52 protein-coding genes (1 of these 52 only partly in view) are annotated in these 57071 nt (G+C 61.5%); 30 read left to right on the forward strand and 22 right to left on the reverse strand.

Translation table 11 applies throughout. From position 1 onward, the window contains the following. Positions 1–738: AraC family transcriptional regulator (locus tag DK261_RS33400; RefSeq protein ID WP_218278186.1), on the reverse strand; the 738-nt coding region annotated here is incomplete at its 3' end. A 167-nt stretch (positions 739–905) separates the two neighbouring features. On the opposite strand from DK261_RS33400, the gene DK261_RS23455 reads away from it, so the two are divergent. From DK261_RS23455 to DK261_RS23475, 5 genes are all read left to right on the forward strand, one after another. Beyond that, positions 906–1955, forward strand: a complete 1050-nt coding sequence (locus DK261_RS23455) for an NAD(P)-dependent alcohol dehydrogenase (protein WP_110176525.1) — start codon at positions 906–908, stop codon at positions 1953–1955. 273 nt (positions 1956–2228) lie between these two features. After that, a complete protein-coding gene (locus DK261_RS23460; protein ID WP_110176527.1) occupies positions 2229–3440 on the forward strand; it encodes an MFS transporter in 1212 nt (403 codons plus the stop codon). Between the two features lie 42 nt (positions 3441–3482). Next, positions 3483–3815 (forward strand): helix-turn-helix domain-containing protein, encoded by a 333-nt coding sequence (locus DK261_RS23465; RefSeq protein ID WP_016704039.1) that lies wholly within the window; start codon positions 3483–3485, stop codon positions 3813–3815. Positions 3816–4074: 259 nt separating this feature from the next. Beyond that, the gene (locus DK261_RS23470) at positions 4075–4452 is read left to right on the forward strand and encodes a cytochrome c (protein ID WP_080710646.1); all 378 of its coding nucleotides are present in this window, start codon (positions 4075–4077) and stop codon (positions 4450–4452) included. Positions 4453–4548: 96 nt separating this feature from the next. Beyond that, entirely contained in the window at positions 4549–5031 is a 483-nt protein-coding gene (locus DK261_RS23475) for a DUF4265 domain-containing protein (RefSeq protein WP_110176529.1), read from the forward strand. Positions 5032–5050: 19 nt separating this feature from the next. On the opposite strand, the gene DK261_RS23480 is transcribed toward DK261_RS23475, so the two are convergent. The 4 genes from DK261_RS23480 to DK261_RS23500 form a co-directional block, all read right to left on the reverse strand. Then, positions 5051–6067, reverse strand: coding sequence for a GlxA family transcriptional regulator (locus DK261_RS23480; protein ID WP_016704037.1), 1017 nt, complete (start codon positions 6065–6067; stop codon positions 5051–5053). A 379-nt stretch (positions 6068–6446) separates the two neighbouring features. Next, on the reverse strand, positions 6447–8330 hold the full coding sequence (locus DK261_RS23490; protein ID WP_110176533.1) for a feruloyl-CoA synthase: 1884 nt from the start codon (positions 8328–8330) through the stop codon (positions 6447–6449). Between the two features lie 99 nt (positions 8331–8429). Next, a complete protein-coding gene (locus tag DK261_RS23495; RefSeq protein ID WP_110176535.1) occupies positions 8430–9878 on the reverse strand; it encodes an aldehyde dehydrogenase in 1449 nt (482 codons plus the stop codon). Between the two features lie 108 nt (positions 9879–9986). Then, complete coding sequence (locus DK261_RS23500) at positions 9987–10817, reverse strand: p-hydroxycinnamoyl CoA hydratase/lyase (RefSeq protein WP_009049514.1); 831 nt, start codon at positions 10815–10817, stop codon at positions 9987–9989. Positions 10818–11030: 213 nt separating this feature from the next. Here DK261_RS23500 and DK261_RS23505 point away from each other — a divergent pair, with 213 nt between their 5' ends. After that, complete coding sequence (locus DK261_RS23505) at positions 11031–11522, forward strand: MarR family winged helix-turn-helix transcriptional regulator (protein ID WP_110176537.1); 492 nt, start codon at positions 11031–11033, stop codon at positions 11520–11522. A 957-nt stretch (positions 11523–12479) separates the two neighbouring features. Here the strand turns inward: DK261_RS23505 and DK261_RS23510 are convergent. Beyond that, positions 12480–13790: an OprD family porin gene (locus tag DK261_RS23510; RefSeq protein WP_110176539.1), complete on the reverse strand. Its 1311-nt coding sequence runs from the start codon at positions 13788–13790 to the stop codon at positions 12480–12482. Between the two features lie 331 nt (positions 13791–14121). Between DK261_RS23510 and mhpT the strand changes: the two genes are divergently transcribed. The 11 genes from mhpT (at position 14122) to DK261_RS23560 (ending at position 25733) form a co-directional block, all read left to right on the forward strand. After that, a complete protein-coding gene (gene mhpT, locus DK261_RS23515) occupies positions 14122–15357 on the forward strand; it encodes a 3-(3-hydroxy-phenyl)propionate transporter MhpT (RefSeq protein ID WP_110176541.1) in 1236 nt (411 codons plus the stop codon). 451 nt (positions 15358–15808) lie between these two features. Further along, entirely contained in the window at positions 15809–16885 is a 1077-nt protein-coding gene (locus DK261_RS23520) for a colicin E3/pyocin S6 family cytotoxin (RefSeq protein ID WP_080710575.1), read from the forward strand. After that, complete coding sequence (locus tag DK261_RS23525) at positions 16882–17106, forward strand: hypothetical protein (RefSeq protein WP_016704029.1); 225 nt, start codon at positions 16882–16884, stop codon at positions 17104–17106. Before DK261_RS23520 ends, DK261_RS23525 begins: the two co-directional genes overlap by 4 nt. A 210-nt stretch (positions 17107–17316) precedes the next feature. After that, on the forward strand, positions 17317–19056 hold the full coding sequence (locus DK261_RS23530; protein ID WP_110176543.1) for a dipeptidase: 1740 nt from the start codon (positions 17317–17319) through the stop codon (positions 19054–19056). 386 nt (positions 19057–19442) lie between these two features. After that, positions 19443–20177, forward strand: a complete 735-nt coding sequence (locus tag DK261_RS23535; RefSeq protein WP_110176978.1) for a LuxR family transcriptional regulator — start codon at positions 19443–19445, stop codon at positions 20175–20177. Positions 20178–20784: 607 nt separating this feature from the next. After that, a complete protein-coding gene (locus tag DK261_RS32950) occupies positions 20785–21195 on the forward strand; it encodes a hypothetical protein (RefSeq protein WP_146218550.1) in 411 nt (136 codons plus the stop codon). Between the two features lie 80 nt (positions 21196–21275). Next, on the forward strand, positions 21276–21770 hold the full coding sequence (locus DK261_RS23540) for a hypothetical protein (protein WP_110176545.1): 495 nt from the start codon (positions 21276–21278) through the stop codon (positions 21768–21770). A gap of 190 nt (positions 21771–21960) precedes the next feature. After that, complete coding sequence (locus DK261_RS32955) at positions 21961–22773, forward strand: hypothetical protein (RefSeq protein ID WP_146218551.1); 813 nt, start codon at positions 21961–21963, stop codon at positions 22771–22773. 719 nt (positions 22774–23492) lie between these two features. Next, positions 23493–23852: an IS66 family insertion sequence element accessory protein TnpB gene (gene tnpB / locus DK261_RS23550; RefSeq protein WP_019412232.1), complete on the forward strand. Its 360-nt coding sequence runs from the start codon at positions 23493–23495 to the stop codon at positions 23850–23852. 18 nt (positions 23853–23870) lie between these two features. Then, positions 23871–25403: an IS66 family transposase gene (locus DK261_RS23555; RefSeq protein ID WP_110175591.1), complete on the forward strand. Its 1533-nt coding sequence runs from the start codon at positions 23871–23873 to the stop codon at positions 25401–25403. A 69-nt stretch (positions 25404–25472) separates the two neighbouring features. Next, positions 25473–25733, forward strand: a complete 261-nt coding sequence (locus DK261_RS23560) for a DUF6429 family protein (protein ID WP_110175590.1) — start codon at positions 25473–25475, stop codon at positions 25731–25733. A gap of 31 nt (positions 25734–25764) precedes the next feature. Here the strand turns inward: DK261_RS23560 and DK261_RS23565 are convergent, their stop codons facing one another. From DK261_RS23565 to DK261_RS23580, 4 genes are read right to left on the reverse strand one after another with little or no spacing between them, the layout of a single operon-like run. After that, positions 25765–26022, reverse strand: a complete 258-nt coding sequence (locus tag DK261_RS23565; protein ID WP_371923064.1) for a hypothetical protein — start codon at positions 26020–26022, stop codon at positions 25765–25767. 13 nt (positions 26023–26035) lie between these two features. After that, positions 26036–26509 carry a DUF6392 family protein gene (locus DK261_RS23570; RefSeq protein WP_164487407.1) on the reverse strand — a complete coding sequence of 158 codons (474 nt, stop codon included), beginning with the start codon at positions 26507–26509 and terminating at the stop codon, positions 26036–26038. A 28-nt stretch (positions 26510–26537) separates the two neighbouring features. Next, positions 26538–27011 (reverse strand): DUF6392 family protein, encoded by a 474-nt coding sequence (locus tag DK261_RS23575; protein ID WP_164485927.1) that lies wholly within the window; start codon positions 27009–27011, stop codon positions 26538–26540. 27 nt (positions 27012–27038) lie between these two features. Then, positions 27039–27509: a DUF6392 family protein gene (locus DK261_RS23580; RefSeq protein ID WP_110175587.1), complete on the reverse strand. Its 471-nt coding sequence runs from the start codon at positions 27507–27509 to the stop codon at positions 27039–27041. Between the two features lie 281 nt (positions 27510–27790). On the opposite strand from DK261_RS23580, the gene DK261_RS23590 reads away from it, so the two are divergent. Then, a protein-coding gene (locus DK261_RS23590) for an IS3 family transposase (protein WP_110175829.1) occupies positions 27791–28953 on the forward strand; the annotation gives its coding sequence in 2 pieces (ribosomal slippage) (positions 27791–28046 and positions 28046–28953; 1164 coding nt in all). On the opposite strand, the gene DK261_RS23595 is transcribed toward DK261_RS23590, so the two are convergent. After that, a complete protein-coding gene (locus DK261_RS23595) occupies positions 28911–30182 on the reverse strand; it encodes an S-type pyocin domain-containing protein (protein ID WP_256597598.1) in 1272 nt (423 codons plus the stop codon). The genes DK261_RS23590 and DK261_RS23595 overlap by 43 nt on opposite strands. 231 nt (positions 30183–30413) lie before the next feature. Between DK261_RS23595 and DK261_RS23600 the strand changes: the two genes are divergently transcribed. After that, a complete protein-coding gene (locus DK261_RS23600; protein ID WP_009049123.1) occupies positions 30414–30644 on the forward strand; it encodes a hypothetical protein in 231 nt (76 codons plus the stop codon). 5 nt (positions 30645–30649) lie between these two features. After that, positions 30650–31420 carry a phytanoyl-CoA dioxygenase family protein gene (locus tag DK261_RS23605; protein WP_110176547.1) on the forward strand — a complete coding sequence of 257 codons (771 nt, stop codon included), beginning with the start codon at positions 30650–30652 and terminating at the stop codon, positions 31418–31420. Between the two features lie 12 nt (positions 31421–31432). Here the strand turns inward: DK261_RS23605 and DK261_RS23610 are convergent, their stop codons facing one another. Continuing rightward, positions 31433–32335 carry a LysR substrate-binding domain-containing protein gene (locus tag DK261_RS23610; protein WP_038632574.1) on the reverse strand — a complete coding sequence of 301 codons (903 nt, stop codon included), beginning with the start codon at positions 32333–32335 and terminating at the stop codon, positions 31433–31435. 160 nt (positions 32336–32495) lie between these two features. Here DK261_RS23610 and DK261_RS23615 point away from each other — a divergent pair, with 160 nt between their 5' ends. Next, positions 32496–35564: an FAD-binding and (Fe-S)-binding domain-containing protein gene (locus DK261_RS23615; protein WP_110176549.1), complete on the forward strand. Its 3069-nt coding sequence runs from the start codon at positions 32496–32498 to the stop codon at positions 35562–35564. Positions 35565–35750: 186 nt separating this feature from the next. On the opposite strand, the gene DK261_RS23620 is transcribed toward DK261_RS23615, so the two are convergent. From DK261_RS23620 to DK261_RS23635, 5 genes are all read right to left on the reverse strand, one after another. Continuing rightward, entirely contained in the window at positions 35751–35975 is a 225-nt protein-coding gene (locus DK261_RS23620; RefSeq protein WP_028684042.1) for a hypothetical protein, read from the reverse strand. A 196-nt stretch (positions 35976–36171) separates the two neighbouring features. Continuing rightward, positions 36172–37707 (reverse strand): FAD-dependent oxidoreductase, encoded by a 1536-nt coding sequence (locus DK261_RS23625; protein WP_110176551.1) that lies wholly within the window; start codon positions 37705–37707, stop codon positions 36172–36174. A gap of 236 nt (positions 37708–37943) precedes the next feature. Further along, the gene (locus DK261_RS23630; protein ID WP_110176553.1) at positions 37944–38402 is read right to left on the reverse strand and encodes a metallophosphoesterase family protein; all 459 of its coding nucleotides are present in this window, start codon (positions 38400–38402) and stop codon (positions 37944–37946) included. 154 nt (positions 38403–38556) lie between these two features. Continuing rightward, positions 38557–38739, reverse strand: a complete 183-nt coding sequence (locus DK261_RS32960) for a hypothetical protein (protein WP_028684040.1) — start codon at positions 38737–38739, stop codon at positions 38557–38559. 160 nt (positions 38740–38899) lie between these two features. Further along, a complete protein-coding gene (locus DK261_RS23635) occupies positions 38900–40249 on the reverse strand; it encodes a sodium:proton antiporter (protein ID WP_053269106.1) in 1350 nt (449 codons plus the stop codon). 311 nt (positions 40250–40560) lie between these two features. Here DK261_RS23635 and DK261_RS23640 point away from each other — a divergent pair, with 311 nt between their 5' ends. Further along, positions 40561–40791: a hypothetical protein gene (locus DK261_RS23640; RefSeq protein WP_016705208.1), complete on the forward strand. Its 231-nt coding sequence runs from the start codon at positions 40561–40563 to the stop codon at positions 40789–40791. 51 nt (positions 40792–40842) lie between these two features. Here the strand turns inward: DK261_RS23640 and DK261_RS23645 are convergent, their stop codons facing one another. After that, a complete protein-coding gene (locus tag DK261_RS23645) occupies positions 40843–41400 on the reverse strand; it encodes an ATP-dependent Clp protease proteolytic subunit (protein ID WP_028684037.1) in 558 nt (185 codons plus the stop codon). 196 nt (positions 41401–41596) lie between these two features. Here DK261_RS23645 and DK261_RS23650 point away from each other — a divergent pair, with 196 nt between their 5' ends. Further along, the gene (locus DK261_RS23650; RefSeq protein WP_009049112.1) at positions 41597–41806 is read left to right on the forward strand and encodes a hypothetical protein; all 210 of its coding nucleotides are present in this window, start codon (positions 41597–41599) and stop codon (positions 41804–41806) included. Positions 41807–41958: 152 nt separating this feature from the next. Here the strand turns inward: DK261_RS23650 and DK261_RS23655 are convergent, their stop codons facing one another. Beyond that, a complete protein-coding gene (locus DK261_RS23655; protein WP_028684035.1) occupies positions 41959–43350 on the reverse strand; it encodes an aldehyde dehydrogenase family protein in 1392 nt (463 codons plus the stop codon). Between the two features lie 101 nt (positions 43351–43451). Here DK261_RS23655 and DK261_RS23660 point away from each other — a divergent pair, with 101 nt between their 5' ends. Next, the gene (locus DK261_RS23660) at positions 43452–44342 is read left to right on the forward strand and encodes a LysR family transcriptional regulator (protein ID WP_028684034.1); all 891 of its coding nucleotides are present in this window, start codon (positions 43452–43454) and stop codon (positions 44340–44342) included. Between the two features lie 27 nt (positions 44343–44369). On the opposite strand, the gene DK261_RS23665 is transcribed toward DK261_RS23660, so the two are convergent. After that, on the reverse strand, positions 44370–45893 hold the full coding sequence (locus DK261_RS23665) for a sensor domain-containing diguanylate cyclase (protein WP_110176555.1): 1524 nt from the start codon (positions 45891–45893) through the stop codon (positions 44370–44372). Between the two features lie 111 nt (positions 45894–46004). Then, positions 46005–48419: a DUF3772 domain-containing protein gene (locus DK261_RS23670; protein ID WP_009049108.1), complete on the reverse strand. Its 2415-nt coding sequence runs from the start codon at positions 48417–48419 to the stop codon at positions 46005–46007. Positions 48420–48914: 495 nt separating this feature from the next. Between DK261_RS23670 and DK261_RS23675 the strand changes: the two genes are divergently transcribed. From DK261_RS23675 to DK261_RS23695, 5 genes are all read left to right on the forward strand, one after another. After that, entirely contained in the window at positions 48915–50990 is a 2076-nt protein-coding gene (locus DK261_RS23675) for a type VI secretion system tip protein VgrG (RefSeq protein WP_110176557.1), read from the forward strand. Next, on the forward strand, positions 50987–51838 hold the full coding sequence (locus DK261_RS23680) for a DUF4123 domain-containing protein (protein ID WP_110176559.1): 852 nt from the start codon (positions 50987–50989) through the stop codon (positions 51836–51838). The genes DK261_RS23675 and DK261_RS23680 overlap by 4 nt, the downstream gene beginning before the upstream one ends. After that, a complete protein-coding gene (locus DK261_RS23685) occupies positions 51838–52614 on the forward strand; it encodes a hypothetical protein (protein WP_103330716.1) in 777 nt (258 codons plus the stop codon). The genes DK261_RS23680 and DK261_RS23685 overlap by 1 nt, the downstream gene beginning before the upstream one ends. 92 nt (positions 52615–52706) lie before the next feature. Then, a complete protein-coding gene (locus tag DK261_RS23690; RefSeq protein ID WP_103330717.1) occupies positions 52707–53483 on the forward strand; it encodes a hypothetical protein in 777 nt (258 codons plus the stop codon). A 12-nt stretch (positions 53484–53495) separates the two neighbouring features. Next, positions 53496–55682: a lipase family protein gene (locus DK261_RS23695; RefSeq protein WP_110176561.1), complete on the forward strand. Its 2187-nt coding sequence runs from the start codon at positions 53496–53498 to the stop codon at positions 55680–55682. 170 nt (positions 55683–55852) lie between these two features. On the opposite strand, the gene DK261_RS23700 is transcribed toward DK261_RS23695, so the two are convergent. Further along, positions 55853–56872: an AraC family transcriptional regulator gene (locus DK261_RS23700; protein WP_110176563.1), complete on the reverse strand. Its 1020-nt coding sequence runs from the start codon at positions 56870–56872 to the stop codon at positions 55853–55855. A gap of 78 nt (positions 56873–56950) precedes the next feature. Between DK261_RS23700 and DK261_RS23705 the strand changes: the two genes are divergently transcribed. Beyond that, positions 56951–57071: the beginning of a phytanoyl-CoA dioxygenase family protein gene (locus tag DK261_RS23705; protein ID WP_110176565.1), read on the forward strand. The gene runs 746 nt beyond the window's last position; the window shows 121 of its 867 coding nt (coding positions 1–121); the start codon lies at positions 56951–56953; its stop codon lies beyond the right edge, outside the window.

The raw sequence follows: 57071 nt of genomic DNA on the forward strand, positions 1-57071 counted from the left end.
CTGGTATTGCAGCGGGCTCATGGCGGTGAGTTGGCGGAAGTGGTGGTGGAAGGTAGGTGTGCTCATCTGCACGCGGGACGCGAGTTCATCGACCCGCAGTTGTGCGGTGTAATTCAGTTTCAGCCAGTCGATGGCCCTGGCGATGCGGTGGCCCTGGCCGTCGACGGAGGCGATCTGCCGCAGCCGCGCCGACTGGTCGCTCATCAGCAGGCGGTAGTGGATCTCGCGCTGGATCAGCGGGGCCAGCACCGGGATGGCTTCAGGCTCGTCCAGCAACTCCAGCAAGCGCACGAACGAGGTGAGCATGGCCGGTGTCGCGGTGCCGATGCCCACGCCCTTGCCTGTGCTTCGATCGCGAGGTTGCAGCAGCCCACCCTGGGCGGCCAGCTCCGCCAGCATCCGTGGATCGAGCTTGAAGCCCAGCCCCAGGCAGGGTTGTTCCAAACTGGCGGCCGTCACCTCGGAATTGGCCGGCAGGTCCAGTGAGGTAACGAGAAAGCGCGAGGTATCGTACGGGTAGGCTTCGCCGCCGACCCACAGCTGTTTCGCCCCTTGGGCGACGAGGATGATGCTCGGCTCGACCATGCACACGGAGGGCGGCGAAAGGATGTCGCGGCGAAAGAAACCCAGACCGGGGATCGCTGTCGAGTAGTCTCCCGAGTGTTTGATCCGGGCACCAATAATGCGCGCGAGGGTTTCCTGGGGCGTTTGGGTGTGAGTGTCGTGTTGGCGTGTCATGTCGGTGTGTACCCTCCTCGCCAAACGTTAACCCGGCCCTTGCGGCTGTCCTACCGAAAAAAACAAAGTCCAGAGAATCGGGCAAGAATTCCAGCGTAATGCACTACAGGCCACTTGGGCCTGGCCGGGAAAATGACCATCCAACGTAACGCTGGATGGAGTGTGCAATGTTAGTCAACGCCTATGGCGCCCATGCGGGCGACCAACCTCTTCAACCCCTGCAGATCACCCGCCGCGCCCCCGGCGCCCATGACGTGCAGATCGACATCGCCTTCTGCGGCATCTGCCACTCGGACCTGCACCAGGTACGCGCCGAGTGGCAAGGCACACAATTTCCCTGCGTGCCCGGCCACGAGATCGTCGGCCGGGTCGCGGCGGTCGGCGCCCATGTGCACGGTTTCCGCCCGGGCGACCTGGTCGGCATCGGCTGCATCGTCGACAGCTGCAAGCACTGCGCCGACTGCGAGGACGGCCTGGAGAACTACTGCGACGGCATGATCGGCACCTATAACTTCCCGACCCCGGACGCCCCGGGCTGGACCCTGGGCGGCTACTCGCAACAGATCGTGGTTCACGAGCGCTACGTGCTGCGCATCCGCCACCCCGAGGAGCAACTGGCCGCCGTCGCGCCGCTGCTGTGCGCGGGTATCACCACCTATTCGCCGCTGCGCCACTGGAACGTCGGCCCCGGCAAGAAGGTCGGCGTGGTCGGCATCGGTGGCCTCGGCCATATGGGCATCAAGCTGGCCCATGCGCTGGGCGCGCATGTGGTGGCGTTCACCACCTCCGACGCCAAGCGCGAGGCCGCCCTGCAACTGGGCGCCGACGAAGTGGTGGTGTCGCGTAATGCCGAGGAAATGGCCGCCCACGCCAAGAGCTTCGACCTGATCCTCAACACCGTAGCCGCGCCCCACAATCTCGACGCGTTCCTGGTGCTGCTCAAGCGCGACGGCACCATGACCCTGGTGGGCGCCCCGGCGACTCCCCATGACTCGCCCAATGTGTTCAACCTGATCATGAAGCGCCGGACCCTCGCCGGCTCGATGATCGGCGGCATTGCCGAGACCCAGGAGATGCTCGACTTCTGCGCCGAGCACGGCATCGTCGCCGACATCGAACTGGTGCGCGCGGACCAGATCAACGAATCCTACGAGCGCATGCTCAAGGGCGACGTCAAGTACCGTTTCGTTATCGACAACGCCACCCTGGCGGGCTGAGCGCGGCAATCGCCTGATCCCGAGCCACCTTAGGTAGTTCGGTGGGTGCCCAGCTTGGGCACCCTTTGCTTCGCGGTACCGGTTCCGGTGCCGCGTTTTCCCCGGTCGCGACTGGACCTGCTCCAGCGCCGGGGCGGCTGACCGGCAAGGCTGTCGGTCGTCATTCACGCGCCTGCCGTGCACCCACTTATAAACCGAAGCGCCCGCAAGACCCGGCCCACAAAGCTCGTCGGTCAGCACGGGCGCTTCCAGCCATACAGGAAACCTGTCTCCATGACCGCTACCTTCCACGCCGAATCGCCCGAGGGCCGGCACACCTGGGGCGCCGTGCTGGCCATGGCCCTCGCCGCCTTTGCCCTGGTGGCCTCCGAGCTCATGCCGGTCAGCCTGCTGACGCCTATCGCCGCGGACCTGCAGGTCAGCGAGGGGCAAGCCGGCCAGGGCATTGCCGTCTCCGGCCTGTTTGCCCTGTTCACCAGCCTGCTGATCGCCTCGGTGGCGGCCCGGGTCGACCGCAAGCGGCTGTTGTTGTCCCTGACCCTGTTGATGATCGTCTCCGGAACCCTGGTGGCATTCGCCCCGGACTACCTGAGTTTCATGGCCGGTCGCGCGCTGATCGGCGTGGCGATCGGCGGCTTCTGGTCGCTGTCGGCGGCCACCACCCTGCGCCTGGTGCCGCAGAACCAGGTGCCGCGCGCCCTGGCCATCGTCAACGGCGGCAATGCCCTGGCGACCGTGATCGCCGCGCCCCTGGGTAGCTTCCTCGGCTCGCTGATCGGCTGGCGCGGGGCGTTCTTTTGCGTGGTGCCAGTGGCCGCTCTCGCCTCCGTCTGGCTGCTGGTCAGCCTGCCACCGCTGAAAGCGCAGCCTGCCGCCGGCACCGGCAATGCCTTCAGCCTGATGAAAAGAATCCCGGTGGCCCTGGGCATGCTGGCGGTCAGCCTGTTTTTCATGGGCCAGTTCATGCTGTTCACCTACCTGCGGCCCTTCCTGGAAACGGTCACCCAGGTCCAGGTGTCGACCCTGTCGCTGATGCTGCTGGTAATCGGCGTCGCCGGCCTGGCCGGCACCTTCCTGATCGAAGCTTTCCTGAAAAACGCGCTGTATCGCACGCTGATCATCATCCCGCTGATGATGGCGGCGATCGCCATGGCCCTGGTGGCGTTTGGCGCTTCGGTGTCGGTCACCAGCGTCCTGCTGGGTCTCTGGGGACTGGTGGCGACCGCCGCTCCGGTCGCCTGGTGGACCTGGCTGACCCGCGCGCTGCCGGACGATGCGGAAGCCGGCGGCGGCTTGATGGTGGCGATCATCCAGCTGGCGATAACCGCGGGCGCCACGGTGGGCGGCCTGGCCTTCGACCTGAGCGGTTATCAGGCGACCTTCGAACTGAGCGCGGCAGTGCTGGTGGTGGCCGCCGGGCTGGCGGCATTGGCGGCCCGCGCCGCCACGCGCGCGCCTTTCCAGGCATCGAACGTGGCGGCGTGAGCGCTGGTGGGCGTTAAACAAACCGACAGGACAGGGCTGGGTATGCGCCGGGCATTCGCCCTGCTCTCAGGCAAGTGGAAGCTGGAAATCATGTGGTTGCTCAATCAGCGGGTCTACCGCTTCGGCGAGCTGCGAAAAGCCATTAGCGGCATCACCCAGCACATGCTGACCGCGCAACTTCGCGAGCTGGAAAAGGACGGGCTGGTGTCGCGCACGGTCTTCGCCGAAGTGCCGCCACGGGTCGAATACGAGATCACCGCCAAGGCCCGCGCGCTGGGGCCGACAATGGAGGCGCTGGCCATCTGGTGGAGCGAATATGGCGACAGCGTGCCGGCAAAACCCAAGCCGCGCGGGCGCCAGGCCAAGCAGGTTTAAACCCGGCCGACCGGGCCATGCAGCGCTTGCCGGAAGGCGATAACGATTGAATCCATGTCATTTACAGGCGCCAAAAAGCAATATGATCGCCCCTCAAGAAATCGAAGACATTGAGTCTCTTGAGTCACAATTGCCGAGCGCTTGAGATGGGCAGGCTTTGCTTCGGTTCAAATGTTATCGAGAGCATTGAGTGTTGCAGTGGCACCGCCGGGGTTTGCCCTCGATTCAGACTAATTCATACAACAAGGCCACATGGAAAGTGAAAGTACTATTCATCGCTTCGCTAGGAATTCTATCGCTCGCTCAAACACCACTGTCCTTCGCGGACAATGCCAACGGGAAAAAACTCTACTCCCAGAGATGTGCCGTGTGCCACGGAGCCGAGATCAAGGGAACCGGACCCTTGGCCAATAAAAGCACCCCGCCAACACCCGACCTCACGACATCCGCTTTCAAGAAACGGCTCAATGATTACCCGGGCGTTATTGTGTCATCGATCATACTTCGCCCGAATGGAGACCTGATTCCAAGAACCTTGCAAGAGAACGGTGTAAAGATACCGCCGCACGCTTGGAGCATTAAGGATCTGCGCGACCTGCATCAGTACATGACGGGGGTTATTTCAAAAAATCGATGATCTTGAGATGAGATATGGGCACAGAAATCCAAGAGCCATTTCAGGGTTGGTTACAAGCCAATTATTCAGCGAAGAGCTACAGCTACGGAGCAGTGCATGAACGACAAAGAAGCAGCCGTTCTGATCCAAGTTTATGTAGCAGATGATGACGGCCCTTTTTTTGAAGAGCTGCCCGCTCGCAAGATCGATCAGGATATTTACGAACTGCTCTCCTCTCCGGGTATCGCGCTGAACCTGGCACGGGGAGATATTGTTTCAATCAAAGACAGAGAAGCACCTGCCGTCGTCTTGAAACGAGGTGGGAATTTCTGCATCCAGATCTATGCGGACGCTATTCCTCAAGAAGAAATAGCCTGGCTGGAAAACGCCGTGGCCTGCGAGTTGGGTGGAACCCTGGACGGTGTATTTGAGGGAAACCTGTCATTGGCGGTTCCGGCGCGCAATGGGATGGAGAAGATCAACGACCTCTTTAACAGGTTTCGAGATAGGACAGCGACTCAGTGGTACTACTCCAACATCTATAAAAACCTGGATGATGACGAGGATGAGACACTTTTATATTGGTGGCTCGAACGCTGATGGACGCTGACGTCCGCGGTCATTTCACCAGGCGCTTTTCCTTCGAAGGCCGGTAACCGAAATACGAGCTGTAGCACTTGCTGAAATGGCTCGGCGACACGAAGCCGCAGGCCACCAGCACCTCGACCTGGGACAGCTCGGTGTGCTGCAGCAATCGGCGCGCTTCGGTGATGCGCAGCTCCAGGTAATAGCGCTGTGGCGTGGTGCCCAGTTGCTCCTTGAACAGGCGCTCGATCTGCCGCCGGGAACGCCCGGCGTACTCCGCCAGTTGCTCCATTTGCAGCGGCTCCTCGAGGTTGGCGTCCATCAGATTGACCACCTCGCGCAAGGGCGCGCTCAACGAGATGTGCAGGGTCGGCTTGATGCGCCGGTAGCGGGACTCCTCGAACGACAGAATGTCCTCGATACCCTCGACCAGCGCCTTGCCGTGCAACCCCTTGATCCACTCCAGGGCCATATGGAAGGCGCCGGCGGGACTGGAGGCGGTGAGCCGGTCGCGGTCCACCACAAAGGCTTCGCTGGTGACATGGGTGACCTTGGAAATCTCCGCCAGCGCGGGGCGGTGTTCCGGGTGGATCGCGCAGCGGTAACCCTCCAGCAACCCCGCGACGCCGAGGAACCACGCCCCGTTCCACAGCCCGGCCAGGGTGATGCCCAGCTCGGCCGCGGCCTTCAGCAGGCTGACCAGCTCGGGATCGGCCTTGAGTTCCGTGCGGTAGCCACCGCAGATCACCAGCAGGTCCAGCTCCTTGAGCGCCTGAGCGCTCAGGCGCGCATCGGGGCGGATCACCAGCCCGAGGTCGCTGGTGACTTCACCGTCCTGCAAGCCAAAGGTGCGCGGCGAGAACAAGGCAGGACGCAGCAGGTTGGCGGTGACGATGGTATCCAGGGCCTGGGTGAAGGCCGGCAACGAGAAGTGTTCGAGCAGCAGGAAACCCGCCCGGGTAGTGGCCGCGGGCGCTACCCGCGTTTCTTCCAGGTAACGCAGGTTCTTGCCCTTCATGCCGCCACTGAAATCCCGTCGCTCAACCGCCATACGCCCTCGCCTTCTTTACCCTACCGAACGTAGATCCAGTGTATGTCGAATCCTGGCATCCACCGAAAACCCTGCTCCCGCCACCTCTCGGGCGAAGCGGAGCCGTAGGCTATAGAAAAAAGCCGCGGGCCAGAAGCCGGTTCAGTTGAATGCAAGGGGCGTGGATTGCAACCAGGGAAAACAGACATTCAGCGCAGCGGTCCGCTGTGGCGTCACTTGGATGCTCAGGTCATAGGTGAAGGTGGTCCGAATGACCATGCGCCAAAGGACTCTTGCGCAAGATGGCGACCTCGGCGGCGCTGGCGAAGCGCTTCCGGGGGATGTCCAGTGCCGTGGCCACGGCACTGGCGACATTGCGGCCCTCAGGGGGCCGCGACTCTCACAAGCCAGGCTCGGCGCGCAGGATCGAAGGCTCCTCGCCGCGATACAGCGCCTCGACCTTGTCAGCCCGCCACTGCAACACCGCGCGCTGGTTGATCGAGCCCTTGTCGGTGATTTCCCCACGATCGATGGAGGCCGGTTCGTCGAGCAGCGCGATCCACTCCAGGCGGCTGGCGTTGCCGCTGGCCTCGCGGTTGAGGCGTTGCAGCCAATCGCCGAACCAACGCCGCACCGGCGCGCTGGCCAGGACCTCGGCATCGCTGGCATTCGCGGGCAAGCCGGCCAGCCGCCGGCATTCGTACAGCCGCGGAAACACCAGCGCCCCCAGGCATTCGCGGTCCGGCGCGGTCACCACCAGGTCCTGCACATAGGGCGAGCCTTCGAGCACCGCGCGATTGCGCAACGGGCCGACGCTGACGAACACCCCGGAGCCGAGCTTGAAGTCCTCGGCGATGCGCCCGTCGAACATCAGGCCCAGTTGCGGATCGGCGGCGTCGACCAGTTTCAGCGCATCGCCGGAGCAGTAGAAACCCTGCTCGTCGAAGGCTTCGGCGGTCTGCTGCGGCGCGCGCCAGTAACCCGGCATGATGTGCGGCCCGCGAAAACGCCCCTCCAGCTTGCCGTCCACCGGCACCAGGCGCACCTCGCAACCCGGGGCCGGCAGGCCGATATAACCAGCCATGGACAAGGGCCCGGTGGTGAAGGTGCAGGACGGCGACGCCTCGGTCATGCCGAGCCCGGCCATCATGCGGATGCGTTCGCCGCAATGGGCTTCGGCCACCTGGTCGAGGCGGTCCCAGACCCTCTGGGACAGGCCGGCCGCGGCGAAAAAGAACAGCTTCATGCGCGAGAAGAAACGCTCGCGCAACTCGCCGTCCTGCTCCAGGGCGTTGACCAGTTCTTCCCAGCCCTTGGGCACCGTCAGGTAGGCGGTGGGGGCGATTTCCTTGAGGTTGCGCAGGGTTTCGGCAAAGCCCTGGGCCGTCGGCTTGCCGTCGTCCAGGTAAAAGGTGCCGCCGTTGTAGAGCACGATGCCGAGGTTGTGACTGCCGCCGAAGGTGTGGTTCCACGGCAACCAGTCCACCAGCACCGGAGGCTCCTCGCCGAACACCGGGAAGGTCTGCAACAGCATCTGCTGGTTGGCGCAGAGCATGCGCTGGGTGGTGACCACCGCCTTGGGCAGCTTGGTCGAACCCGAGGTGAAGAGAAACTTGGCGATGCTGTCCGGGCCGGTGGCGGCGAACGCCGCTTCGGCCTCGGCGTCGCCGGGGTGTTGCAACAGGCTGGCAAAATCGCGCTGCGACCGGCCCGCCACGGCGCCACGCACCACGATCAGCGGCGTGTCGCCCGGCAGCACGGCCTCGATCGCCCGCTGGAAAGCCGCGCCATCGCTGACGAACACCAGCCCGGGCCGCATCAGGTCGCAGACATGCCGCAGCTTGGCGAAATCCTGGGACAACAGCGAATAGGCTGGCGACACCGGGCAATAGGGAATGCCGGCGTACATCGCCCCCAGGGCCAGTTGCAGGTGTTCGATATCGTTGCCGGAAAGCAGCACCAGCGGCCTCTCGGCCGACAGGCCATACCCCAGCAGGCTCTGGGCGATGGCGCGCACGCTGGCCAGCATCTCGGCGTAGCTCACCCGGCGCCAGTCGCCACCGTCCTGGCGCGCGGCGACAAAGGTCTGCTGCGGGCGCACCCAGGCCCAATGCACCAGGCGGTCCAGCAGGCGCGTCGGCAGCTCGGCCAGGGGCTCCAGGGAACGCATGTGCAGGATGCCCTGCTCTTCGCTGACCTCGACCGCGGGATGGGCGATGGCCACCTGGCGATAAGGCGGCGTGTCGGCCGCGTTCGGCGCTGGCGATCTGAATTCGGAATTCACGTGTTTGTCCTCCATCAAGGCCTATCGCCGGCGAACTCGGCCGGGGACCTGGCAGCCAGGGGCTGGGGCCTTGTGATTGTTGGGTCCGGGGGCCGGAGTTCAGATCGGATAGTGCCGTGGACCGTTCTGCAGGGTAATCCAGCGCAACTGGGTGAACTGCTCGATGGCCGCCTTGCCGCCAAAGCTGCCGTAGCCGCTGGCCTTGACCCCGCCAAACGGCATCTGCGCCTCGTCGTGCACGGTCGGGCCATTGATATGGCAGATGCCCGACTCGAGCCGTTGCGCCAGGGCCAGGGCGCGCCCGGTGTCGCGGCTGAAGATCGCCGCCGACAGGCCGAACTCGGAATCGTTGGCCAGCCGCAACAGTGCTTCGTCGCCCGCGCCGCGCAGCACCACCGCCACCGGCCCGAAGGACTCCTCGCGGTACAGGCGCATGGCCTCGGTGACGCCGTCGAGCAAGGTCGGCTGCAGAATGCTGCCGGCCAATTGGCCACCGGCGACCAGGGTCGCGCCCTGCTCCAGGGCGTCGTCGATCAGCCCCTTGATGCGCGTGCCGGCACTGGCGTCCACCAGCGAACCGAGCACCGAGTCCGCGGCCTCCGGGTTGCCCGCCGGCAAGCTGGCGATCTTCGCCGCCAGCCTGGCGACAAAGTCCTCGGCCACCCGTGCATCGACGATCAGGCGCTCGGTGGACATGCAGATCTGCCCCTGGTTGAAGTAGGCGCCAAAGGCCGCGGCCTGCACCGCGGCATCCAGGTCGGCATCCTCCAGCACCAGCAGCGGCGCCTTGCCGCCCAGCTCCAGCAGGGCCGGCTTGAGGTGCCGCGCCGAGAGCTCGCCGACAATGCGCCCGACCCGGGTCGAGCCGGTGAAGTTGACCCGGCGCACCGCCGGGTTGGCGATCAGCCGCTCGACAATGGCCGGGGCGTCCTCGGGGGCGTTGCTGATGACGTTGACCACCCCGTCACCGAGGCCGGCCTCCTGCAACACCTGGCCGATCAGCCGATGCACCGCCGGGCTCAGCTCGGACGCCTTGAGCACCACGGTGTTGCCGCAGGCCAGCGGCATGGCGATGGCGCGGGTGGCGAGGATCACCGGGGCGTTCCACGGCGCGATGCCCAGCACCACGCCGCACGGCTGGCGCAGGGCCATGGCGAAGCTGCCGGGCACGTCGGAGGGGATGACCTCGCCATTGATCTGGGTGGTCATGGACGCGGCTTCGCGCAGGATATTCGCCGCCAGTTGCACGTTGAAGCCGTACCAGTTGGCCATGGCCCCGGTCTCGCCGGCCGCGGCGATGAACTCCGCGCTACGGGCCTGCAATTGCCCGGCTGCGCGCAACAGGCGGCTGCGTCGCTCATTGGGCGCCAGCGCCGCCCAGGCCGGGAATGCCGCCTGGGCCGCGGCCACGGCGGCGTCCGCGTCTTCCAGGGTGGCGGCGGCGGCGCGCGAGGCGACGGCGCCGGTCACCGGATTACGCCGTTCGAAGGTTCGACCGTCGCGGGCGGGGCACGACTGGCCGCCGATCAGCAGGGGCACGTCCAGCATGGTGATTCCTCTTTATTGTCGTTATCGGGAATACAGTGGAGCGGTTCACGCCGGCGCCTGGGCGCTGCGCCGAACAGCGGGCGGACGCTGCCGCCCGCCGGGTTTGCATCAGCGTTTGTAAGCCTGCAGGCCGGGCTTGATGCTCTTGTCGTCGAGGAACTGCTTCATGCCCTGCTCGCGACCGCCTTCGGTGTCCAGCAGGCGCGACTGGTCGAGCTTGGCGTACAGGTAATCCTCGTTCTGCTCCCAGGTCAGCTCGCGGCAGCGCTTGAAGCCGTGCTTGGCGGCCCGCAGCACCACCGGGTTCTTCTCCAGCAGGTTGCGCGCCAGCTCGACGGTGGTTTCGCGCAGTTGCGCAAGCGGCACGCTCTCGTTGACCAGGCCCATCTCGGCGGCTTTCTGCCCGCCGAAGGTCTTGCCGGTCATGATGTAGTACAGCGCCTGGCGATGGCCCACGGTGTCGGCCATGGCCTTGCTCACCAGGTTGCCCGGCGGGATGCCCCAGTTGATTTCCGAGAGGCCGAAGGTCGCTTCATCGGCGCAGATCGCCAGGTCGCAGGCCACCAATGGGCTGAAGCCGCCGCCGAAGCACCAGCCGTTGACCATGGCGATGGTCGGCTTGGCGTACATGCGCAGCAGCTTCCATTGCCATTGCGAGGCCTCGCGGCGGATTTTTTCCTGGAGGATCTCCGGGCCGGCGTCCACTTCGCGAAAGTATTCCTTGAGGTCCATGCCCGCGGTCCAGGCTTCGCCCGCGCCGGTCAACACCAGCACGCCGGCGGCCGGGTCCTGCTCCAGCGTCTCCAGCACGTCGACCATCTCGCGGTTCAGGGTCGGGCTCATGGCGTTGCGTTTTTCCGGGCGGTTGAGGATGACCCAGGCGATCCCCTCTTCGATCTCGACCTTGACGGTTGTCCAGCGACCTTCGTAGTTGCTCATGGCGATTGCTCTCTTTGTTCTTGGCTTGAGATGGGCAAAAACTAAACCGCCGAATTAGTTATGTCAATTAACTATTAATAAAATTAACCAAACTTTCTCAGGTGCCCGGAGCGTTTCAAGGCCAAGACATCTGCCAGCGGCCATGGCTATCCCCGGTCAATCCCGGCAAACTAGATAGCCTTCTTAACTGCCAGCCCGAGGATTTCCCCTGCAATGGCCAAGTCTTCCAACAAGATAGCCACCGCCGCCGAGGCCCCCGTCGCCGACAGCGAAGCCCAGGCGCCCCTGGACTCCACCCTGGACGACCTGATCGGTTACGCCATGCGCCGGGCGCAGTTGAAACTGTTCCAGAACCTGATTGGCCGCCTGTCGAGCCACGACCTGCGGCCGGCGCAGTTCTCGGCCCTGGCGATCATCGAGCAGCATCCCGGGCTGATGCAGGCCGACCTGGCCCGGGCGCTGGCCATCGAGCCGCCGCAGGTGGTGCCGTTGCTGAACAAGCTGGAAGAGCGGGCGCTGGCGGTGCGGGTGCGCTGCAAACCGGACAAGCGCTCCTACGGGATCTTCCTCAGCAAGACCGGCGAGACCCTGCTCAAGGAACTGAAGCTGATCGCCGCCGAGAGCGACCAGGACGCCACCGCCTCCCTCGACGACCAGGAGCGCGAAGAGCTGCTCAGGCTGCTGAAAAAGGTCTACCAGCAGTAGCCGCCAGCCTGCGATCCCTGTAGCCGCTGCCGCAGGCTGCGATCGGCGGCGCAGCCGTCGCAACCCGGCGAACGCCTTTATCCAGGCAGATCACGGAGGCAGGTTTTGCGGCAACTGCGTTGCCGATCGCAGCCTCGCGGGCTCGGCAGCGGCTACCCCGACACCGCGATCCCTGTAGCCGCTGCCGCAGGCTGCGATCGGCGGCGCAGCCGTCGCAACCCGGCCAACGCCTTTATCCAGGCAGATCGCGGAGGCAGGTTTTGCGGCAACTGCGTTGCCGATCGCAGCCTCGCGAGCTCGGCAGCGGCTACCCCGACACCGCGATCCCTGTAGCCGCTGCCGCAGGCTGCGATCGACGGCGCAGCCGTCGCAACCCGGCGAACACCTTTATCCAGGCAGATCGCGGAAGCAGGTTTTGCGGCAACTGCGTTGCCGATCGCAGCCTCGCGGGCTCGGCAGCGGCTACCCCGACACCGCGATCCCTGTAGCCGCTGCCGCAGGCTGCGATCGACGGCGCAGCCGTCGCAACCCGGCGAACGCCTTTATTCAGGCAGATCGCGGAGGCAGGTTTTGCGGCAACTGCGTTGCCGATCACAGCCTCGCGAGCTCGGCAGCGGCTACCCCGACACCGCGATCCCTGTAGCCGCTGCCGCAGGCTGCGATCGGCGGCGTAGCCGTCGCAACCCGGCCAACGCCTTTATCCAGGCAGATCGCGAAAGCAGGTTTTGCGGCAACTGCGTTGCCGATCGCAGCCTCGCGGGCTCGGCAGCGGCTACCCCGACACCGCGATCCCTGTAGCCGCTGCCGCAGGCTGCGATCGGCGGCGCAGCCGTCGCAACCCGGCGAACGCCTTTATCCAGGCAGATCGCGGAGGCAGGTTTTGCGGCAACTGCGTTGCCGATCGCAGCCTCGCGGGCTCGGCAGCGGCTACAGGGTCAGGAGCTGCGGCTCGCGGCGTTACCAGATCGGCAGTGTGTAGAGCACCAGGAAGCGGGTCTGGTTTTCATCGCGGAACGCCGCGCCGGCGGGGAAGTCGTTGCGGTAGATCGACTTGCGCGCCAGCAGCCCGAGGTTCTTCAGCGGCCCGCTCTGGATCACGTACCCCAGCTCCATCTGGAACTCCCGCTCCTTGCGGTCCTCGGCATTCAGCGCCGCCAGTTCGATATGGTCGCCGCGCACGTAGCGCAGGCGGCTCTTCAGCCCGGGCAGCCCGGCGGCGGCGAAATCGTAGTCGTAGATGGCCTGCCAGGTCCGTTCCCGGGCATTGAGAAAATCGGAACTCATGGTCAGTTCGCTCATGCCCATCAATTCGGTGCCCGACAGGTAAGGCGTCGCCGTGTCGCCGCTGGCGTGCATGTAGCCCAGGCTCAGGCGATGCCCGCCCCAGCGATAGGCGAACAGCGCCGAGAGGTTGCGGTTGTCCACCTTGCCGGCCTTGGCGCTGCCGTCTTCGCGGCTGAAGAAACTGCGCAGGTCGCTGCTCAGCACCCCGTCCCCGAGCTTGAAGTTATGCAGCAGGGCCAGGGTGTCCTGCTGGTAGAGGTCCGCCACTTCGGCGTGGTAGACGCGCAGGCTGAGGTCCGGATCGACCTGGTAATCGCCCCCCAGGTAAGCCATGTGCGACGAGGTGGCCGCGCCGTTGAAGCGCCGGTTCGGCGAGGCGATGCTCAGCGCCTGGTAGTCGGTGGAATCGCGCTTGTTGATGCGGTCGATATAGCCGGTGTTGAGGGTCAGGCCGTCGATGTCCTTGGAACTGAGGGTGGTGCCGCGAAAGGTCTGCGGCAGCAGCCGCGACGGGCTGGCAAAGGCGAACGGCAGGAAGATCGACACATCGCCGGTCTTCACGCTGGTCTGGGCCAGGCGCAGCTTGGCGGTCATCGCCAGGCGCGAGTATTCGTCCGCCGCGCGCTTGTCGCTGGCCGACACCGGCAGCAGTTCGGTGCCGCTGCGGTCCGGCGCCGAGTCGAGCTTGATCCCCAGCAGCCCGCGGGCGTCCAGGCCGAAGCCGACGGTCCCCGGGGTAAAGCCCGACTCCAGGTTCAGGATCGCTCCCTGGGCCCATTCCCGGGCCGCGGTTTTCGCGCCGCCGTCCTTGTAGTCGCGGTCGAGGTAGTAATTGCGCAGGGTCAGGGTGCCGTGGCTGTCGTCGATAAAGCCCGCGGCCTGCGCCGGAGCGGCCACCACGCCCAGCCCCGAGAGGGCCAGGCAGCACAGGCGAACAGATAGGGCCAGCGGCGCCGCAAGGGCGTTGCGTGAGAGGTTCGGCATGTTCGAGTCCACTTATTGTTGTTGTTTTGCGGAACGGGATCGCCCGGCCATGGCAGGCGTCCACGGCCAGAGAATGGAAACAGCCAAGGGCTGGCGTCAATCCACAATGACCGATAATCGAACATTAATATTCTTATCTATTTTCTAGATAACGCCAGATAAAACCAACAAGCCATTGATTTACATAAAACTAAATCGATCTTTAAGGCCAATCCGGTCACCCTTCAATTTTTAGTTATCTTTGTTAATCTTAATTTCGCCTGCCAACGCTCGAGCGAACAGGCGCGTTCCGCTGCGTCCGCCCCCAACAAAAACAACAATGAGGTTTGCCATGGACACTCCATCGCGTCGCACGACGCTGACCATCGCCCTGTGTTTTATCGTTGCCCTGATCGAAGGCTTCGACCTGCAAGCCGCCGGCACCGCCGCCGCGGGCCTGCGCCAGAGCTTCGCCCTGGACCCGAAAATGCTGGGCTGGGTGTTCAGCGCCGGGATCGTCGGCCTGCTGCCCGGCGCCTTCTTCGGCGGCTGGATCGCCGATCGCATCGGCCGCAAGAAAATCCTCATCGGCGCCGTGCTGCTGTTCGGCCTGTTCTCCCTCGCCACCGCCTATGTCGCCAGCCTGTCGGGCCTGCTGCTGGCGCGCTTCATGACCGGCCTGGGCCTGGGCGCCGCCCTGCCCAACCTGATCGCCCTGTGCGCCGAGGCCGCGGGCGAGCAACGCCGCGGCACCGCCATCAGCATCATGTACGCCGGGGTGCCGATGGGTGGCGCCCTGGCGGCGCTGGTGGCCATGCTGTTCACCGACCATTGGCAGGCGACCTTTATCGTCGGCGGCCTGGCGCCGCTGCTGGTGGTGCCGCTGATGCTCCTGCTGCTGCCCGAGTCCAGCGCCTTTCGCCAGCAACAAGGCAACCCCGGCCTGACCCGCCTCTCCACCGGCCAGGCGCTGTTCGGCGAAGGCCGGGCGCGCACCACCCTGGCCTTGTGGCTGAGCTATTTCTTCACCCTGACGGTGATGTACATGCTGCTCAACTGGCTGCCGTCGTTGCTGCTGGAGCAAGGCTTCAGCAAACCCCAGGCCGGGCTGGTGCAGATGCTGTTCAACCTCGGCGGCGCCCTCGGTTCGCTGCTCGGCGGCCTGCTGCTGGATCGCTGCAACGGCATCAAGGTGGTGCTGTTCGTCTACGCCGGGTTGCTCGCGGCGCTGGCCGGGGTCGGCCTGTCGGCGGGCCTGCTGCCCATGGCCTGCGCCGGGTTCGCCGCGGGGCTGTTCGTGATGGCCGCGCAACTGGTGCTGTACGCCCTGGCCCCACCCTCGTACCCGACCCTGGTGCGCGCCACCGGCGTCGGTGCCGCAGTGGCCATCGGCCGCCTGGGATCGGTGGCCGGCCCCCTCGCCGCCGGACAGATCCTCGCGGCCGGCGCCGGCACCAGCGGGGTCTTGCTGGCGACCTCGCCGGGGCTGGTGATTGCCGCCTTGAGCATCATCAGCGTGATCGCCCGCCCGGCGTCGCAGGTCGAACCCGGGCTGGCTGCGGCGAGCTCGGCCGCACCCAAACCCTGACGTACACTCACACGCCAGCCTGGACGACTGCCGTTGCAGCTCGGTTATCCAGGCTGACGCACGCTAAAGGTTGCCGTCAAAAATGAGCAATGAAATAGCTATGCGGCCATCGTAGCGGGACCAGTGGGCACGGTGAATACTCTTGTAACGCCCTTGGGACAAGGCTTGGCGCTTCCTTGGTGACCCCTGACGGCCAATCCAGAGGCGCGCATGTCCGCGATAAGGCCCCCACGGGGGAGCCTGGGCACATATGCGTATTGATGTGGTCATTCAGTTTTTTTGCAGATTCTCGAAGGGGGGGTGGTAAATCTTCACCCACATTGAGAATTGTCCTAAAGCCCCTGAGTACCCTCCCACTGTAGGTTGTCCGGTCTACTTATCATGGGATGATTGCTGTATGGCCGCAGGGAGCTGGAAAGGTCACCATTGCAAAGTGTGCTATGACCAAGCAATGAAAGAGAAAGCAAGGCTCGAAAAGCTTTTGCACGATAAACGCAGACGAGCCATCAAAGAGCCGCCGCCTCCTAAAGACCCCGAACCGATTCCCCGAAAGACACCTCCGCCACTGCTCAAAGGCTGTGTCTTTGCCAAGTCCTGCACATTGCCCAATGGGGTGATAAACCACAGCAACCCAGGCGGCTTCGTACCTGTCGAGTCGCTGAAGCAGTACGGCACCTATGCGGTGATGGGCACCGGTCCAGTGATATCTGCAAGCGGAACTCTACTGCAATGGATTGGTGGCTCAGGCAGTGCTTCTACCCTCTTGGCCCGTCTTGGCGGTACTTTGGCGCTGGCCGGTCCCACAGCTGTTGGCTTCGCTGCGTTACTGCTGCCTAACGATACTTCGACTGACAGCGCCTTCTATACGTCCGAGCAGTACGCGCAGTTGAGCCAAGGGAACACCCGCGTACGAGTCAACGTAAAACACCTGCCAGATAGCTCTGTGAGTGTGTACGGGTTCTATACCGGGACAAAGACGGAGTGGCAGCAGGTGCGTGTGATCGAAGCGAAGGCACGCGGCAATCAACTGGTAGCTGACATTGGGAATGGCATAGAGGTCATATGGACTCCGGCGGCTGACCCAAATGCTGTATTGGGCATTCCCGCACTGGAAGGCGCCTCGTTGAAATCTGGGGTCTGGGTATACCCGCCGACCGAGCAGGCCGATAAGATACTGGTCAACCCGAAGCATCCCCCCGACTACCAAGACGCAATCATCTGGTTCCCCAGTACGGGCATCCAACCGATTTATATTGCGCTCAGCGTGCTGGGTGGCCGCTACCATCCTAAGCCTAACTCCTTGCCAGCATTTCCAGACGCTAAATGGGCCAAAGCAAAGACCTCGGTTCAAGGTGGTGGCGCTATACGCCCACGCTGGAAGAGCAGAGACGGCACAATCTACGAATGGGATTTTCAGCATGGCGCGGTCGAGGTGTACAACAAGCGCGGTAAGCACCTTGGTGAGTACAACCACGAGACAGGCGCTCAGAATAAACCCGCAGATCCAACAAGGAAGGTAGAACCATGAAGCACACGATTATGGGAGTTCCCGAAGGCGAGGACTTCGCATCCTTTGAAAAGGATCTTCCAGTTTCTGTCGCGGACCTTAAGCCAATTATGGGTTGGGCAGCGGATGATGATTGTGTTTACGATTATCGGCTGACCCCGGAGCAAATTAGCGCTATCGAAAAGCTCTGTTCGCTAGAGCTACCCAGGAATCTGGAGCTTTTTCTAACGTGTAGCGCCTGATGGTCCATCGCGAGCGAGCTCGCGCCTACAGTAGCCCCATTATCGGCCTTAACTGATCGGCATTAGCCCTCCCGGGGCTTTTTCGTTTCTGCGCCGCTTTTGCATTTCTGTGCGACAGATCCCACTTCGGGGACTCCCGTACCAGTCCCCCGTGGTGTTAGCGTGGGAGGTCAGATATTTCCTAACAATCTGCAAGGAACGCCTCCCGCAATGGATTTTTCCCTCAAGCAACTGGCCGCGGCCACCCTGATGCTGGCCAGCCTGTCAGCCTTCACCACGACCGCCCACGCCAACATCACCCCGCAGCAGAACGCGGCGATTCTCAAGAGCTTCGCCGATGCATCGGTCAAGGACTTCCGCCAGTTCCTCGGCACCCTGGGCAAGAGCGAGCTGGCCAAGAGCGCCAACCTCGGTCCGACCATCACCGCCTTCCTCGACAACAAGACGCTTTCCGCCGAGCAGCAGAACGAGATCCATCGCCTGCTGGGCCTCTATGCGCGGGTGAAGTACGGCAAGGCCGCCACCGAAACCCTGCGCGAACTGGTGGCTATCCCCACCGTGCGCGTCGACGGCGTGCCCCAGCACGAGAACCCTGAGTTCCTCAAGATCGCCGACAAGATCCAGGCCCTGGCCAAGGCCTTCGACCTGAACTTTCGCAACATCGACAACCGCGTCTACGAGATCTCCCTGGAAGGCAGCGGCAAAGAAGTGGTAGGCATCCACGCCCATGCCGACGTGGTGCCGGTGACACCGGAGAACTGGGTGCTGCAGGACGGCACCAAGCTCGACCCGTTCAAGGTCACCCTGGTCGGCGACCGCATGTATGGCCGCGGCACCGAGGACGACAAGAACGGCATAGTCGTAGCCCTGTACGCCATGAAGATCATCAAGGAAGAGAAGCTGCCGCTGGCGCGCAACTTCAAGCTGCTGGTGGACACCACCGAGGAAACCAGCGGCGACGCCATCCCCTACTACTTCGAACGCAACCCGACGCCGAATTACAACCTGGCGCTGGATGGCGGCTACCCGGTGGTGATCGCCGAAAAAGGCTACGGCACCGTCATGGCCAGCTTCCCGCGGCGTACCGCCGAAGGCAAAGGTGCGGAAATCGTGTCGATGACCGGCGGCCTGGCCACCAACCAGATCCCGGGCGCCTCGGTCGCCACCCTGGTGACCGACCAGCCCGCCGAACTGGCCGCCAGCCTGCAGAAGGCCGGCAACGAATACGCCAAGGCCCACGGCGGCGACTTCAGCGTGGCCGCCAAGGTCGAAGGCAAGGACGTCAAGCTGACGGTCACCGGCGTGTCCGCCCACTCCTCCGAGCCCGAGTCCGGGGTCAACCCGGTGGCGCGCATGCTCGACTTCATCAACGGCCTCGATGGCAAGGTCGCGCTCAAGCACAACCCAATCACCGATGCCGCCCGCTACGCCGCCGACAACTGGAGCCTGGACTACCTGGGCAACAAATTGGGGGTCGGTTTCGCCGATGACTTCATGGGCCCGCTGACCACCTCCCTGACCTATGTCGGCCAGGATGAACAGGCCTTCAAGCTGGCGGTCAACCTGCGCGTGCCCAAGGGCAAGACCCCGGAGGTGCTGAAAAAGGAAATTGCCGACAAGCTGGCCGCCTGGAGCAAGAAGAACCAGGTCGCGGTGAACTTCGACTACAAGATCGCCGAGCCGATGTACCGCAACCCCGAGGGTGAATGGGTCAAGGCGCTGTTGGCGGTGGCCAGCGAGAACCTGGGCATGCAGCACAAGTTCGGCACCTCCGCCGGCGCCACCTCGGTGCATGAACTGCCCAACGGCGTGCAATTCGGCCTGGCCCGTCCCGAGGTCAAGTACACCGGCCACAACGACAACGAGTTCAAGACCGTCGAGCAGTTCCAGCTGGACCTGCAGATCGTCACTGAAATGTTCGGTCGCATCGGCCAGCTGCCAACACTCTGAGCCCTTTCGGACCCGCCGCCCTGGCGGGTCCACTGCCGTGCTCATCCCGATCCAGGTCGGGCTCGAGCCCTATCCCCCTGATGCTCGACCGGCCAGACGCCATGTCCGTTTCTGGGCATGTCGACAGGCCAAACGATGGCACATTGACGCCATCCAAAAGGATAGAACCAGTTGCAGGCGGCCAGGGTTGGCCAAGCAGCGCCGGCATTGCGTAAGGAAAACGCTCTGCCTGTGTCTTTTTGCCGTATTTCATTAAACCGCCACCAGAACCCTGTACTAGGATACGAGGCGGCGACGAATCCGGCGAAAGGCTCTAAACATAGTCTCGCCGCACTCGTCGCTTACTAAGGCAAGTGTCGCGCAACACGAAACTCATGGATGAAATGATGAACTCACAAATACTGTTCCCACACATTGGCAAGGTCATCGCCAGCACCGGCAGTCGCAGTTTTCCGCGCATGCTGCATGATCTGATACGCACCCAACTGGCGGTGGACGCCACGCATATCACCCAGATGCGTGTGTATTCAGAGGGTCAATCGCAGCCCAGGAACGCCCGCGACGAGGTCTACAGCGACTCCACGCTCGCCCCATCCGGCAAGAATCCGACGGCACGCCCTGCCGAGACTGCCGCGCAATTGCACCTGACCAGCCACAAGGACGATTACCGCTACGTGATCTCGGTCTACCGTTCCTGCCAGTCCCAGAGCTTCTCGCACCAGGAACGCATCCTCCTGCAGGACTTCTCCCCACTGCTGCTGCCCATGGTGGAAAAACACCTGGCGGCGCTGCAGCCGCACAACGCCACCGGGGACGACCCCGAAGCCGCCGCCAGCCTGGAACACCAGGGCCTGGAAACCCTGCGCCTGCGCTTCGCCGCGCGCCTGCGGCAGTCGGGGCTGAAGCTGTCGAACCGGGAAATGCAGGTCTGCGTCGGCCAGCTCGGGCGCACCGCCCCCGAGCTGGCCGGGCAATTGAAGCTCAAGGTGCACACCGTCGAGAGCTACCTCAAGCGGGCGGCGATCAAGATGGGGATCAGCGGGCGCCACTCGCTGCTGCGCTGGATGTATTCCCCGGACGAGGCCACGGCGACCACCCCAGGCCCGAGCACTGCCCTTTGATCCTCGAGGCCCGAGCCGGTTGTTCAGGCCTGAGGCAGATGCCAGGGGAACAGCCGGTGCAACAACCAGGAGACGCCTCGCTCGGTCGTCCATGAGCGGGGCGCACCCTGCAGGTGCGAAATTACCCACTTGCCCACCTATTTGCATTCGATATGACCGCCGATTGCATCGGACTTGACCAACACGCTTCGTAGTCATTATCGATAGAAAGCAACCCATTGCTGCCGATGGCCACAGGCATTAGGGAACGTTTTATGGTCAGAAACGCAACGAAATTGCGTTCCTACGCAAACCTTAGGTCTAGCTGACTAACCAAACGCCGATAGATTTTACATAGCAACGCAGGCTTCAAAACGGTAAGTCGTTTTCATACAGCCTGGACCAGGAGCGGACGGTGGACATAGTGATGGCAAATAGGTAGCGTCACCGATGCGGCTTTCGAATCTAGAAGACTGCTGGGCTTGCCGTTACCCTTGTCGTGTTTCTCTCTGGGCGATGTCGCGCTTGTCGCGACACCTCTAAGCTAGACAAAGACTTACAGGACGACAAGAAACGCGACATGGCATGTCGCCTAATAGTAGTTATATGCCTTGAGGAGCACCGACTTGTGATCATCGCCCTTTTATCATTCCTAGGAGTTATAGCCGGCGCGTCCCTTCAGTATATATTTACCCGTCATCTTGAAAACCAGAAACACCATCGAAGTCTTAGAACTCAGGCGTATACGGATTATTTAAAGTCCGTTTGTGAGCAAGCTACATTAGCACTGCAGTCGCAGTCACCAGAGAGCCGAGAACTACTCGCCAGAATGGTTGACTCCAAATCAAGAATCTGCCTATACGGATCAGAAGCAGTAGTTTCTTCTCTTGCTGCTTTTGAGCAGATAGGTTCAGCATTGAATACTAGCGAGCAAAGAAATTGTTTCGCCAATATGGTCTCAGCAATGAGAAAGGACTCAAAAGGACGTTCTGGAGCCTCCGTTGATAGTCTAGAAATTATTTTAATGGGTTCTCAGTGAAACAAGTCGTTCACTTCGTTCGCTGGGACGGTGCTCTGTCGCCGTTAGCCTAATCGCTATAGGACTCCTTCAAGACCAACATGAAGACAACACTGGAATACCTAAAAGATCGTTACAGCGAAGAGCAGTCTCGATTTGATCATTTTGAAAATAAATGCGCGAAGCTCCTAACCTTTGCATCCGTAGTAATAGGCGCAATCACTGCAATCGCAGGAACAAATAAAGGAATTGTATTTCATCCAGAATCCCCAGCTGGCTGGATTATTCTCATAGCATTTCTAATAGGCTCATTTTCCATATCTTGTGCATGGGGGCACTCCTTGTTGGCGCTGCGTATTGGAGAGTGCCCTGTACTCCCGCGAAGCAGAGTAGCCGCTGAGTACATTACCGCTGTTGATATAGAAACCCAATCAACATACCTATACAACTGCTACATTGGTACACTAGAGCAACTTGCAGAAGTAATCGATGAAAAATCAAAGAATCTTGAATTGGCCTACCAAGAGCTAGCCATAAGCGCTTGGGGGCTAGCTGTCGCCGCTTCATTAACTATATATATGGAGATTACAAAATGAGTGACACAGAAAAGAAAACTCAAAACAGTAACAAAACGCCCCCACCTCCTCCACCGACTACTGAATACGTTAAAAAGTCTAAAGAGCCAGCAGTGAGCCGGAAAAAAAAGTAAGTTTAAATAGCTCATTTCACTGACTGGGACGGCCACAAGCGGCCGTCCCTTGACCTGAACGTTATGTAATTTAAGCCATGAATAATCTTGAGAAGTTTCTAGAAAAAATCGAGCAAGTTACCGCTCCCGCACAAAAAATAAATCATCATCTTAACCAAACAATGCTCCCATACATTCAGAAGATTGATGAAACTATAGGACCAATAGCCAGAGACTTTCAGAGAACCTTGAAGGCGCACCACCCCTTTCTTGATCAGATAGCCACCACTTTAGCCAAAATTACAGAGGCCGCTCAGTGTTGGCAACAAGCAAGAAAAGCAGATATCAGCGTAATGGCCGAAAGTGGCTGGTATCCGAATTGGTTTACCTTTTTCTATACCCCAGAAACAGAACCACAATCTGTGGATGAGTTAATGAGCATGCACCTCAACGCCGACTGGGAGGATATTACACAAAGAATAATTGAGCTTTGTCCTAACCGAGCACACATCCTCGAAGCGGCCTTTAGCCTGCACAAATCAGGAGCTTATATCGCTGCCATACCTCTCTTTCTAGCACAAGCAGATGGGGTTTGCTGCGAATCCCTTAAAAGCTTTCTTTTTACCGGCAACGACACAGAAGAAAAAATCAAAAAGCTAATAGAAAACGGTAAAATTGAAGCAAATATGTTTACCGATGTATTCCTTGAACCATTCAAACTTAAAAATCACCATAACGCCGGAATATCTAAAAGCAGTGCACAAGCAAAAAGCAAAGCTCCAAATCGCAATGGCATAATGCACGGCCACCGAAATCACCTTGACTATGGAACGGAAATAAACTCTCTAAAATGCTTTTCACTTCTGAGCTTTATTGCCTACTCCACAAAAGAGATTATTGGTAAAAAATAACAATTGAGTCAAACCCTCTTGAAAAATTGTCATCAACGATGCCAGAACCGTTACCCGCATAAATATCGCCAAGTGCTGCATAGCCTGCAATGAGGGCAAAGGAGATAAAAATGTGGCCTCCGCCAAAGCAACTTCGGCATAATGACATATACGAAAAATCTATTTTTCAGCTTGTGCAAGTTACTCTTTCAACCACAAAACGTTTTCTAAAATATTTTCACACAACCTGAGTAATTCTCTGCCGGTTATAGTTACGAAGCGCTAGTCAAGTTCGATGCAAATGACTGGTCAAGTAAATGAAATTATGTAGAAGGTGGAACCCTCATGGGCCCAGGCGGCGACGCCAGCCACCACCCGCATCAAGCCGTTACTTCCCGCCCCTGCGCCGACTCATGCCTCGCGCCGGCCCGAAGCCCATGACGCAGCTTCAACGCCGGCCGTTCGATGCAGTAGTACGAACCCCCGCTAAATAACAACGACAGCGCCAGCACGCTGGCAACGATGAAAAAGCCCGCTTTTTACGGAACCGTAGACCTGTAAGCCACATGGTTACTGGATTGCATTTTTCGAGAAGGGGCTTTTCCAGACCATCCTTAGGGTTTTTAGACTTGATTGGGGTTGACCCGCTTTCTGGGTAACCGCTCCATAAACCCCACATTCAAAGTCACCACCTGATCCCTGATGCTGTGCTCCCGATTCCTTTCCGGAGCCAGCACCTCATGATGCGTCCCGACGCAAAAGTCGAAAAAGTCTATCTCTATCCCAAGCCTGTCGACTTCCGAAAATCCATCGACGGCCTCGCCGCTCTGGTTGAACTGGACATCAAGGTTGCGGTGTTTGACCCGGTGCTTTTCGTGTTCCTCAACAAGCCTCGCAACCGAGTGAAGATTTTGTATTGGGAGCGCAACGGCTTTTGCCTTTGGCTGAAGCGGCTGGAATCCGAGCGTTTCAAAACATCGCCGGATTGTTCGGATGAAGCCATCGTGCTGACGGTTCAAGAACTCAACTGGTTGTTGGACGGTTTTGATTTGTGGCGCAACCGCCCGCATCAAGTTTTGACGCCTCGATTCGTCGCCTGATTCGGTATAATCCAGGGCATGATTTCAATGCCCAAAGACCTTCCTGACGACCCCGTTTTGCTCAAGCAACTGCTTGAGCAAATGCTGAGTGAGCGCGAGTCGGATAAGGGCAAAATCGTTCATCTCGAAGAAGAAAACGCGCTGTTGCGTCAGCGCCTTTTCGGGCGCAAGTCAGAGCAGACAGCCGATTCTTCGACCCCGCAAATGGCCTTGTTCAACGAAGCTGAAAGCGTCGCCGAGACGGTCGACGAAGCGGTTGAAGAAGGGGTCGTCGCGCCGACCAAGCGACGGGGCAAACGCAAGCCTCTGCCCGCCGATCTTCCGCGTATCGAGGTCATTCACGAACTGCCCGAGCACGAGCTGACCTGTGCCTGCGGTTGCCGAAAGCACGCCATTGGCGAGGAAATCAGCGAGCAGCTCGAAATCGTGCCGATGCAAATTCGCGTGATCAAACATGTGCGCAAGGTCTACGCCTGCCGTGGCTGTGAAACCGCGCCGGTTACCGCTGACAAGCCGGCGCAACTGATCGAAAAGAGTATGGCCAGCCCCAGTGTGTTGGCGATGTTGCTGACGACCAAATACGTCGATGGCCTGCCACTACACCGCTTCGAAAAAGTGCTGGGCCGCCACGGCATCGATATTCCACGCCAAACCTTGGCGCGCTGGGTGATCCAGTGCGGCGAACATCTGCAACCCTTGCTCAACTTGATGCGGGATCGACTGCTGGAAAGTCGCGTCATCCACTGTGACGAAACGCGGGTCCAGGTGATGAAAGAGCCCGGTCGGGAACCCACCAGCCAATCCTGGATGTGGGTGCAAACCGGCGGGCCACCGAATCAGCCGGTGATCCTTTTTGACTACTCGACCAGTCGGGCGCAGGAGGTTCCGTCGCGCCTGCTCGAAGGTTATCGCGGCTACCTGATGACCGACGATTACGCCGGTTATAACGCCTTGGGTGCGCAATCCGGTGTCGAGCGTTTAGGCTGTTGGGCACATGCGCGACGCAAGTTTGTCGAGGCGCAAAAGGTGCAGCCTAAGGGCAAAACCGGGCGTGCGGATATCGCCCTGAATCTGATCAACAAGCTGTACGGTATCGAACGAGATTTAAAAGAAGTCGGCGATGAACATCGCCATGAAAGCCGACAGCAAAACAGCCTGCCGGTGTTGGCCCAGTTGCACTCCTGGCTGGAGAAAACCCAGCCACAAGTGACGGCTCAAAATGCACTGGGCAAAGCCATCAGCTACCTGGCCAGCAACTGGATCAAGTTGGTGCGCTACACCGAAGCCGGTTACTTGCCAATCGACAACAACACCGCCGAGCGTGCGATCCGGCCCTTCGTGATCGGGCGCAAGAACTGGCTGTTCAGCGACACGCCCAAAGGCGCGACGGCCAGCGCTCAACTTTACAGTTTGGTCGAGACAGCTAAAGCCAACGGCCAAGAGCCCTATGCGTGGCTGCGCCACGCACTTGAGCGCCTGACGACGGCTTCTTCGGTTGAGGATTACGAAGCTTTACTGCCCTGGAACTGCTCGCCGGTATCGCATAGTTAAACGCGCTATCCATCTTGATGGCTGGTGGGGTTTACGGTGAGTTTAAAGAATACGAGTGGAGCAACGATCATGGAATACGACGATAAACTGATTGAAGAAGCCGTGCTTGCCCTGTTGGCAACCTTCAGTTTTGATAACGGCAATGCTTGGAAAGGGTTCGACTTCGAGACGATGAGCCGATTGCATGAACATGGTTTCATCAGCAATCCGGTGAACAAGAACAAATCGATTTGGTTGACGGCTGAAGGGCTGGAGCGAGGTCGGCAGATAGCCGACCGGTTGTTTGGGGTAAGAACTCAAGTGGAGCATGTATCCGACTCGGATACCTGACTTCATACCACGGCCATACGGTAGGTGGGGTTTATGGATCGCATACGATTGACTCCTCGGGGAAGCTCTTTTGCAGGGAGATATACAAAGCCTCAAAGCGCTGAGTGCTGGCCCAGAACTCAAGCTCAATGCCTGCCTCAGGCCACATGGCAACAGTATCGACATCCTCGAACATACCTTTTGGAGACTCGCCGGGAAGATACATCCCGGAGGTAATCATTTCGGAATAGGTAAGGCCAAGGCTTTTAACCAGGTCATCGATCATTGCGGCGTTCACATCAACCAGCATTGTCCCTGCAGAGCTAAGCGCTTGATCTTTCGTTCAGCTCGAACACTACATCTTCAACCTCCATTTCGGCGTTGTATTTAAAAACCGCCATATTCCCTTTGTGGATGTTCGGAAAACGATAAATATCCCACCCTCCCGTCATACCGCGTATGGGCATTTTGAAAGGTGCTCTTGACTCCAGAGGTTCTCCATAGCGGGACCGTATCCATCCCTGATCCATTCGATTTTTAAGTTGATAGGGTAGGCTTCCCTTGTAGATTGAGGCTCCTTTGAAACTCTCCAGCAAGCTGATGAACAGCATTTCAAAGCGTTGACTGCTAGCCCAAAAATTCAATTCGATTCCAGGCCAGGGAGACATTGCCACGGTGTCGCTGTCGTCGAAGATACCTTTAGGTGGCCCACCGGGAAGTTGCACCCCGGAGGCGATCATTTCGGGATAGGTGCGACCAAGGTATTTAACCAAGTCATCGATCATAACCGCGTTCATTTCATTGCTCACTGTGCCTCCTGCAAAACTAAGCATGTGATCTTTCGTTCAGCCTGAAGACGATGCCTTCCACTTCCATTTCAACGGTGTACTTGAACAACACATGGATGCTCTTGGACATGCCTGGTAAACGATAGGTATCCCAGCCGCCTGTCATGCCGGAGATAGGCACTCTATAAGGCGCTCCTGACTCCAGCGGCTCACCATATTGAGATTTAACCCATGCCTGATTCATCTTCGTTTTGAGCTGGTAGGGAAGACTCCCCCGGTATATGGGCTCTCCTTCAAAACCCTCAAGAAAGGTAATGAATAGGTTTTCAAAACGGTGAGTGCTGGCCCAAAAGCCCAATTCGACCCCTGGCTCCGGCGACACCGTCACCCTGTCGCTGTCATCAAAGATGCCTTTTGGTGGTCCTCCTGGGAGATACATTCCTGAGGCATTCATTTCGGGATAAGTGCGGCCGAGGCTTTTGACCAAGTTATCGATCATTGCTGTATTCATATCAATAACAGCCTTGCCTATACAAAATTAAACATTGGGCTTGTTGTTTGACCTGAACACAAGTCCTTCAACTTCCATGTTCATGTTGTATTGAAATACCGTTCTAATATTTTTTGCCGTGCCGGGAAGGTGGTAGGTATCCCAGCCGCCAGTCATTCCAAGAACTGGCATCTTGAAGGGAGCTTTTGACTCCAAAGGCTCTCCGTAATGGGACCTTACCCAAGCTTGGTTCATTCGGCGTTGGAGCTTGTACGGCAATCCATTCTCGTAAACTGAGTCGTCATCGGAGGTCTTATGCAAGTAGATAGAGAGAGAGTCAAAGTGCTGAGTGCTTGAAAACCCCAAATCTATTCCGGCTGCAGGTGACATGAACGAGGTCTCATCGCCCTCGAACATACCTTTTGGCGGCCCGCCAGGGAGATACATTCCAGATGAGATCAACTCGGAATAGGTCCTCCCAATATTTTTAATCAGGTCATCGATCATTGCGGCGTTCATATCAATACCAGCCTTGTCCCTGATGAAGGTTATGCAGATTGGTGCGCGCATTTTCAATTTGCGCTTCGGTAAACCCCATGTCTTGGAGAAACGGTTTAAGCGCGTCGAGGTTGTTATCGACTGCTGCCCGTAGGTCGGCTGCATCCTTAATCTGCTTTGTCTTGGTGTTTCTCCCGCCGTACGTCTCACTGTACTTTTGATGCACCTCGCGTGGAATTGTAGTGGTCTAATGAAACCGGACACCCATTTAGGCGAGAATGCTCGCCAGATAGAGGTGTCTGATGACCAAGCAACGTCGTTCCTTTTCCGCTGAGTTCAAACGCGAGGCCGCAGGCCTCGTGCTCGATCAAGGCTATAGCCATACCGAAGCCAGCCGCTCGCTTGGGGTGGTCGAGTCCGCGTTGCGTCGCTGGGTTAACCAACTCCAGCAGGAGCGCAACGGCGTGACTCCGCAGAGCAAAGCGCTGACGCCTGAGCAGCAGAAAATCCAAGAACTGGAAGCGCGCATTGCTCGCCTTGAGCGGGAGAAATCCATTTTAAAAAAGGCTACCGCGCTCTTGATGTCGGAAGAGCACGAGCGCATACGCTGATTGATCAGTTAAGCGCCCAGGAGCCAGTCGATTGGCTTTGCGCAGTCTTTGACATCACTCGCTCGTGCTACTACGCCCACCGCCTCAGACGCCGAACTCCGGACGTTGAGCGGCTTCGGTTGCGCAGTCGGGTCAATGAACTGTTTACGCAAAGCCGAAGCGCCGCCGGTAGCCGCAGCATCGTGTCGATGATGCAGGAAGACGGCGAGCAAATTGGGCGGTTCAAGGTGCGTGGCCTGATGCGGGAACTGAAGTTAGTCAGCAAACAACCTGGATCACATGCCTACAAACAAGCGACGGTCGAGCGGCCTGATATTCCGAACATTTTGAATCGAGAGTTTGAAGTGCCGGCACCCAATCAGGTCTGGTGTGGCGATATCACCTACGTCTGGGCTCAAGGAAAATGGCATTACCTGGCTGTTGTTCTGGATCTCTACGCGCGCCGAGTTGTGGGCTGGGCGCTGTCGAATAAACCAGACGCTGAGTTGGTGATCAAGGCGTTGGACATGGCTTATGAACAGCGTGGCAGGCCTCAAGGACTGCTGTTTCACTCAGATCAGGGATCGCAATATGGCAGTCGTCAGTTTCGCCAACGGCTCTGGCGTTACCGCATGCGCCAGAGCATGAGCCGTCGTGGAAACTGTTGGGATAATGCGCCGATGGAGCGCGTTTTTCGCAGCTTGAAAACTGAATGGATACCGACCGTGGGCTACATGACGGCTCAAGAAGCGCATCGAGACATCAGTCATTATCTGATGCATCGGTACAACTGGATTCGACCGCACCAGTTCAACGATGGGCTGGCCCCAGCTCAGGCCGAGAAAAAACTTAACGTCGTGTCCGGGATTAGTTGACCACTACAAATGGCCATACTTGGCGCGTTCTGCAGGATTCTTTTTAAGTTTTTCGGGAGGATGTTTGGGTTGAGTTTAACGACATATTCTCTCAACGCCGCCTGCGACGGTATGTGATCAATATCCAACCCATCCTTCGCACTTCTACTGCTCAGATCATTCGCCGGCCCAACCTCCAGCGGGTTGACCATGGGTTTGGCGAAGACCAGGTACAACGAGCGGAGGCCGCTGTCTGCCGGGAAGGTGATGATGCAGTCTTCGACCTTGAACTCGTCGAGGGGCGCGCCCTGGAGTTGGCTGTCGCCGCCTTCGGCGATGGGGTGGACCATGAGGCGGGCCAGTTCGTCGGTCACGCCCGGGTAGGCTGTCGGGGCGGTGATGATCGGGCCGTTGTGCGGTGTCCAGGTGATGGTGAGTGTGCCGAGGTGGGCCTGCATGGCGTTTTTGTCGGCGTTCCAGCGGGCCTTGATCACCGGGACGCGGTCCTGGCCCGATTGGGCGCTGGTGTGGATGCCGTGGATTTGCAGCACGCCCTGGCTGTCGCGGCGGAACTGGAAGCGCACCCGGGTGGTGGCGGCGCGCAGCTCGCGCAGTTGTTCTTCGCTGTAGAAGGAATCGTCGCCGAGTCGGGTCGGGGTCATGGCCAGGAGCAGTACCTGGCCCGCCGGGCCGCCGACGGTCCTGGCCGCGGTGCCGGCCATCTGCAGTGACCAGGCGAAACTCCTGAGGAGCAGCTCGCCGGCGACCCTGCCGAGCCCGACCTCGGTCGCCGAGGATGCCATGAGCATGGTCTTGCCGAAATTGCCCGCGGGCTCGCTGGCGGTGCCGGCCTGGGTGGTGCCCCAAGGGACGCTGCTGATGGACTTGGCGAAGACCAGGTCGGTGCGGGGAACGGGATCGGGCCAGGGGTCTGGCCGAAGGTAGACCGGGTCCGCTTCAGGGACGGGGCAGAGCAGGCTGCCGCTGGTTGTCGCGGCGGAACTGTCGGTGACCAGCACCCAGTCGCCGTTTCTGACGGCGGCAAGAATGTCCCGGTCGCTGTTGACCGTGTAGTGCTCGCGCAGCAGCTCCTCCAACCCTTCGATGCTCGATCTGTTGCGTTGCAGCGCCATGCGCACCCGGGTTTCGGCGTCATGGGCACTTTGCGCATGCCGTGCCTCGGGGGCGGAGCTTTTTAGTAGACGCATGTCGGTAAACGCATCGGCGGCTTCGCTGTCTGGATCAGCCACCCATGCTAGGGGGCCGCCCAGGCGCGGCGCTCTAGGCCCTTTCTGAAACGCTTGAAAGAAAACTCGCTTGTGGGCCGGCGACAAAACCGGCAATCCGGAGCCGGCAATAAAGCCTGCCGTTCGTCACGGCGCGGTGAGCGGGGTTCAACTTTTGCCCACAATGATTTTCACAGCCGTTGCAAGGGCCGCCCCAGGTCCGGAGGGGCTGTTATCCGCCGGAGGTTGAGCCAGATGAACGACGACGCCCTGGACGAAACGCTCGAGGAACGTCGCCAGCGCCGGGTGGCGCAGGCGCTGAGCTTGAACCCCGACGAAGTGGCGCGCTGGGTCGTGGCCATGGAGGAGGACGGCAGTGGCATGGGGTATGTGATCGAGTTTTCCGCCGCGACGCCGGTCGGGGTGCTGGCCAGGGTGCCGGGGCTGGGCAGCGATCGGCTGATCAATATCGGCCCCATCGACTAGCCGCCATGACCCACGTCCAGCCCCTGCCAGCACTGACCGCCGAGCGTCTGCGGGCATTGCACAGCGAGGGGTTCGTGCTGCTGCCCGGCGTGCTCGACGGGTTGCAGATCCAGCTGCTGCGCTACGCCATCGACGGCCTCAAGCCCCAGCATTGGGACTACAGCGGCTTGCTCGAACACTACAAATGCGTGTTCAACCGCGACCCGCTGTGGCTGCCGTTTCTCGATCTGCCGGGGGTGATCGAGCTGGCCGAGGCGGCGTTGGGCGACGATTGCCATGTCATCGGCCAGACCGCCTGGCGCTGTCATCCGGGCTTTCAAGGGATGGGGTTGCACCTGGATTACCTGGCAATGCAGCTACCGCGCAGCCTGCTCAGCGATCCGGCATTCGAGCTGCCGATGCAGATCTGTACCTGCCACCTGTACCTCGACGATATCGACCAGGACCTGTGCCCGACCCGCGTGGTGCCGGGCAGTCATCGCGCCGGGCGGCCGCCACGGGCCGGCGAGGAACATTGGCATGGCCGAACGGCCCAGGCCGTGCTGTGCCAGGCCGGCGACGCGCTGATGTTTCGCAGCGAGCTGTGGCATGCCGGCAGCGAGAACAGCAGCGCCGAACGCATCCGTTACCTGCTGCAGGTGCACTATGGCCGGCGCATGGTGGCGCAGAAGTTTTCGCCCTATCTGCACTGGTGTTTCAACCCCGAGGTGCTGGCGGCGGCCTCGGCGCGCCAGCGGCGCCTGCTCGGCGAGCATGAGGAGGCCGAGTACGACTGAGCGAGGCGACTGTCAGCTGTCGGGAAAGGGGATCGACAGCAGCCAGCGGCTGAACGCCTGCAACGATGGCAGGTGCTGATAGCGGCTGGGGTAGGCCAGGTAATAGCTGCGACCGCTGTCCACCGGCTCGAACAGCGCCACTAGCTCGCCGCTGTGGATCTCGTCCTGCACCAGGATGCGCGGCACCAGGCCGATGCCGATGCCGGCGACCACCGCCTGGATCAGGTGCGCGGTCAGCTCGAACCCCGGGCCCATGCGCATCGCCCGCGGATGCAGGCCGTTCTGCTCGAACCACTCGGGCCAGGCGTCGGGACGCGACACCACGTTCAGCAGCAACTGTTGCGCCACGTCGCCGACGGACATCGAGCCGTGCTCGGGCAGGGCCTTGGGGCTGGCCACCACCGTGAGCTTTTCCGACAGCAGCCGATGGGCCTCGTAGCCGGGCCAGTGGCCGGTGCCGGCGCAGATGATCGCGTGCATGTCGGCGGTGTCCTTCGACAGGTCGCTGGTGACGATCCGCGAATGGATATGCACCAGGGTGCCCGGATGGCTGGCGTAAAAGTCATGCATGCGCGGCAGCAGCCATTTCGAGCCGAAGGTCGGCAGCACCGCCAGGTGCAGCGGGCCGCCGCCAGCCTTGTGGGCGATGGTCTGCAAAGTGGCGTTGCGGATCCGCGCCAGGGCCGCCGCCAGTTCGTGGTGATACAGGGCGCCGGCGGCGGTCAGCTCGATATGCCGGCCGTCACGGCTGAACAGCGGCACTTCCAGCAGCGACTCCAGGGCCTGGACCTGGCGGCTGACGGCGCTCTGGGTCAGCGCCAGTTCTTCGGCGGCCTTGGTGAAGCTGCCATGCCGCGCCGCGGCCTCGAAGGCTACCAGCACCGACATCGACGGAGTGAGACGTCTGGGGTTCATTCATAAAACTCATGAAAAAAGCACATGAAATACATTTGCCCGCGGGGCAAGGCTTCAGGAAAATAGGCTTTTTCGGCTGGCCGCCGCCCCTCGGGCTGCGTGCAAGCATACGTGTTTTGCATGCACCGCTGCGCCTTTTCTCTGCCTGGAAGCCTTTTTGATGATTGCTCTGCTTGCCCCCGAACGCGACCCGCTGGCCCACTACCAGGCTTTCCTCGACGCCCTGGCCGCCGACGGTTTTCGTGGCGAGATCGCCCGTGACCTGGGCCTGCGCACGGTGCTGGCCACCGACAACTCGATCTACCAGCGGCTGCCACAAGCCGCGGTCTTTCCCCGGGATGTCGCGGACGTCGAGCGGCTGGCCCGGCTGGCGGCGAGCCCGGAACACCGCGCGGTGGTGCTGACCCCTCGTGGCGGCGGCACCGGCACCAACGGCCAGTCGCTGACCGACGGCATCGTGGTCGACCTGTCGCGGCACATGAACCAGATCCTCGAGATCAACGTCGAGGAGCGCTGGGTGCGGGTGCAGAGCGGGGTGGTCAAGGACCAGCTGAACGCCGCCCTCAAGCCCCATGGCCTGTTCTTCGCCCCGGAGCTGTCGACCTCCAACCGCGCCACCGTCGGCGGCATGATCAACACCGACGCCAGCGGGCAGGGCAGCTGCACCTATGGCAAGACCCGCGACCACGTACTGGCGCTGAGCACCGTGCTACTGGGCGGCAGCCGCCTGGACAGCGCGCCCATCGACAACCGGCAATTGACCGACGAGGCGGCGCGGACCGACCGCATCGGCGAGGTCTACCGCTGCGCCCAGGACATCGCCGACCACCAGGCCGAGCTGATCGAGGCGATCTTTCCCAAGCTCAATCGCTGCCTGACCGGTTATGACCTGGCGCACCTGCGCGAGAGTCCGGAGCAATTCAACCTCAACAGCGTGCTCTGCGGTTCCGAAGGCTCCCTGGGCTTTATCGTCGAGGCGCGGCTGAATGTGCTGCCGATTCCCCGGCACTCGATCCTGGTCAACGTGCGCTACGCCGGCTTCATGGATGCGCTGCGCGACGCCAAGGCCTTGATGGCGCTGAAACCGCTGTCGATCGAGACTGTGGATTCCAAGGTGTTGATGCTGGCCATGCAGGACATTGTCTGGCACGGCGTGGCGCGGTATTTCCCGGAGCAGGCGGACACCCCGACCCTGGGCATCAACCTGATCGAGTTCAGCGGCGACGACCAGGAAGAGCTGGAGCAGCGGGTCGACGCCTTTGTCCGGCACCTGCAGCAGGACAGCTCGGTGGTGCGCCTCGGCCACACCCTGGCCATCGGCGCCCAGGCGGTCAACCAGGTGTACGCCATGCGCAAGCGCGCGGTCGGCATGCTGGGTAACGTCCAGGGCGAAGCGCGGCCACAGCCCTTTGTCGAAGACACCGCGGTGCCGCCGGAGAACCTGGCGGACTACATCCTCGAATTCCGCGCGCTGCTCGATGGTTATGGCTTGCAATACGGCATGTTCGGCCATGTCGACGCTGGCGTGCTGCACGTGCGGCCGATCCTCGACATGAAGGACCCGGAACAGGCGGCGTTGATCCGGCCGATCTCCGATGCGGTGGCGGCGCTGACCCACAAGCACGGTGGCCTGCTGTGGGGCGAGCACGGCAAGGGCCTGCGCTCGCAGTACGTGCCGGACTATTTCGGCGAGCTCTATCCGTCGTTGCAGGCGCTGAAGGCCGCGTTCGACCCGTTCAACCAGCTCAACCCCGGCAAGATCGCCACCCCGGCCTCGGTGCCGGAGGCGCGCCTGACCCGGGTCGACGAAGTGGTGCTGCGCGGCGAGCTCGATCGCACCATCGACGAGCGCGTCTGGCAGAGCTACGACAGCGCCCTGCATTGCAACGGCAACGGCGCCTGCTACAACTTCGACCCGGACGACGCCATGTGCCCGTCGTGGAAGGCCACTCGCAACCGCATTCATTCGCCCAAGGGCCGCGCCTCGCTGATCCGCGAGTGGCTGCGGCTGCAGGGCGAGCAGGGGGTGGATGTGCTGAACGGCGGTGGCGCGCGGCTTTCCAACCTGGCCCGGCGCATCTACAACAGCGCGGCGCGGCTGGGTGGGCGCGAGGACTTCTCCCATGAGGTGTACGACGCCATGGCCGGTTGCCTGGCGTGCAAGTCCTGCGCGGGGCAGTGCCCGGTCAAGGTCAATGTGCCGGAGTTCCGCTCGCGCTTCCTCGAGCTGTACCACGGCCGTTACCTGCGCCCGCTGAAGGATTACCTGATCGGCTCCCTGGAGTTCAGCGTGCCTTATCTGGCGCGCCTGCCACGGCTGTACAACGCGCTGATCGGCGCGGCGCCGGTCAGCCGTGCCCTCAAGCACCTGGCGGGCATGGTCGACAGCCCGTTGCTCAGCACCCTGGATTTCCAGGCGGTGTGCCGCCGGCGCAATGTGCGCATGGCCAACGCCGCAGAACTGGCGACGCTGTCCGAAGAGCAGCGCCAGCGCAGCGTGATCCTGGTGCAGGATGCCTTTACCCGGTTCTTCGAGACGCCGCTGGCGGCCGAGTGGCTGGAGCTGATCGAGCGCCTGGGCGTGCAGATCTACCTCGCGCCTTTCGCTGCCAATGGCAAGCCCTTGCAGGTCCAGGGTTTCCTCGGCGCCTTTGCCCGGGCCGCGCGCTACAACGCGCAGTCGCTGCTGAAACTGCAGGCCAGCGGCGTGCCCCTGGTCGGCCTCGACCCGGCGATGACCCTGGTTTACCGCCAGGAATACCGCAAGACCCTGGGTGCGGCTCAGGCGCCCGAGGTGCTGTTGCCGCAGGAATGGCTGGCCCGGGTGCTGCCTGCAGTACCTGGTGAGGCATCGGCTGAAGCGAGCCCGAACACCGAGGCCGAGCCCTATCAGTTCCTTGCGCACTGCACCGAGAAGACCAACGAGCCGGGCAGCATCGGCCTGTGGCAACAGGTGTTCGCGCGCATGGGCTTGAAGTTGCAGGTGCTGGCCAGCGGTTGCTGCGGCATGTCCGGGACCTACGGCCACGAGACCCGCAACCTGGCGACTTCGCAGGTGATCTACCAGCAGTCCTGGCAGCCGCTGGTGGCGCGCCACGGCCAGGGCGGGCGGCTGCTGGCCGACGGTTATTCCTGCCGCAGCCAGGTCAAGCGCCAGGAGGGGCAGGGGTTGCAACATCCTCTCCAGGTCCTGCTGGAACAACTGCGCAAGCGTCCGCTCGAGGCCTGATCAGCTCCACCGTGGCGCGGTTTGCGAGCGCTACGTCGGAATGCCGCCCAGCGCGATCGCAGCCTGCGGCAGCGGCTACAGCAACCGCGTTGTCTGTGTAGCCGCTGCCGAGCCTGCGAGGCTGCGATCGGTTGCGCAGCAACCGCAAACCCTGAATCCCGGATCTCCCTGCCGGCGCCGGTGGCTTCAGTCGCCGCTGTCCATCAACTGCTTGATGCGCAGCCAGTCGTTGCGCGCTTCCAGGTATTTTTCGTTCGCCAACTGCTTGGCTTGGCTGAACAGGGCCAGGCGGTCGTCGTCGACATGATCGGTGTTAAGCAGCTCATAGGCCTGGACATCCAGGCGGTCGGCTTCGGCAAACAGCCGGGCGTTATTCGCCAGCTCCCGGTTGAATCGTTCTGTCCTGCTCATGGATGCATCGTCCTCCTTAATCCTGCATAGGGCCGGCCACGGCAAGGCACCCGAGCATATGGATATTCATCGCTGTTGCTGTCCTGGCCCTGGGTGCCTCGGCCGCTGGCCGAGATATCGAGACCTTGCCTGGATTTGGAAAGTCGCCTTTTACCCAGGGTTCCATGGGGCTGCCGAGCGGTTGTCGCCAGCCACTTCATTCCGGGGTGCCATGGATCAGCTCCAGGGCCTCGCTGCGCGACAGCGGCCGTTGCATGCGCTGCGACAGCAGCGCCATGGCCCGCGGGTACTCGCAGGCGACCACCGATTCCACCTGTTCGTTGAAGCACAGCAGGGCGATGAAGCGGTACTGCTCCGGCTCGCCCTCGAAGACGATCTGGTTCCAGCGGCGGGCGTGGCCGAGCACCTCGAAGGTCTGGTCGTAGAAGTAGGTCCAGAAGAATGGCACCACGCTGAAACTCAGCTGTTCGCCGAGCATGTTGCACGCCGCGAGCTGGCCCTGTTGCTGGGCCACGCGCCAGTGTTCGATGCGCTGCGTGCGGCCGTCGCAGGGGAAGCTCACGATGTCGCCGGCGGCCCACAGGCCATCGGCCACCGCCAGGCCGGCATCGGCCTTGAGCGAGCCGTCCTCGGCGCGTTCGAGGCCGGCGACGAAGGTCGTGGCAGGGCTGACGCCGGTGCCGAACAGCACCAGGTCGACGGCAATGCGCTGGTCGTTGTCGAGGACCACCTGTTGCACCTGGCCTTCGCCGACCAGGGCCCGGGCTTCGCAAGCGGCGTAGTAGATCACCCCGTGCTGTTCATGCAGGGCCCGTATGGCGCTGCCGATGCGTTCTCCCAGCTGGCGTTGCAGCGGTACCTGGTGGCGACCGATCAGGTGCACCATCAGCCCGCGTTTGCGCAGCGCCGAGGCGACTTCCAGGCCGATGAAGCCGTCGCCGATGATCGCCACGCGCTTACCGGGCCGGGCCTGTTCCAAGAGGCGCGCGGCATCCTCGCGCGAGCGCAGCATGAACACCCCTGGCAGGTCGGCCCCTTCGATGGCCGGCAGGCGCGGTTCGGCGCCAGTGGCCAGGAGCGCCGCGTCGTAGTCCAGGCGCAGGCCGTCGGCCAAGAGGATCTGCCGCCGCCCTGGGTCGAGGCGCAGGACCTCGGCCTTGAGCACCCGTATATCGGCCTTGCGATAGAACTCCGGCTCGAGCAGGGCGGGAACCTCTTCGGGCGGCATCTCGCCGGCCAGCACGTATTTGCTCAGGGCCGTGCGGTCATAGGCGGGCCGCGCTTCCTTGTCGATCCAGGTCAGGTTCCTGCCGAAGCCCTTGGCCCGCAGGGTCGCCACCGCGGCGGCCCCGGCGGCGCCAGCGCCGATCACCAGCAGCCGGCGCGAGTCGGCCTGCCGTGGCGGGGCGGACTCGGGCATGGGCTGGTCGGCAACCCAGACCCGGTTGTCATGGCGGATGTCGACTTTGTAGCGCTTGAGGCTCGCCAGGGGCGGCGGCTCGCAGACTTGCCCGCTGGCGCAGGCAAAGGCGCCCTTGTGCCAGGGGCAGACCAGTTGCCCCTGATACACCACGCCCTGTTCCAGCGGCGCCCCGGCATGGGGGCAGTCGGCCTGGTAGGCCTGGACCTGATCGCCGGTGCGAATCAGCAGCACGGCCTCGGCGCCGACCTGGACCCGGGTGCCGCGGTCTTCGGGCAGTTGGTCGAGGCGAGCCACGACATAAAAGGTCATCGCTTTTCTCCTGCGCATTGCGCGCCCTCGGCCATCCTTGCGCGTCACCTTCTCGGGTGCGCGGGGCCGGGTACGGAATCTTCTGCTCGAGGGCGCAACGCGGCCCGGCCTAGTGGCTTCGCACGGCTTTCGTCATGAACGCCGCCAATCGCTGGATTAAGTGTGGACCCTGCAAAGCCCGGCCGATGGGCATGCTCCGATAGCCGGTCATGCTCGGGCCGGCAGGCGCCGGGGTGCTAGACCGTCAGTTCGATCAGGTGGCCTTCGACCCGGCCGGCCTCGATGGTCAGATACCCCAGGCTGACCGGCAGCTTGAAGCGCCTCGGCCCGGCGCTGCCCGGGTTGATGTACAGCACCTCGTCCTGCCAGAACAGCCGCGGCTGATGGGAGTGGCCGCTGACCACCACCCGCACGCCTGGCGGCAGGGGCTTCGGCACGTCGGCCAGGACATGGCAGAGCAGCAGCTCGACGCCATCGAGCTGCACGGTGAGGTGATGGGGCAGGGCGTGGGCCCAGGCATGGGGTTGGTCGACATTGCCGAACACCGCGGTCACCGACGCCAGGTGTCCGAGGGTGGCGAGTATCTGCGGGTCGCCGATATCACCGGCGTGCAGGATATGCGCGCAGCCCTGCAGCGCCGTCAGCGCGCCGGGACGGAGCAAACCGTGGGTGTCGGAGATCAGGCCTATTTTCATCCGCTGTTGTTCATCCAAGGCTTTTTAACGGGGTTCTGCCGTGGCGCAAGCATAGCGTGTCGCGCGTGACGATCAGCGGGCCGGACAGGCCGGTGAGAGGGATTGTTCGTGCAAAAGCCGGAGCGTGTCAGGGACAACGCTCCGGCCATGGGCATCAGGCTTTGCGGGTGCCGCCGCCGGAGCCTTGGGCGCCACCTTTCTTGCCGGCGTCAGGGGCTTTTTGCCGATCGGCGGGGACGTTGCCACCCGAGCCCTGGCCACCGGATTTCTTGCCGGCGGGGGAGGGTTTTTGAGTGTCCTTGTTGCCCATGAGTGGGTTTTTTCCGCTGGTAGCCATTTTTTCAATCCTCGGTAGTGAGCGATTTGACACCTCGCAAGATTGGGAAACGAAGCGCAAACGAAAGTTTGAAAAAGTTTCCTGCGGGACGACGAATGGATAGGCCGCGAGGGGACGCATTCATTCCGGCCCCGGCCAGCGCGTTCATGCCCATGGCCCGTCAGCTTCGCCGGCGTTTTTTATGGTGCTCGTAGCGGGCGAGCATCGGTTGGGTACTGAGGCCGTGGGCCAGGATGCTCAGGGCCACCACCGACAGGGTGAGGTTGGCGCTGGCATCGGCCAGCGCCGGGTCGAGGTCGTGGTTGAGGGCATAGAACAGGTAATAGAGGCTACCGATGCCGCGGATGCCGAACCAGCCCAGCAGCAGGCGCTGGCGACCGTCGAGCAGGCGGCCCCAGGGGATCAGCAATACGCTCAGCGGGCGGATCAGCAGGAACAGCAGGGCGCCGACGGTCAGCGCATGCCAGTCCCAATGGGCGATCAGCACCACGCCGAGCAGGGTCACCAGGAACACTTCCATGGCCCGTTCCACCAGGCCGCCGAAGGCCAGCATGTCGCCGAGCATGATGCCTGCCGCGACCTGGCTTTCCTGCAGGGCCTCGACGTCGCCATGCACCGCCTGCGCCGGATCAACATGCTGGTGGCCGACCACCGGCTGTACCAGGTGTTCGGCCGGCGCCCGGGCATGGTCGCTGGAATGCACCTCGGCCTGGCGCAAACCCAGGGCGGCGGCGAACACCGCGAGAAAGCCGTAGCCCTGGATCAGTTCCGCCACCACGTAGGCCAGGGCGATCAGGGCGAAGGTCAGGTAGTCATTCGGCGAGACCGTGCTGTCGGCGTACTTGATCCGCTGGTGCAGGGTCAGGTGGCCGAGGCCGCGGCCCATCCAGTAGCCGCTGAGCAGCCCCGCGGGCACCGCCCAGAGCAGGCTGACCACCACCCAGTCGCCGAGCCAGGCGCCGGGGTCGTCGCCCTGGCGGGTCAGCAGCAGGCCGAGGATCACGAAGGGAAACGCCACGCCGTCGTTCAGCCCGGCCTCGCCGGACAGGCCGAAGCGCACCCGGTCGTAGTCCTTGGCGTCGCTGACCTGGACCAGGGTCGCCAGCACCGGGTCGGTCGGGGCGAGGATCGCGCCGATCAGCAGCGACGGCCCCCAGGGCATGTGCAACCCGTAGTGCAGCAGCAGGCCGACCCCGGCGATCGACAGCAACATCACCGGCCCGGCCAGGCCAAAGGCGATGCGCCAGCTGCGGCTGCTGAGCGGCAACCTGAGCTTGAGGCCGCTGACGAACAGCGAGAACAGCACCGCCACTTCGGTCAGGTGTTCCATCCAGCCCGCGGCCTGGTGGATGTCCAGTTGCAGCAGGCCGAGGCCGGCGGGACCGATGGCGATCCCCAGCGCCAGGCAGACCACCGAGGTGGTCACGGGCATCCAGCGCAGGTAGGAGGAGGTCAGCGCGAGGATAAGCAGCACCGCGCCCAGGACCGCGACCCAGGCAATGAAAGTCATGCTCGCCTCGGGGCGCGCGCAGCGAGGCTGCCTCGAGCGTGGGTAGGCCCGGCCAGCGGCGCGGCGATCATGAACGGGCTCGGGACGACAGGCATGGACAGATCCTCATGAGCGCGGACGTACAAGGCAGGAACGCTCGCCAGCTCGCAGCAGCGGGCCTTCAAACTGAAGACGCCCGCCAGGCCCGGACGTTCCGTCGGGGAGCCGTACGGCAGGTGCCGTGGCCATTCGTCCATTGCTTCGCACCCGCGGCCCGCGGCGCTATCGAACAAGGACAGGGCAATATCGCCCGGAGCGATACGGAGGTGCTTATGACTCGCCAGCCCGTTGATTCGCGCGACGATCCGCAGAACGATCGCACGCGCGCGCCCGAACCGCTGGAACCGCAGGACGCCCACGGGTTGCCCGGCTACCCCGGGCGGGCCGCGGCCGCGGATGAGAAAAAGCCCGCCAAGGGCCCGGCCAATCGCCCCGAGCCTGAACCGGGCGCCACCGAACCGGGCAACGAAACCCCGGAACAGGACAACGAAAAGACCGCTTGAGGCCATGGCCCGCGCGGCGACGGGGCGGCCGTGTCGTCCGGGGCAACCGGGTCAGCCGCCCGAGACTTTCCAGTGCTTGACGTCGTCGGCGAACACCACCTGGCGCACCTCGTGGGCGATGCCGTAGGCCAGCGACTCATGGGCGGCAATGACCTTTTCCTCGGCCGACAGGCATTTGAAGATGTCCAGCTGGGTCGCCGCGTCGGCGGTTTCCAGCTCGTAGATTTTCACGTAGCGCGCCAGGTCGTTGTCCAGGCTGGAGAGGTATTCGCGCAGGCGCTGGTGATCCACCGAACTCTGGCTGAAGTACCAGTTCATCGGGTGGATCAGAAAGCGCGAATGCGGCGTGGTGATGCGTCGGTTGGCGGCGAGAAACATGATGATGCCCATCGACTCGATGTTGCCCGCGTTGATCGCGCACAGCGGCACCGGCAGCGATTTGAGAAAGGTGTAGAGGGTGAAGCCGAAGTTGGTGCTGCCGCCGGTGGTGGACAGATTCAGCAGCAGCGAGGTGGCGCCTTGCTCGATGGCTTCCAGGCAACTGTCGCGAAAGCGTTCGGTGGTGCCTTGGTCGATCTGGCAGTGAAAATGCACGATGTGCTCGGTCATCGGACGGCCTCCCAGTCTTGGCCACGGTGCGTGACCTGGCTCTACGATTGAGCCCGGGCGGCGGCGAAAGTTTCGCCGAGCGCATGCCTGGCCAGGAGGCCGGGCGACCGCTCATCCATTGCCTCGCACCCGATGGTCCGGTCCAGTGCCTAACGGAGTAAGGCCCGGATTCACCGGGCCTGCCGTGAGGTGCACCATGAACCCGTCGATGCATGACCCCAGCGAGCCCCGTACGCCTGAACCCGACCCACTGCAACCCGCCCGCCGGCACGACCCGGTGATCGACCCCAACGTCAACGGCGGTGCCGAACGCGATAAGCGGCGTGACGATGACAGGGAGCGGCCGATGGACCCCGACCTGCCGGCACCGAACGAGCCGACGCCACTGTCCGATGACCGCCGCTGAGACGTTGCGCAGACCGAGGCAGAACAGGAGATCGACTGTAGGAGCGAGCTTGCTCGCGATGGTCGTGAACGATTCCGCGTGTTGCCTGGATAAACGCGGCGTTCTTACGTCCATCGCGAGCAAGCTCGCTCCTACAGTGGGAAGGGGGAGGATCAGTTGCGATCCAGCCACACCGTCTGCGCGTTGCAGAATTCGCGGACGCCGAAGTGCGACAGCTCGCGGCCGAAACCACTCTTCTTCACGCCGCCGAAGGTCACCCGTGGATCGCTGGCGCAATAGCCGTTGATGAACACGCCGCCGGTTTCCAGCTCGGCGGTCAGGCGCTCGGCCAGGGCCAGGTCCTGGGTATAAATGGTCGAGGCCAGGCCGAACTCGCTGTCGTTGGCCAGTTCCAGGGCGTGTTGTGCATCCCGCGCCGTAATGATCGAGGCCACCGGGCCGAACAGTTCCTGCTTGAACGAGGTCATCCGGTCGGTGACACCAGCCAGCACCGTAGGCTGATAGAAGTTGCCCGGGCCCTCGGCCTTGGCGCCGCCCAGCAGCAGGGTCGCGCCTTCGCTCAAGGTGGCCTGCACCTGCTCGTCCAGCTCGTCGCGCAGGTCGAAACGCGCCATCGGGCCGATATAGGTGTCATTGGCCAGCGGATCGCCCACCTGCAACTGGCGAGTGGCGGCGACGAACTTCTCGGTAAAGGCTTCGACCACCCCTTGCTCGACGATCAGGCGCTTGGCGGCGGCGCAGACCTGCCCGGTGTTCTGGTAGCGGCCAATGACCGCGGCTTGCACGGCGGCATCCAGGTCGGCGTCGTTGAGCACGATAAAGGGGTCGGAACCGCCCAGTTCGAGCACGCATTTCTTCAGGGCCGCGCCGGCCTGGGCGCCGATGGCGATGCCGGCGCGCACGCTGCCGGTAAGGGTCACGGCGGCGATCCGGGGGTCGGCGATGGCCCGGGAGACGCCGTCCGGGGTGACGTTGATCACCTCGAACACGCCTTGCGGGAAACCGGCGCGCTGGAAGGCTTCCAGCAGCAGGTAGGCGCTGCCCATGACGTTCGGCGCATGCTTGAGCACATAGGTGTTGCCGGCGATCAGCGCCGGCACCGCGCCGCGCAGCACCTGCCAGATCGGGAAGTTCCACGGCATCACCGCGAGGATCGGGCCCAGCGGCCGGTATTCGATGCGCGCCTTGCCGCTCGGCACCGGGGCCGGCTCGGGGGCGAGCATCGCCGGGCCTTCGGCGGCGTACCACTCGCAGAGCTGCGCGCACTTCTCGATCTCGCCGCGGGCCTGGGCAATCGGCTTGCCCATTTCCAGGGTGATGCTGCGGGCCAGGTTCTCGCCATTGTCGCGCAGGGCCTTGGCCAGGGCGAGCAACAGGGTCGAGCGTTGTTCCAGGCTGCTGCGGCGCCATTGGGCGGCGGCAGTGGCGGCGCGGGCGAGGGCGGCGTCCAGCGCCTCGGCGGATTCATAGCGGTAATGAGCGATCTGCTCGCCCGTGGCGGGGTTGATCGAAAGGGCGTGGGTCTGGCTGGAAACCGTGGTCATGGCAGCGTCCTGTGGGCTGAGGAATGGCTGCAGGTTAGGCTGGTACATGGCTTATGAAAACTGAATAATAAAGAGCATATCTTTCACGTTTGGAGAATGAGATGGATCTGGTGCAGCTGGAAATCTTCAAGGCGGTGGCCGAGCAGGGCAGCATCAGTGCGGCGGCGCAACTCATCCACCGGGTGCCTTCCAACCTGACCACGCGGATCAAGCAGCTGGAGCAGGACCTGGGCGTGGAGCTGTTTATCCGCGAGAAAAGCCGCCTGCGCCTGTCGCCGGCCGGCTGGAGTTTCCTCGATTACGCCCGGCGGATTCTCGACCTGGTGCAGGAAGCGCGGCTGACGGTGGCCGGGGAAGAACCGCAAGGACCGTTTTCCCTGGGCTCCCTGGAGAGCACGGCGGCGGTGCGGATTCCGGCATTGCTGGCGGCCTACAACCAGAAGCACGTCAAGGTCGAGCTGGACCTGTCCACCGGCCCCTCCGGGACCATGATCGATGGCGTGCTGTCCGGGCGCCTGACGGCGGCCTTCGTCGATGGCCCGGTGCTGCACCCGAGCCTGGAAGGGGTGCCGGTGTTCGACGAGGAAATGGTCATCATCGCGCCGCTGGGGCATGCGCCCATCACCCGCGGGCGCGACGTCAACGGCGAGAGCATCTACGCCTTTCGCGCCAATTGCTCGTACCGCCATCACTTCGAGCGCTGGTTCAGCGAGGATGCCGCGGTACCCGGCAAGATCCACGAGATGGAGTCCTACCACGGCATGCTGGCCTGCGTCAGTGCCGGCGCCGGCCTGGCGCTGATGCCGCGCAGCATGCTCGAAAGCATGCCGGGCTGCGGCACGGTGAGCATCTGGCAGCTGGCGCAGCCGTTCCGTTTCCTGCAGACCTGGCTGATCTGGCGCCGCGGCACGGTCTCGCGCAGCCTGACCCACTTCGTGCGCTTGCTGGGGGAGAGGCAGCTACAAGCTACAAGCTGCAAGCCGCAAGCTTAGAGCTTGCAGCTTGTAGCTTGCAGCTCCTCACGAGGTTGGTACGGTCTGGTTGCGTCCCGCGCGCTTGGCCATGTACAGCGCCGAGTCGGCCTGCATCAACAGGCTCTTGAAGTCGGAGGAGGCGGGCACGCAGGTGTAGACGCCGAGGCTGATGGTGACGACGCCGCCGGGGTTGTCGACATGTTCGATCGCCAGTTCCTGCACCGCCAGGCGGATGCTCTCGGCCAGCACGTAGGCACCGCCAGGCTCGGTGTCCGGCAGCAGGATCGCGAACTCTTCGCCACCGTAGCGCACCGCCAGGTCCGAGGGTCGGCGCACGTGTTGGCTGATGGCCCGGCTGACGGCGCAGATGCAATGGTCGCCCGCCACATGGCCATAGCGGTCGTTGAAGCTCTTGAAATGGTCGATGTCGAGCATGATCAGGCTGATCGACGAGCGCTGCCGGGCCGCCCGCCGCCACTCCAGTTCCAGGTTGCGCTCCAGGTGGCGGCGGTTGGCCAGGCCTGTCAGGCCGTCCTGCAATACCAGGGTCTCCAGCACCGAGCGGGCTTTTTTCAAGTGCTTTTCCACCAACAGGCCCTTGCGCACCTGCTTGAACAGCAGGATGCCAATCAGCAGGTTGATCGCCAGCACCACGGCGATCATGACGGTCAGCTTGTAGGTGTCGGCGCGCCAGCTGCTGAGAATGGACTCCTGGGAATTGGCCGCCGCCACCACCAGCGGGTACTTGTACAGCACCCGGTAGCCGAACAGGCGGTCGACGCCGTCGATGATCGACTTGACCATCACCGTGTCGGCGGGGGCGCGGGGTATATGCACGGAGAAGATTTCGCCCCGGGCCAGGGACGCACCGATCAGCTTCTCGTCGAACGGCCGCCTGGCGATGATCGTGCCCTGGGGCAGGGCGAGAAAGATCGCGCCCTTGTCGTCGATGTTGAAACGATCGAAGAAGGTGTCGAAGTAGGCCATCTTGATGGTCGCCAGCACCACGCCCTTGAAGTTGCCCTGGGCGTCATTGACCCGGCGCGAGAACGGGATCACCCAGTCGCCCGTGGTCTTGCTGCGCACGGCCGCTCCGACCCTGGGGGACAGGGTCACATTCTCGCGGTGGAACTTGAAGTAGTCGCGGTCCGAGTTGTTCGCCTTTGGCGGCTTGTAGTCGAACGAGGTGAGCACCCAGTTGCCTTCCCGGTCATAGAAGAACAGGCCGTGCAACTGCTCGGTGGTGAACACGCGCTTTTTCATCAGCTTCTGGGTTTTTTCCAGGGCCTGGGGCGACAGGTCGTCGATGCGCTCGATCAGCTCTTCGAGGATCAGGTTGGCTTCATCGAAGGTATCGGTCGCCTGTTGGGCCATGGACAAGGCCAGGTTGCCGGAGACCAGCCGGGCTTGCGCCAGTTCATGGGCCTTGCTGTTGACGACCTGGATGCCATAGATGCTGAGAATCGAAACCGCGACCACCATCAGGAAGGCGATGGTGACCGCCAGTACGGGAAGTCGTTTCGACTCCAGGGCAACGTCCTCGGTGCTGCTGTCGGGGTTTACGTCCACAATGTTCCTTATCGTGCCTGGAGTGAAACAGGGCTGTCGTCAGGATCCTCGATGACAGCGGCCGTTCGGGTTGAAAAAAGTCGCCAGAATCCAGTCACGATAGCCCAGGACTCAAGGGTTCGCGGCCGGTGGTTCGCCCGTCGCCTTGTCCTGGCTGTCGCTGATCAGCATCAGGTTCTGTGGCGACGACAGGGCGATGCCCACTTCGCGCAAGCGCCCGAGGATGGTGAACAGCAGGTCGCTGCGGGCGCCGGACACCGAGCGCGGGCTGCCAACGTAGCCGCTGACGCTGATGATCAGGCCGTTGCTGGTCAGGTCCTTGAACGACACCGAGGTCGCCGGCGCCTTGAGGATCGCCTCATGTTCGGCATAGGCCTGCAGCAACAGCTCGCGCACCTGCAGCACATCGGTTTCCAGGGGCAGGGTCAGGGTGATGCCGACCACGCCCAGGGCGTTGTCCATGGTCACGTTGCGCACGTTCTGCGAGATGAACTGCGAGTTCGGCACGATCACCGTGGAGCGGTCGGACATCTGGATCTCGGTGGCGCGCACGTTGATCCGCCGGATATCGCCCTCGACACCCGCCAGGCTGACCCAGTCGCCGACCTTGACCGGCCGCTCGGTGAGCAGGATCAGCCCGGAAATAAAGTTCTGCACGATGGCCTGCAGGCCGAAACCGATACCCACCGACAGGGCGCTGACCACCCAGGTCAGGTTGGTCAGGTTGATCCGCAGGGTCGACATCACCACGATCGCCAGCAGGACAAAACCGATGTAGCCGACCAGGGTCACCAGCGAGGCGCGCATGCCGGCGTCCATGTTGGTTTCCGGCAGCAGCCGCTCGCTCAGCCAGCGCTTGAGCACCCGCACGGCGAACATGCCGCCGACCAGGAACGCCGCCGCCAGCAGCAGGTCCTGGGGCACGATGTTGAGGTTGCCCAGGGATTTGCCACTGACATCCAGCTGGGTAAAGCCCTCCAGCAGTTCCCCCGGGCTCGACCCGGACGGCATGAAGGCCAGCAGCGCCGCGGTGAACAGCAGCAGGGTCCGGCCGATGCCGGCCAACACGGTGGTGGCCTGGGCCTGGTGGCGCGGCGACAGGCCCAGGGCCGCCGCCAGCGCCAGGCCGCCGGGCTGCTTGGGCGACAGCAGGGTTTCGCAGAGGTCGCCAAAGCAGGCGATCAGCAGGTAGGCGCTGGTGGTCACCACGCTGATCCACAGCAGCTTGACGGTGAGGAAGTACGCCAGGCTCAGGTAGCCGCTGAGCAGCGACAGCAGGATCACCGCCACCCACACCGCCACCACGAAGGGCAGCAGCCCGGCGATGCCGTCGGGGCGCTCCAGCTCGAAGCGCCGGCGGGTGCGGCGATGGCGCAGCAGGGCGAAGAAAAAGATCAGCGCGGTAACCAGCGCCGTCAGGCCGTTGACCGCCACGGTCAGGGCCAGGCTGCTGGCGATCACGCTGTTGATCCGTTCCTCGCCGGCGGTGAGCAGCAGGGCCAGCGCCAGGATCAGCGGGAACGGCCCCAGGGCTGTGGCGATCTGGTCGGGAATCGGCGGCAGGCGCCAGGACGGGCGCGACAGCATCAACATGGCCCGGCCGAGGCCGACAATAAAGGAGCAGAAAATCAGCAGGGTCAGCCACTGGCCGATCAGGTTGAGCACATCGGCGCTCAGCGTCGCGCTGTTGACCAGGCCCCAGCGCAACAGCGAGGCGGCGGCGTTGATGGTGACGATGGTCGCCAGCCCGACCGTCAGCGCCAGGGCGCTGCGACGCAGGCGGCCTTCGGGCAGCCAGCGGATCATCGACCAGATCGCCAGGCGTTCCAGCAGGCGCCGGCCGACCACCCAGATCAGCGCCGCGATGACCAGCGTGGTGATGAACAGCCCGCGATTGCCGGGGGCCAGCGCCGTCTCGAACGCGGTCCAGACGTCGTCGGAAAGACGGTTCAGGCGCCCGAGGTCATCCTCGGTCGGGCGGATCAGCGTGGACCAGAAGGCCGGGCTGAGGGGACTCGCCGAGCGGGTGCTGATCTGCGAATTGAACAGGCTGCGCCGCAGGTTGATGATCTGCGCGGCAAGGTCGCGGCCGGACTGGCTGAGCAGGTTGGCCTGGCGTTCTTCGTCGAGCAGGGTGTCTTTCTGCGCGCTCAGCACCTGGCGCTGGCTGGTCAGGCTGGGCGCTTCGTCGGGCAGCGGCGGGCCCAGGACCTTGAGCTGGTCGTCCAGGCGCTCGATGTCGGTGGCGCGCAGGGCGATCAGGCTGTCGGCCTGCTTCTGCACCTGCAGCGCGGCCTGGCGCAGGTCCGACAGCAGGTCGTCGTTGCCGCTCGCCGACACGCTCTGGCGGATCAGTTCGAGCCGGTCGTTGAGCTGCTCGAGATCTGCGCCCTCGGCCAGCAACGGCAGCTGGTTGCGGGCGACACTCTGCGGCCCGGGCGCCGGGGCCGCGAAGGCCGGCAGCGCAATACACAGCAACAGGGCCAACAGCCCCATCCCCCAGCGGTTCTGTCTCACTCGCCGCATCTGTCATGTCCTCTTTTGCTGTTCACCCGCCCTGACGAGCATAGACCGCGCCATCCCGGCATAAATTCCCCGGTGGGCGGCCTGCTGCCCTGGCGATCAGGGTGGCGCAGCATGCCGGTTTACGCGGCGTTGGAGAACGGGGTGGCGGTGAAAAAAAACAGTGAGAGGTGCCTGAACGTGGCGGATCGGGCCAGCGCAGCCAGAACCCGGGGCATTCCAAGTGTTGTTGGCTGCCCAGGCCGAGAAAAAACTTAACGTCGTAAATCGCCCCAGCTAAACGGCACCTCCGTTTGAAACGCTCCATAACCGGATCGACCTGGCGATGCCTTATCCAACTCATTCTGAATAGCGACAATTCAACCGGTATTTTGGGAAAGCTCCCAACTATTTTCTTTTCCTCGCTTGTTAGCGTGAAGGCGTTTTTGCTTCCTGCATACCCACAGAAGCCTTTGCCCCCTGTGGGGCCACGCAACATGATTGGAAAAGGGACATTGGATGTTCAATGCAAGTCCACAGACGCATTTCAGCCTGACCGTCAATGACTTCAAGCACGACCTTCATGTCCTTTCGTTCACTGGCCAGGAGTCCATCAGCGCCCCCTTTTCCTTTGATCTGGAGCTGGTCAGCGAACGGCCCGATCTGGACATCGAAAGCCTCTTGCACAAGCAAGCCTTTCTGGCTTTCAACGACCAGGGCGCTGGTATTCATGGACAGGTCTACCGCATCTCGCAAGGTGACTCAGGTAAGCGATTGACCCGCTACAGCCTTACCCTGGTCCCGCAGTTAGCCTATCTGGCGCACCGTACCAACCAACGAATATTCCAGCAGCAAACCGTCCCGCAGATCATCGCGCAGATTCTTGAAGAACACGGTATCCAAAGCGACGCTTACCAGTTTCAGTTGGGGTCGATCTATCCAGCCCGTGACTACTGCGTCCAGTACAACGAATCAGACCTCTACTTCATTCAGCGCCTGTGCTGGGAAGAAGGCATCCATTATCACTTTCAACATTCAAAACAAGGCCACGCACTGCTATTCGGTGACGACCAGACAATATTCCCCAAGCTGGGCAGGCCGACAGCCTATGTGCAGGACAGTGGCCTGGTTGCCGACGAACCCGTGATCAAAGGTTTTAACCTGCGTTTTGCGACCCGCACCAGTCGAACCACGCAACGCGATTACGACTTCGAGAAAGCCCGTATGACGCTGCAGGCCGACTATCGCCCAGCGCTCGAAAACGGACAGCCTGATCTGGAGGACTATCAATACCCCGGTGGTTTCCTTCAGCGCGAACGCGGCAAGCTATTGAGCCGACGGGCCCTGGAAGCCCATCGTGCAGACTACCGTCAGGCCGAAGGCAGAAGCGATCAACCCACGCTGGTCAGCGGTCACTTTCTGGAGCTGTCCGAGCACCCACGCCAGGAATGGAATGACCTCTGGCTGCTGACCTCGGTTCGCCATGAAGGCTTGCAACCTCAGGTGCTGGAGGAAAGCCTCCCCAGTGACACCAGCGAGCGCAAGGACGATTTCCATCAGGGCTACCGCAACACCTTTACCGCAACGCCGTGGGATGTGTTCTATCGCCCGCAACAGGCCTACGAGAAGCCCCGGATACTCGGCAGTCAGACCGCTTTGGTCACCGGCCCCAGAGGCGAGGAAATCCACTGTGATCAGTATGGGCGGGTCAAGGTCCAGTTCCATTGGGACCGCGAAGGTCAGACCGATGATAAAAGCAGTTGCTGGCTACGTGTCGCCTCCAGTTGGGCAGGAACCAGCCACGGCGCAGTGACCATTCCTCGGGTCGGCATGGAGGTCCTGGTTTCATTCCTGGAGGGCAACCCCGATTTCCCCCTGATCAGTGGCTGTCTCAGCAACAGCGCTAACCCTGTCCCTTACGAGCTGCCCGCCCACAAGACCCGCAGCGTCTTTCGCAGCCGCAGTTCACCCGACAGCACAGGCTTCAATGAATTGCATCTGGAAGACCGTAGCGGCCAGGAGCTGATCTACCTGCGGGCTCAGCGCGACATGGAGCAGAAGGTCGAAAATGACAGCCGCCTGGAAGTCGGTAACGAACGCAAGGAAACCATCAAGGGCAACAGCATCGTCGTGCTGGAAGCTGAAGACCACCGCACCGTCACCGCTGACCGCAAAGTCCAGCTCAAGGCCAACGACTACTTGTTGGTCGGTAGCAGCAGTCATACCCGCGTAGGCCAAACGCTGGTCGCCGAAGCCGGTCAGGAGGTCCACCTTAAAGCCGGAGCCAACCTGATTCTGGATGCGGGCGCCAGTATTACCTTGAAGGCCGGTGGCCAACACATCGTGATTGGCCCTGGTGGGATCTTCAGCAGTACTGATATTCAAATCGGTGGCGCACCAGTCGGAGGGACTGCGGCCAATCCCATATTGCCAGGGGCACTGACAGCCCTGATGGCCCCTCAAGCACTCCCTCCGATGATTGCCCCGTCCCAGAATGCCCTGATGGCCGTCTCCAGGGTGAAAAGCCCTGACTTCTGTCCAATCTGCGAGGCCTGCAAAAATGGTCTCTGCCTGACTGAGGGAGCCACGGCATGACCCGAACGACGCCTCAGCAATGGATGATTGAACAACGCCGCCTTGGGAACACCCTGTGCCTGATCCTGGATTCTGACGGGGAACTCAACGCTCGCCAGCGCCTATTAGGCTGCCTGGAGGCTGATCAGTATTGCAGTGTGTACAGCGAGACGCCCGTCTCTGATCTGGCGGATGCAGGGCCTTTTATGTTCCTCATCAGCCCTGAAGATGGGCATTTGAACGAGTTGCTCAAGGCGCCTGAAAGGAACTGGGGTTGGCTGGCCAGTGTTGCGCCTGAAGCAGGGCTAAACGAGCTGGTCAGGCATTGGCGCGAACGGCTGATTGTCGGGATACGACCCCATCAAGCCCTCTACCGCTTTCACGACAACCGTGTAATGAACCGTGCACTTGGGCACTTGGCCGTTGAGGCCGTTCCTGAATACCTGGGGCCCGCAATCAGTGTCTGCTACTGGCAGGGAGAGCACTGGCAAACAGTTGCTAATCCAACTCCTGGCAACCATCCAGTCCCGAAGAACCCTGCATGGTGCAACGTGCCCGCTGAGGTCGATCAATCGGCACACCTACGCGAGGTCAATGCCCGCCGCTATCTACTGGCAGAGCATATGGAAGCCTACGCCCGCATTGCCGAGCAACAAGATCCCGGCTTATGGCTCAGTGCTCAGTTGGCCTTGGCGGACACCTGGAGCTGGCAATCGCCTGAGCAACTGGAGTTCTTGCTGGTCCAGAGTTTAAAGGAAACAGACGGTACACTTGCCGCGCGCTGGCAGGCGCACCCCGATGAAACTCCGGCAGCCCATTTCCAGCGGGTTTATCAGGCAACGCAATTTTGGCAAGGAGACGCCTCGTAATGACACGAATATTTAAAAGCCTGCTTTTGGGTTCCTGTATGGCCCTGGTAGCAGGGTGCGCTATTGGTCAATCGGAAAGTTTTACCTTTACGGCTGATCTGCCTCCCAACTTCGCTTACGAGGCTGTGGCTCAATATGCCCCCGCCAAGGGAGAAACCTGTACGGTTAAAAAACCGGATGTTGGCTACAACCAAAGATGGCATTTAGATTACAAGGAAAGATACAAGCCTGACTCTGAGATCCCCATCTATCGAACTGTTGAAGGTTGTCGGCTGGCTATCTATCGCGTCGAGTTAGATATTTACGCCACTTATGGAGAAGATCGTGGAGACTTCGGCAGCGACACGGCAGTAATTGTTGTTCGCGAGCAACTTGAAGAACACCAAAAAAGAGCTTTTGATGCTACTGGAGAAAGCGCCATAAATGGCCAGTGTCAATGGTCGTTCCGTACATCAGGGAAGACTCGCGTCCTTAGAAAACTCCTCGAATGCAAAAAAGTTGACGCTCAGGGCATGGCGACGAAAGGGCGTCCCGTTGGGGCTTACACCCTGGATCAACTACCGGGTAAAACCGTGAAACTGAAGATCAAGCTGGCTGATGAGGAAAGGCCTGCTATCGGTGATACCTGGGTCAAAGTTCCCAACGGCTGGAAACGTTGCATGGGCAAAAGCTTTGAAGACCAATATGCATTCTGTTTCGGAAACTATAAAGACTTCAGTACATTCCGCATGCCCGATGGCAAACAATGCTCCATTTACCCTGGCTGCACAGAATAAGGAAATCACTCAATGGCCACATTGGGTGAAGAATTAAAGCACCTCCAGCGGGTTTATCAGGCAACGCATTTTTGGCAAGGAGACGCCTCGTAATGACACGAACATCTAAAGGCCTGCTTTTGGGTTCCTGTGTGGCCCTGGTAGCAGGGTGTGCGATTGGTCAATCGGAAAGCTTTACCTTTACGGCTGATCTGCCGCCCAACTTCGCTTACGAGGCTGTGGCTCAATATGCCCCCGCCAAGGGAGAAAACTGTACGGTTAAAAAAACGGATGTTGGCTACAACCAAAGATGGCATTTAGATTACAAGGAAAGATACAAGCCAAACTCTGAGATCCCCATCTATCGAACTGTTGAAGGTTGTCGGCTGGCTATCTATCGCGTCGAGTTAGATATTTACGCCACTTATGGAGAAGATCGTGGAGACTTCGGCAGCGACACTGCAGTAATTGTTGTTCGCGAGCAACTTGAAGAACACCAAAAAAGAGCTTTTGATGCTGCTGGAGAAAGCGCCATAAATGGTCAATGTCAATGGCTGTTCCGTACTATTGGGCCTGATCGTTACATAACAAAACTTCTCAATTGCAAGAAGGTTGATGCTCAGGGCATGGTGACGAAAGGGCGTCCCGTTGGGGCTTACACCTTGGATCAACTGCCGGGTAAAACCGTGAAACTGAAGATCAAGCTGGCTGATGAGGAAAGACCAGCTATAGGCGATACGTGGGTCAAGGTCCCTGGTGGCTGGAAGCGTTGCATGGGCAAAAGCTTTGAAGACCAATATGCATTCTGCTTCGGAAACTATAAAGACTTCAGTACATTTCTCATGCCTGATGGCAAGCAATGCTCCATTTACCCTGGTTGTACAGAATAAGGAAATCACTCAATGACCACGTTGGATGAAGAGCTGAAACACCCGTTAAATAGCCGGATGTTTACCTGCCCTGTTCAAGGTAAATGGACCAGCTTTCAGTTAGTGGATGAGTTTGGTGAGGGGCAACCATACGCTGGACTGTCCTATAAAGTCATCGATACGGAAGGCTACACATACACAGGAAAGCTCGACGGCACGGGCACAGGAAAAGTAGACAATCACTTTGCAGGTCCAATAGCCCTAATTATCGAAGAACAGTATCAAGGGAGCAATGAGTTTTATGCTTATCTAAAGCAAAGACCCAACTACCCACTCCCAATAACTGAACTTCAAGTTCGTGCTGAGCAAACCCGTTACGCTCATAAAGATGGTTCTCGAACCCAAAGCAATCCGGCACAAGCCTGTGCAGATTCTTTCTTCCAAGTCGAAGTGCGTCATTTCGTCGAACATGTTGCTCACTTACCACCTGAGGTCGATTGTCATTACCCACTCCGTCCGGGATGGGCCAAGTTGATGCGTGAGCATGGTGAACGCGGTGTCTGTCTGCTGCCCAACAAACACAACGTACTGGAAGTTCGCCCTTTACGGGCCTTGCGCCCAATGCTCTCCACCGATTCTCAGTTCTGTGCATTGAATCTGTATCAACTCGCCATCATGGCCACCTTGAGCTACAACCCGTTTGGTCAGGAACCGGATAAGACTCCGATCAAGGAGAAGACAGTCCGTTTCCCGCAGAAACCGAGCATGGGTAACTGGTTTGGCGACGCCCTGGCCAAGTTCGATGAAATCTGGAAAGTGGACCCTGGGCAAGCCAGGGCGTACTACCCGCTTTACGAAGACGTGCCGTACTCCAAACGCCTGGAGATCGCGCCGTTTGATCCTGACCTGTATCCATCGAACAGCCCGGATTTAGAAGAGGAACAAGAACATCCGGCCAAAATTCATTTTCTTGATGATCGTAACCAAATTGATAACACCGACACCCAAGCGTTTATCACGCATAACGATGAGTTGGTCCTGATTGCAGTACGCGGCACCAATGAAAAATTAGCGGATGGCCTTCGGGATGCCGACGCGCTCCAGGTCCCCTTTGTGGAAGGTGTAGGCAAGGTTCACCGAGGATTCTATGAGGCTGCTCAGAAGGTCTATGACCTCACCGCCAACTATCTCGACAAGTTCTACACCGGACAGAAACTGATCATTTGCGGCCATAGCCTGGGCGGAGCAATCACCTTGCTGCTCTCGGAAATGCTGCGTCGTCAGAAAAAATATCGTGCTGAAATCGTGCTGTACACCTACGGCTCCCCAAGAGCCGCCGACGCGAGCTTCGTAAAAGGTGCTGCTGACTTGATGCATTACCGCATGGTCAACCATAACGACCCAGTGCCAAGCGTGCCGGGGACCTGGATGAACACCAAGGCATCTGTCTATGGCACAGGTGCAGCCTTAACCTTCGTCAACGTCCCCTTGGGTCTCTCGGTGTTCGTCGCAGGTATTACTAACCTGAGCGGAGAACCCTATGAGCATCACGGCACGTTGTACCACTTCTTCCCAATAGACCTTGGTGGCAAGGAGAAATCTGCCATCCTGTGGGAGCCCGGTTGTGACACCATTACCCAGCATGCGGCCTGCACCCTGGCCATTCAACAGAACAAGGGGTTGCCTGAAAGACCGGGGTTGATTTCGCAGATTCTTGACGGGGGTAATCATTCAATGGTCGGCGGCTATATCCCTGGTTGCTGGGCGACATTGCGACGCTGGCAGGAGGCCCTGGAGCTCAAGAGTTCGCGAGTGACTGATGGAGAAGTCGAACGGGTCAAGGGGGACCTGACAAAAATCACTGACCAACTGCGCCTCAAGCGCCGCATGCTTAACGGTAACCCTGGTCCCTATGGCCGAGCCCATGAACTGGTCATCGAGGCGCTCAATCGCGAGGTCGATAAGGTGCAAATGACCCTTGATCGTCTGGAGACCCTACGCCGAGTGACGATTGACGAGAAGTATGTTTACGGCTCGGTCGCAACACAGCCTGACCTGCTGACCGAGAGCCTGCCGCGCTGGAATGCTCACCCGGAAAACAGAGTGGCCGAACAACTGGCCATGGCTCCCACTGCGAATACAGATGATGGTCTGATGGCTTCGATCTACGGACACGCCATTGGTGCGCCACATACGCTTGATATCGACTCGATAATCTAAATAGCAGAGAGGCAGCCGGCAACGCCACTGAATGGTTGCCTGCAAGGATATCCGGCGCGAACCTCTACGGTTTGAAGAGCCCTTCAAGAACCTTCGCCACGGTCTCAACGGGCACTCCAGCGTCGTAGATGTCAAACGTAATCGTCCCCGAAGGGTGCCCCTGAGCCTGCTCAGCGCCGGCCACCGCGATAAGCCCCCGGCGGCAGTCCGGTCCATTGTTTGAACGCGCGTTGGAAGGCGCTGGGTTCCGAGTAGCCGAGGCGTTCCGCCAGCTCGGCGACACTCACCGAGCCGCGGGCGAGCAGGGTGCAGGCCAGGTCGCGGCGCAATTCGTCGCGCACACCGAGGAAGGTCACGCCCAGGGCGGCCAGGCGGCGGGCCAGGGTCTGGCGGGAAATGCCCAGGGCCTTGGCCGCCTGGATTTCCGACAGCCCGGCAAAGGGTTCGGCGGCGCACAGCAAGGCACGCAGGTGGGCTTCGAAAGTAGCCAGCGGGCCGGGGGCGATCACCGCCGGCAGCAGTTGGCGAGCGAAGCGCGCAACTTCCGCCGGCCGGCGCATCAGCGGTGCTTGCAGGTTCACGGCGGGCAGCTCCAGCCATGCACCGGCGCCAAAGGCGGGTTGGCGCCCGAACAGAAAACGGGTTTGCGCGGTGAAGCCGGTGAGCTGTCGGGGCAGGACGATCCGCCGCAGCGGCAGGGTTTCGCCGGCGAGCCAGCTCCCGGTATGCCAGAGCGACAACAGCAGCATATGCGGCCACAGCACCGAATCGGTCTGGGCCCCGGGCCGGGGCGTCAGCCGCAGGCGGGCGATCTTGCCCTCGGTTTCCAGGCGCCAGGGCGCGGAACCATCGAACAGCTTGTAGAAGCGCGCGGCTTCATCGAAGGCATCGGCCAGGGTCGGCAGGTGCACCAGCAGGCGCAGCAATTGCTCGAAGCTGCCCAGGGGCACCGGGCGGGTGAAAAAGCCGAAGGCTTCGTCGGCGCCGAGGCCAACGCTCAGGCGGCTCAAGGCGCGGTAGTTGAGTGGCGCGACACGATAGCCGTCGCGCAGGGCCTCCTTGGGCAAGTCGCAGCGCTCGAGCAGCGCCGCGCGTGCGCTGGCATCGAGGCGCAGCTGCCCCAGCATCTCGCGTACAAAACGCGCGGGAATGGTCGGGGCGACGATCCAGTGCGGGTAGGGGCGGGTCATGTCAGTTGAGACAAAGCGTCATTGGCGGCCACTCCGGGGTCCTGCAGATTGATGCGACCCACTCCCAGGAGCCAGTCGATGACAACCACAACCTTGCCCGAGCGGCACGACTACATGAGCAGCGGATGCGCCAGGACCTATCGATCGACCGCCGGTACCCAGCCCGCCGTGCCCGCCGCGCAGCTCGACGAACTGATGG

Origin of the sequence: Pseudomonas sp. RW409, assembly GCF_003184125.1 — a bacterium.
Taxonomy (GTDB): Bacteria; Pseudomonadota; Gammaproteobacteria; order Pseudomonadales; family Pseudomonadaceae; genus Aquipseudomonas; species Aquipseudomonas chlororaphis_I.

What these genes read in the sequence shown, in the direction of transcription:
- DK261_RS23565 (WP_371923064.1), bottom strand. Translation starts at nt 26,022, where the DNA reads ATGCTGGTTGATGTGAACGCCGCAATGATCGATGACCTGGTTAAAAGC.
- DK261_RS32960 (WP_028684040.1), bottom strand. Translation starts at nt 38,739, where the DNA reads ATGGCTACCAGCGGAAAAAACCCACTCATGGGCAACAAGGACACTCAA.
- DK261_RS23500 (WP_009049514.1), bottom strand. Translation starts at nt 10,817, where the DNA reads ATGAGCAACTACGAAGGTCGCTGGACAACCGTCAAGGTCGAGATCGAA.
- DK261_RS23685 (WP_103330716.1), top strand. Translation starts at nt 51,838, where the DNA reads ATGACACGAATATTTAAAAGCCTGCTTTTGGGTTCCTGTATGGCCCTG.
- DK261_RS23680 (WP_110176559.1), top strand. Translation starts at nt 50,987, where the DNA reads ATGACCCGAACGACGCCTCAGCAATGGATGATTGAACAACGCCGCCTT.
- DK261_RS23630 (WP_110176553.1), bottom strand. Translation starts at nt 38,402, where the DNA reads ATGAAAATAGGCCTGATCTCCGACACCCACGGTTTGCTCCGTCCCGGC.
- DK261_RS23695 (WP_110176561.1), top strand. Translation starts at nt 53,496, where the DNA reads ATGACCACGTTGGATGAAGAGCTGAAACACCCGTTAAATAGCCGGATG.
- DK261_RS23640 (WP_016705208.1), top strand. Translation starts at nt 40,561, where the DNA reads ATGACTCGCCAGCCCGTTGATTCGCGCGACGATCCGCAGAACGATCGC.
- DK261_RS23510 (WP_110176539.1), bottom strand. Translation starts at nt 13,790, where the DNA reads ATGCCGAACCTCTCACGCAACGCCCTTGCGGCGCCGCTGGCCCTATCT.
- DK261_RS23645 (WP_028684037.1), bottom strand. Translation starts at nt 41,400, where the DNA reads ATGACCGAGCACATCGTGCATTTTCACTGCCAGATCGACCAAGGCACC.
- DK261_RS23495 (WP_110176535.1), bottom strand. Translation starts at nt 9,878, where the DNA reads ATGCTGGACGTGCCCCTGCTGATCGGCGGCCAGTCGTGCCCCGCCCGC.
- DK261_RS23555 (WP_110175591.1), top strand. Translation starts at nt 23,871, where the DNA reads ATGATTTCAATGCCCAAAGACCTTCCTGACGACCCCGTTTTGCTCAAG.
- DK261_RS23620 (WP_028684042.1), bottom strand. Translation starts at nt 35,975, where the DNA reads ATGAGCAGGACAGAACGATTCAACCGGGAGCTGGCGAATAACGCCCGG.
- DK261_RS23530 (WP_110176543.1), top strand. Translation starts at nt 17,317, where the DNA reads ATGGATTTTTCCCTCAAGCAACTGGCCGCGGCCACCCTGATGCTGGCC.
- DK261_RS23655 (WP_028684035.1), bottom strand. Translation starts at nt 43,350, where the DNA reads ATGACCACGGTTTCCAGCCAGACCCACGCCCTTTCGATCAACCCCGCC.
- DK261_RS23475 (WP_110176529.1), top strand. Translation starts at nt 4,549, where the DNA reads ATGAACGACAAAGAAGCAGCCGTTCTGATCCAAGTTTATGTAGCAGAT.
- mhpT (WP_110176541.1), top strand. Translation starts at nt 14,122, where the DNA reads ATGGACACTCCATCGCGTCGCACGACGCTGACCATCGCCCTGTGTTTT.
- DK261_RS23625 (WP_110176551.1), bottom strand. Translation starts at nt 37,707, where the DNA reads ATGACCTTTTATGTCGTGGCTCGCCTCGACCAACTGCCCGAAGACCGC.
- DK261_RS23505 (WP_110176537.1), top strand. Translation starts at nt 11,031, where the DNA reads ATGGCCAAGTCTTCCAACAAGATAGCCACCGCCGCCGAGGCCCCCGTC.
- DK261_RS23575 (WP_164485927.1), bottom strand. Translation starts at nt 27,011, where the DNA reads ATGAATACAGCAATGATCGATAACTTGGTCAAAAGCCTCGGCCGCACT.
- DK261_RS23520 (WP_080710575.1), top strand. Translation starts at nt 15,809, where the DNA reads ATGAAAGAGAAAGCAAGGCTCGAAAAGCTTTTGCACGATAAACGCAGA.
- DK261_RS23540 (WP_110176545.1), top strand. Translation starts at nt 21,276, where the DNA reads ATGAAGACAACACTGGAATACCTAAAAGATCGTTACAGCGAAGAGCAG.
- DK261_RS23460 (WP_110176527.1), top strand. Translation starts at nt 2,229, where the DNA reads ATGACCGCTACCTTCCACGCCGAATCGCCCGAGGGCCGGCACACCTGG.
- DK261_RS23670 (WP_009049108.1), bottom strand. Translation starts at nt 48,419, where the DNA reads ATGCGGCGAGTGAGACAGAACCGCTGGGGGATGGGGCTGTTGGCCCTG.
- DK261_RS23600 (WP_009049123.1), top strand. Translation starts at nt 30,414, where the DNA reads ATGAACGACGACGCCCTGGACGAAACGCTCGAGGAACGTCGCCAGCGC.
- DK261_RS23675 (WP_110176557.1), top strand. Translation starts at nt 48,915, where the DNA reads ATGTTCAATGCAAGTCCACAGACGCATTTCAGCCTGACCGTCAATGAC.
- DK261_RS23610 (WP_038632574.1), bottom strand. Translation starts at nt 32,335, where the DNA reads ATGAACCCCAGACGTCTCACTCCGTCGATGTCGGTGCTGGTAGCCTTC.
- DK261_RS23465 (WP_016704039.1), top strand. Translation starts at nt 3,483, where the DNA reads ATGCGCCGGGCATTCGCCCTGCTCTCAGGCAAGTGGAAGCTGGAAATC.
- DK261_RS23690 (WP_103330717.1), top strand. Translation starts at nt 52,707, where the DNA reads ATGACACGAACATCTAAAGGCCTGCTTTTGGGTTCCTGTGTGGCCCTG.
- DK261_RS23525 (WP_016704029.1), top strand. Translation starts at nt 16,882, where the DNA reads ATGAAGCACACGATTATGGGAGTTCCCGAAGGCGAGGACTTCGCATCC.
- DK261_RS23660 (WP_028684034.1), top strand. Translation starts at nt 43,452, where the DNA reads ATGGATCTGGTGCAGCTGGAAATCTTCAAGGCGGTGGCCGAGCAGGGC.
- DK261_RS23560 (WP_110175590.1), top strand. Translation starts at nt 25,473, where the DNA reads ATGGAATACGACGATAAACTGATTGAAGAAGCCGTGCTTGCCCTGTTG.
- tnpB (WP_019412232.1), top strand. Translation starts at nt 23,493, where the DNA reads ATGATGCGTCCCGACGCAAAAGTCGAAAAAGTCTATCTCTATCCCAAG.
- DK261_RS23535 (WP_110176978.1), top strand. Translation starts at nt 19,443, where the DNA reads ATGAACTCACAAATACTGTTCCCACACATTGGCAAGGTCATCGCCAGC.
- DK261_RS23635 (WP_053269106.1), bottom strand. Translation starts at nt 40,249, where the DNA reads ATGACTTTCATTGCCTGGGTCGCGGTCCTGGGCGCGGTGCTGCTTATC.
- DK261_RS23570 (WP_164487407.1), bottom strand. Translation starts at nt 26,509, where the DNA reads ATGAACGCGGTTATGATCGATGACTTGGTTAAATACCTTGGTCGCACC.
- DK261_RS23615 (WP_110176549.1), top strand. Translation starts at nt 32,496, where the DNA reads ATGATTGCTCTGCTTGCCCCCGAACGCGACCCGCTGGCCCACTACCAG.
- DK261_RS23480 (WP_016704037.1), bottom strand. Translation starts at nt 6,067, where the DNA reads ATGGCGGTTGAGCGACGGGATTTCAGTGGCGGCATGAAGGGCAAGAAC.
- DK261_RS23605 (WP_110176547.1), top strand. Translation starts at nt 30,650, where the DNA reads ATGACCCACGTCCAGCCCCTGCCAGCACTGACCGCCGAGCGTCTGCGG.
- DK261_RS23580 (WP_110175587.1), bottom strand. Translation starts at nt 27,509, where the DNA reads ATGAACGCCGCAATGATCGATGACCTGATTAAAAATATTGGGAGGACC.
- DK261_RS23455 (WP_110176525.1), top strand. Translation starts at nt 906, where the DNA reads ATGTTAGTCAACGCCTATGGCGCCCATGCGGGCGACCAACCTCTTCAA.
- DK261_RS23650 (WP_009049112.1), top strand. Translation starts at nt 41,597, where the DNA reads ATGAACCCGTCGATGCATGACCCCAGCGAGCCCCGTACGCCTGAACCC.
- DK261_RS32955 (WP_146218551.1), top strand. Translation starts at nt 21,961, where the DNA reads ATGAATAATCTTGAGAAGTTTCTAGAAAAAATCGAGCAAGTTACCGCT.
- DK261_RS23700 (WP_110176563.1), bottom strand. Translation starts at nt 56,872, where the DNA reads ATGACCCGCCCCTACCCGCACTGGATCGTCGCCCCGACCATTCCCGCG.